48 protein-coding genes and 2 pseudogenes (1 of these 50 running past the window's edge) are annotated in these 52,383 nt (G+C 45.2%); 29 read left to right on the top strand and 21 right to left on the bottom strand.

Annotation, left to right across the window (positions count from 1 at the left end):
• Window positions 1-353 (top strand): DUF4143 domain-containing protein (locus tag D1151_RS08720; protein WP_161908627.1); only part of this gene is annotated, 353 nt, incomplete at its 5' end.
• 60 nt (window positions 354-413) lie between these two features.
• Here D1151_RS08720 and D1151_RS08715 read toward each other — a convergent pair.
• On the bottom strand, window positions 414-1,133 hold the full coding sequence (locus D1151_RS08715) for a hypothetical protein (protein ID WP_161908626.1): 720 nt from the start codon (window positions 1,131-1,133) through the stop codon (window positions 414-416).
• A 219-nt stretch (window positions 1,134-1,352) separates the two neighbouring features.
• Here D1151_RS08715 and nhaC point away from each other — a divergent pair, with 219 nt between their 5' ends.
• From nhaC to D1151_RS08685, 6 genes are all read left to right on the top strand, one after another.
• Window positions 1,353-2,795 carry a Na+/H+ antiporter NhaC gene (gene nhaC, locus D1151_RS08710; RefSeq protein WP_160201615.1) on the top strand — a complete coding sequence of 481 codons (1,443 nt, stop codon included), beginning with the start codon at window positions 1,353-1,355 and terminating at the stop codon, window positions 2,793-2,795.
• Between the two features lie 5 nt (window positions 2,796-2,800).
• Complete coding sequence (locus D1151_RS08705) at window positions 2,801-3,979, top strand: M20 family metallopeptidase (protein WP_160201616.1); 1,179 nt, start codon at window positions 2,801-2,803, stop codon at window positions 3,977-3,979.
• A gap of 20 nt (window positions 3,980-3,999) precedes the next feature.
• A complete protein-coding gene (locus tag D1151_RS08700) occupies window positions 4,000-5,637 on the top strand; it encodes an amidohydrolase (RefSeq protein WP_161908625.1) in 1,638 nt (545 codons plus the stop codon).
• Between the two features lie 28 nt (window positions 5,638-5,665).
• Window positions 5,666-7,201, top strand: coding sequence for an amidohydrolase (locus D1151_RS08695; protein WP_160201618.1), 1,536 nt, complete (start codon window positions 5,666-5,668; stop codon window positions 7,199-7,201).
• Window positions 7,202-7,244: 43 nt separating this feature from the next.
• Window positions 7,245-8,399: a BTAD domain-containing putative transcriptional regulator gene (locus D1151_RS08690; RefSeq protein WP_161908624.1), complete on the top strand. Its 1,155-nt coding sequence runs from the start codon at window positions 7,245-7,247 to the stop codon at window positions 8,397-8,399.
• A 159-nt stretch (window positions 8,400-8,558) separates the two neighbouring features.
• Window positions 8,559-9,854 (top strand): ATP-binding protein, encoded by a 1,296-nt coding sequence (locus tag D1151_RS08685; RefSeq protein WP_160201620.1) that lies wholly within the window; start codon window positions 8,559-8,561, stop codon window positions 9,852-9,854.
• A gap of 117 nt (window positions 9,855-9,971) precedes the next feature.
• Here the strand turns inward: D1151_RS08685 and ansA are convergent, their stop codons facing one another.
• Complete coding sequence (ansA, locus tag D1151_RS08680; protein ID WP_161908623.1) at window positions 9,972-10,985, bottom strand: asparaginase; 1,014 nt, start codon at window positions 10,983-10,985, stop codon at window positions 9,972-9,974.
• Window positions 10,986-11,242: 257 nt separating this feature from the next.
• Here ansA and deoD point away from each other — a divergent pair, with 257 nt between their 5' ends.
• From deoD to D1151_RS08650, 6 genes are all read left to right on the top strand, one after another.
• Window positions 11,243-11,956 carry a purine-nucleoside phosphorylase gene (gene deoD / locus D1151_RS08675; protein WP_160201622.1) on the top strand — a complete coding sequence of 238 codons (714 nt, stop codon included), beginning with the start codon at window positions 11,243-11,245 and terminating at the stop codon, window positions 11,954-11,956.
• 184 nt (window positions 11,957-12,140) lie between these two features.
• The gene (locus D1151_RS08670; protein WP_161908622.1) at window positions 12,141-13,268 is read left to right on the top strand and encodes a helix-turn-helix domain-containing protein; all 1,128 of its coding nucleotides are present in this window, start codon (window positions 12,141-12,143) and stop codon (window positions 13,266-13,268) included.
• The gene (locus D1151_RS08665) at window positions 13,265-13,465 is read left to right on the top strand and encodes a PLDc N-terminal domain-containing protein (RefSeq protein WP_160201624.1); all 201 of its coding nucleotides are present in this window, start codon (window positions 13,265-13,267) and stop codon (window positions 13,463-13,465) included. The genes D1151_RS08670 and D1151_RS08665 overlap by 4 nt, the downstream gene beginning before the upstream one ends.
• Window positions 13,465-14,367 (top strand): ABC transporter ATP-binding protein, encoded by a 903-nt coding sequence (locus D1151_RS08660; RefSeq protein ID WP_160201625.1) that lies wholly within the window; start codon window positions 13,465-13,467, stop codon window positions 14,365-14,367. Before D1151_RS08665 ends, D1151_RS08660 begins: the two co-directional genes overlap by 1 nt.
• Window positions 14,364-15,134, top strand: coding sequence for an ABC transporter permease (locus D1151_RS08655; protein WP_161908621.1), 771 nt, complete (start codon window positions 14,364-14,366; stop codon window positions 15,132-15,134). The genes D1151_RS08660 and D1151_RS08655 overlap by 4 nt, the downstream gene beginning before the upstream one ends.
• 142 nt (window positions 15,135-15,276) lie before the next feature.
• On the top strand, window positions 15,277-16,572 hold the full coding sequence (locus D1151_RS08650; protein ID WP_161908620.1) for an ATP-binding protein: 1,296 nt from the start codon (window positions 15,277-15,279) through the stop codon (window positions 16,570-16,572).
• Window positions 16,573-17,040: 468 nt separating this feature from the next.
• On the opposite strand, the gene D1151_RS08645 is transcribed toward D1151_RS08650, so the two are convergent.
• From D1151_RS08645 to D1151_RS17340, 9 genes and pseudogenes are all read right to left on the bottom strand, one after another.
• Window positions 17,041-17,457 (bottom strand): aspartate carbamoyltransferase regulatory subunit, encoded by a 417-nt coding sequence (locus D1151_RS08645; RefSeq protein ID WP_160201628.1) that lies wholly within the window; start codon window positions 17,455-17,457, stop codon window positions 17,041-17,043.
• Between the two features lie 31 nt (window positions 17,458-17,488).
• A complete protein-coding gene (pyrB, locus tag D1151_RS08640; RefSeq protein WP_160201629.1) occupies window positions 17,489-18,418 on the bottom strand; it encodes an aspartate carbamoyltransferase in 930 nt (309 codons plus the stop codon).
• Entirely contained in the window at window positions 18,419-19,057 is a 639-nt protein-coding gene (gene pyrE / locus D1151_RS08635) for an orotate phosphoribosyltransferase (RefSeq protein WP_160201630.1), read from the bottom strand.
• Window positions 19,058-19,091: 34 nt separating this feature from the next.
• Window positions 19,092-19,790: an orotidine-5'-phosphate decarboxylase gene (gene pyrF / locus D1151_RS08630; protein WP_160201631.1), complete on the bottom strand. Its 699-nt coding sequence runs from the start codon at window positions 19,788-19,790 to the stop codon at window positions 19,092-19,094.
• A 191-nt stretch (window positions 19,791-19,981) separates the two neighbouring features.
• A complete protein-coding gene (locus D1151_RS08625) occupies window positions 19,982-20,893 on the bottom strand; it encodes a dihydroorotate dehydrogenase (protein ID WP_161908619.1) in 912 nt (303 codons plus the stop codon).
• Window positions 20,887-21,615, bottom strand: a complete 729-nt coding sequence (locus tag D1151_RS08620) for a dihydroorotate dehydrogenase electron transfer subunit (RefSeq protein WP_160201633.1) — start codon at window positions 21,613-21,615, stop codon at window positions 20,887-20,889. The genes D1151_RS08625 and D1151_RS08620 overlap by 7 nt, the downstream gene beginning before the upstream one ends.
• Window positions 21,596-22,876 (bottom strand): dihydroorotase, encoded by a 1,281-nt coding sequence (locus D1151_RS08615; protein WP_161908618.1) that lies wholly within the window; start codon window positions 22,874-22,876, stop codon window positions 21,596-21,598. The genes D1151_RS08620 and D1151_RS08615 overlap by 20 nt, the downstream gene beginning before the upstream one ends.
• Before the next feature lie 85 nt (window positions 22,877-22,961).
• The gene (locus D1151_RS08610) at window positions 22,962-23,618 is read right to left on the bottom strand and encodes a CvpA family protein (protein ID WP_161908617.1); all 657 of its coding nucleotides are present in this window, start codon (window positions 23,616-23,618) and stop codon (window positions 22,962-22,964) included.
• 409 nt (window positions 23,619-24,027) lie between these two features.
• Window positions 24,028-24,201, bottom strand: a pseudogene (locus D1151_RS17340) (ArsR/SmtB family transcription factor); the annotation flags it as partial.
• Between the two features lie 170 nt (window positions 24,202-24,371).
• On the opposite strand from D1151_RS17340, the gene D1151_RS08600 reads away from it, so the two are divergent.
• From D1151_RS08600 to D1151_RS08565, 8 genes are all read left to right on the top strand, one after another.
• Complete coding sequence (locus D1151_RS08600; RefSeq protein ID WP_161908616.1) at window positions 24,372-25,214, top strand: hypothetical protein; 843 nt, start codon at window positions 24,372-24,374, stop codon at window positions 25,212-25,214.
• Window positions 25,215-25,352: 138 nt separating this feature from the next.
• A complete protein-coding gene (gene tadA, locus D1151_RS08595) occupies window positions 25,353-25,829 on the top strand; it encodes a tRNA adenosine(34) deaminase TadA (protein ID WP_201759546.1) in 477 nt (158 codons plus the stop codon).
• A complete protein-coding gene (locus D1151_RS08590; RefSeq protein ID WP_161908615.1) occupies window positions 25,826-26,704 on the top strand; it encodes an Ig-like domain-containing protein in 879 nt (292 codons plus the stop codon). Before tadA ends, D1151_RS08590 begins: the two co-directional genes overlap by 4 nt.
• Window positions 26,705-26,757: 53 nt before the next feature.
• Window positions 26,758-27,702 (top strand): 4-(cytidine 5'-diphospho)-2-C-methyl-D-erythritol kinase, encoded by a 945-nt coding sequence (gene ispE / locus D1151_RS08585; protein ID WP_161908614.1) that lies wholly within the window; start codon window positions 26,758-26,760, stop codon window positions 27,700-27,702.
• Window positions 27,703-27,716: 14 nt separating this feature from the next.
• On the top strand, window positions 27,717-28,385 hold the full coding sequence (locus D1151_RS08580) for a GntR family transcriptional regulator (protein WP_161908613.1): 669 nt from the start codon (window positions 27,717-27,719) through the stop codon (window positions 28,383-28,385).
• A gap of 153 nt (window positions 28,386-28,538) precedes the next feature.
• Window positions 28,539-30,167 (top strand): LysM peptidoglycan-binding domain-containing protein, encoded by a 1,629-nt coding sequence (locus D1151_RS08575; protein WP_161908612.1) that lies wholly within the window; start codon window positions 28,539-28,541, stop codon window positions 30,165-30,167.
• Between the two features lie 55 nt (window positions 30,168-30,222).
• A complete protein-coding gene (locus D1151_RS08570) occupies window positions 30,223-30,792 on the top strand; it encodes a stage II sporulation protein R (protein ID WP_160201641.1) in 570 nt (189 codons plus the stop codon).
• Window positions 30,793-30,896: 104 nt separating this feature from the next.
• Window positions 30,897-32,084, top strand: coding sequence for an amidohydrolase family protein (locus D1151_RS08565; RefSeq protein WP_160201642.1), 1,188 nt, complete (start codon window positions 30,897-30,899; stop codon window positions 32,082-32,084).
• A gap of 56 nt (window positions 32,085-32,140) precedes the next feature.
• Here D1151_RS08565 and proC read toward each other — a convergent pair whose 3' ends face one another.
• The 6 genes and pseudogenes from proC to vanR all read right to left on the bottom strand — a co-directional run bounded on the left by proC (window position 32,141) and on the right by vanR (window position 37,968).
• A complete protein-coding gene (gene proC, locus D1151_RS08560) occupies window positions 32,141-32,935 on the bottom strand; it encodes a pyrroline-5-carboxylate reductase (RefSeq protein ID WP_161908611.1) in 795 nt (264 codons plus the stop codon).
• A 494-nt stretch (window positions 32,936-33,429) separates the two neighbouring features.
• Complete coding sequence (locus tag D1151_RS08555) at window positions 33,430-34,155, bottom strand: M15 family metallopeptidase (protein WP_160201644.1); 726 nt, start codon at window positions 34,153-34,155, stop codon at window positions 33,430-33,432.
• Window positions 34,156-34,173: 18 nt separating this feature from the next.
• Window positions 34,174-35,223, bottom strand: coding sequence for a D-alanine--D-serine ligase VanG (vanG, locus tag D1151_RS08550; RefSeq protein ID WP_161908610.1), 1,050 nt, complete (start codon window positions 35,221-35,223; stop codon window positions 34,174-34,176).
• Window positions 35,224-35,226: 3 nt separating this feature from the next.
• Entirely contained in the window at window positions 35,227-36,048 is an 822-nt protein-coding gene (vanW, locus tag D1151_RS08545) for a glycopeptide resistance accessory protein VanW (RefSeq protein WP_161908609.1), read from the bottom strand.
• Between the two features lie 137 nt (window positions 36,049-36,185).
• Window positions 36,186-36,962 (bottom strand): annotated as a pseudogene (locus D1151_RS08540) (sensor histidine kinase); the annotation flags it as partial.
• A 307-nt stretch (window positions 36,963-37,269) separates the two neighbouring features.
• The gene (vanR, locus tag D1151_RS08535; RefSeq protein WP_161908608.1) at window positions 37,270-37,968 is read right to left on the bottom strand and encodes a VanR-ABDEGLN family response regulator transcription factor; all 699 of its coding nucleotides are present in this window, start codon (window positions 37,966-37,968) and stop codon (window positions 37,270-37,272) included.
• A gap of 567 nt (window positions 37,969-38,535) precedes the next feature.
• Here vanR and D1151_RS08530 point away from each other — a divergent pair.
• The 4 genes from D1151_RS08530 to hypB are packed head-to-tail and all read left to right on the top strand — an operon-like array spanning window position 38,536 to window position 43,416.
• Window positions 38,536-41,304 carry an FAD-dependent oxidoreductase gene (locus tag D1151_RS08530; RefSeq protein WP_161908607.1) on the top strand — a complete coding sequence of 923 codons (2,769 nt, stop codon included), beginning with the start codon at window positions 38,536-38,538 and terminating at the stop codon, window positions 41,302-41,304.
• Between the two features lies 1 nt (window position 41,305).
• Complete coding sequence (locus tag D1151_RS08525) at window positions 41,306-41,650, top strand: hydrogenase maturation nickel metallochaperone HypA (protein WP_160201649.1); 345 nt, start codon at window positions 41,306-41,308, stop codon at window positions 41,648-41,650.
• 36 nt (window positions 41,651-41,686) lie between these two features.
• Window positions 41,687-42,736 (top strand): DUF5692 family protein, encoded by a 1,050-nt coding sequence (locus D1151_RS08520; protein WP_160201650.1) that lies wholly within the window; start codon window positions 41,687-41,689, stop codon window positions 42,734-42,736.
• Window positions 42,737-42,744: 8 nt separating this feature from the next.
• Window positions 42,745-43,416 carry a hydrogenase nickel incorporation protein HypB gene (gene hypB / locus D1151_RS08515; protein ID WP_161908606.1) on the top strand — a complete coding sequence of 224 codons (672 nt, stop codon included), beginning with the start codon at window positions 42,745-42,747 and terminating at the stop codon, window positions 43,414-43,416.
• A gap of 581 nt (window positions 43,417-43,997) precedes the next feature.
• Here hypB and D1151_RS08510 read toward each other — a convergent pair.
• The 4 genes from D1151_RS08510 to D1151_RS08495 all read right to left on the bottom strand — a co-directional run bounded on the left by D1151_RS08510 (window position 43,998) and on the right by D1151_RS08495 (window position 48,601).
• Window positions 43,998-44,705 (bottom strand): FadR/GntR family transcriptional regulator, encoded by a 708-nt coding sequence (locus D1151_RS08510; protein WP_160201653.1) that lies wholly within the window; start codon window positions 44,703-44,705, stop codon window positions 43,998-44,000.
• 121 nt (window positions 44,706-44,826) lie between these two features.
• Window positions 44,827-46,077: an MFS transporter gene (locus D1151_RS08505; protein WP_161908605.1), complete on the bottom strand. Its 1,251-nt coding sequence runs from the start codon at window positions 46,075-46,077 to the stop codon at window positions 44,827-44,829.
• Between the two features lie 6 nt (window positions 46,078-46,083).
• Window positions 46,084-46,743 carry a TetR/AcrR family transcriptional regulator gene (locus tag D1151_RS08500; RefSeq protein ID WP_161908604.1) on the bottom strand — a complete coding sequence of 220 codons (660 nt, stop codon included), beginning with the start codon at window positions 46,741-46,743 and terminating at the stop codon, window positions 46,084-46,086.
• A gap of 550 nt (window positions 46,744-47,293) precedes the next feature.
• Window positions 47,294-48,601 carry a S1C family serine protease gene (locus D1151_RS08495; protein WP_161908603.1) on the bottom strand — a complete coding sequence of 436 codons (1,308 nt, stop codon included), beginning with the start codon at window positions 48,599-48,601 and terminating at the stop codon, window positions 47,294-47,296.
• A gap of 156 nt (window positions 48,602-48,757) precedes the next feature.
• Here D1151_RS08495 and hslO point away from each other — a divergent pair, with 156 nt between their 5' ends.
• The 4 genes from hslO to D1151_RS08475 all read left to right on the top strand — a co-directional run.
• Window positions 48,758-49,672: an Hsp33 family molecular chaperone HslO gene (hslO, locus tag D1151_RS08490; RefSeq protein ID WP_161908602.1), complete on the top strand. Its 915-nt coding sequence runs from the start codon at window positions 48,758-48,760 to the stop codon at window positions 49,670-49,672.
• A gap of 15 nt (window positions 49,673-49,687) precedes the next feature.
• Window positions 49,688-50,731, top strand: coding sequence for a D-alanine--D-alanine ligase family protein (locus D1151_RS08485; protein ID WP_202620404.1), 1,044 nt, complete (start codon window positions 49,688-49,690; stop codon window positions 50,729-50,731).
• Window positions 50,700-51,113: a DUF1934 domain-containing protein gene (locus D1151_RS08480; RefSeq protein ID WP_160201658.1), complete on the top strand. Its 414-nt coding sequence runs from the start codon at window positions 50,700-50,702 to the stop codon at window positions 51,111-51,113. Before D1151_RS08485 ends, D1151_RS08480 begins: the two co-directional genes overlap by 32 nt.
• Before the next feature lie 171 nt (window positions 51,114-51,284).
• Window positions 51,285-52,383, top strand: the 5' portion of a protein-coding gene (locus D1151_RS08475; protein WP_161908601.1) for a DUF1846 domain-containing protein. It continues 416 nt past the right edge of the window; the window shows 1,099 of its 1,515 coding nt (coding positions 1-1,099); the start codon lies at window positions 51,285-51,287; its stop codon lies off the right edge, out of view.

The following is a 52,383-nucleotide window of genomic DNA, read 5'->3' as shown; positions in this document are numbered from 1 at the left end:
ATAAATCGCTGATATTCGATAAACTGGGAATCAACCAGGGCATGATTATGGAAAACATGGCAGCGCAGATGCTGCGTGCAAGCGGCAATGCGCTGTATTTTCATGAGTTTAAGTATCAAGGGGCAGATGCAGCAAAAGAAAGTAAATATGAGATAGATTTCCTGACAGTGAGAAAGAGAAAAATCGTGCCTATAGAAGTTAAATCTTCAGGATATAAGCAGCACAAGTCCTTCGATTATTTGCTGAAAAAGTATGACTTAAAAGTAAAGGATAAATATATCCTGTACACAAAGGATTTGCTGTATGAGGACGGAATCACATATCTTCCGATTTATATGGCGGGATTAATCTGAGAACGACAAGAAGAAAGCTCCAATCAATGGTGAAAGTTGATTGGAGCTTTAAGAAAACATTTAATCTAATTCTGTGATAAAAATAGTAATTCCGTCTTTTGAAAGTGATACAGCAAGACCCATGCTGTCATAATTCCGAATATAAAGGTAGTCATATGAGTCAAATTCATAGCTATAGTCTTCATCTACAAGATCAAACCCATATAAATCAAGCCATATCGAATATAAGTCGGCAGCGTCAGTTAATGAAATGTCGTTAGCAAGTATATCTTCTAAATCGTACATATAATTGACTCCGAAATCGTTGCGATATATATCATATGGCTCGCAATAAAACCAATAACCGAAATCAGGAACACCAAAACAGTCGTCATAGGTCAGATCATCGCACTCTATAAGACCTGATTTTATGTTGCTAAACGAGCTCTTTTTTCCATTTTTTCCGATAGCACATACTTTATAGGAGTATTTTCTGTTGTATGACACCGATTTATCTGTAAAGGAGGTGCTGCTCGTTACTTTAATACGTCTATACTTTTTTCCTTTTTCGGCTCGATAAACCCAGTATTTTTGTGCACCTGAACATTTTTTCCAAGAAATTTTAATATCGGAATAATTGTTCACATATTTCAGCGAAATCTTTGGCTTTGAAATTTTAGTGGCAGCATATGCGGCAGAAGAAGACACATTGAAACCAGTGCCCAGTTCCACAAGAGGGGTTCCTGCTACGAATGTCAGTGCCAGTACGACACAGCAGATTATCTTTAAAAATTTCTTCATTATAGGTGTCCTTTCTATTTTGTTGCAGAGATTATAATGTGTTAAATTCATTATAATTAATTCCTTTCTAAAATTCAACCCACCAAAAATGTTTGTTTTCTCCGCCGATAAACATGGTATAAAACAAAATATAAAACACAAAGTAAAACTGAGCCCGTATATAATGCAAAAAAAGAAAGAAAGGAGAGCGGTTGTAAAGTATAACAACCCAAAAGGAAAATGAACGAAAAAACATTAAAAAAACCGTCGTTCGGTATTTCCGTCGTTATTATTGCATTTTTGTTTGTGGTGATTATTGCACAGCTGGTACTGGGATATTCTCCGGAGATTCATCTGACTCTGGTATTTTCCATTGCCTTTGCAGTAATCCTGTTGATGGCCACTGGCACAAAGTGGGCACAGATTGAGGAGGGTATTCTTCACGGCTGCAAAATCGCTACCGTACCGATGCTCATTCTGATGTTCATCGGTCTGTTGATTCCAATGCTGATTGCTTGTGGAACCATTCCGTCCCTCATTTATTATGGACTTAAAATTATCAGCCCGTCTGTTTTCCTGGTAACCGCTTGTGTGGTATGTTCCGTATCCGCAATCTGTATCGGTTCCAGCTGGACTACAGCGGCTACCTTTGGTGTTGCGTTCATGGGTATCAGCGTAGGTCTTGGTATTCCAGCTCCTATTACTGCCGGTGCAGTAATTTCCGGTGCAGTACTTGGTGACAAACTGTCTCCGATGTCCGACTCCACCAACCTGGCTGCAGGTGTTTGTGAAGCAAACCTGTTTGACCATGTTAGAGCAATGGTTTACACTACTGTTCCTGCATACGTAATCAGCTTAGTATTATATGCTATTATCGGAAGCAAATACTCTGCATCCAACATGGATATGGAGAGTGTAAATGAAATTTTAGGCGCAATTGAGGCAAACTTCGATATTGATGCACTGCATGTCATCATCAGTCTGCTGCCGCTGGTTCTGATCGTTGTACTTGCTGCTAAGCAGGTCAGTGCACTGGCAATTATGGTTGTAGGATCGCTGTTTGCAATGTTGATTGCAGTAATTACACAGGGTTATAACCTGTATGACTTGATGGTATACATGAATAATGGCTTCTCCATGGAAACTGGTTCTGATATCGTAGACTCTTTGGTAAACCGCGGTGGTATTCAGTCCATGATGTGGACGCTGTCCCTTGGTTACTTGGGTCTGTCCTATGGCGGTATCTTAGAAAAATGTCTGGTAATGGAAGCAATCCTGGACAAGATGGAAAGACTGACCCGTACACCGAGAGGTCTGGTTATCACTCACAATATTACTTCCGTTGTCGTTAACTTCTTATCCGGTTCTCAGTATGTAGCAATCATCATTCCAGGAAGAATGTACCTGCCTGCATACGACAAGCTGAACCTGCAGAGAAGACTGGCATCCAGAACTTGTGAAGACTCTGGTACAGTAACTTCTCAGTTAGTACCTTGGGGACTTTGCGGTGTATTTTACTTAGGCGCACTGGGCGTATCTGCATGGGATTATGCACCATACACATTCCTGTGCTACCTGACACCGATTATTGCAATCCTTTGCACCTGCTTCAAAATGTTCTTGTGGGAAAAGACACCTGAAGAAGCTGCAGCAGTTGCAAAAGAAAACGAGGCTAATGCGTAAGAAAAATGTGTAATGAAGTAATCAAGCTTCTGGAAAATCTGGTTGCAATTGACAGTCCTTACTTTGAAGAAGAGGATGTCATGGAATATGTCTGCCAGATATTCGAAGAACAAAATATACCTGTTAAGGTGCATGCTTATTACGAAGAAAAAATCACCGGATTTCATGGGAAGAATTTACTCATTGAAGCAAGCTGCGGAAAGGAAGGTCCGACCATTCATATCAATGGACATCTGGATACCGTTAAGCTCTGCGACGGATGGAGTAAAAACCCCTGCGGTGAGATGATTGAAGACCGCTTTTATGGCGTAGGCGCACTGGACATGAAGTCCGGATGCGCCGCCGCAATAGCGGCAGTGCAAAAATTTTTGAAAACCTATAAAGCATTTAAAGGAAGATTGCTGCTATCCTTAGTATCTGTGGAAGAAGGTCCTTATGGCATGGGGACAAATGCTATGATAGAAGACGGACTGCTTGCGGATATTGACTATTCCATTATTACAGAACCTAGTGCAGGATTTACAGGAAACGCTTTCCCAACCATGTGCCTGGGTGCGCGAGGCGGCTACGGTCTTACAGTCGAGTTTTACGGAAAGTCTGCCCATGCGGCAGATCCGCAGAAAGGAATTAGTGCGGCTTTAGATGCTTCAAAGTTTGTTGCAGAACTGGAAAACATTAACTATGTGGAAGATGATAAGCTTGGGAAAGGGGCAGCTTGTGTTGTTGCAATAGATTGCGACGGTGGTGCCTGCAGTGTGCCTGATAAAGCTGTAGTGAAACTGTTTTGGCATATTGTCAGAGGAGAATCTCCGCAAACCATCGAAGCAGAAATTAAGAAAGCCCTTGATAGAGCAGCGGTTAAGTGCAGATACGAAATTTGTTTTCGGGAAGCGCCATCAGAGGGCTCAAAAGGATTCATGCCATATGTGACAGAAGAAAATAACCTGTATACCCGTGATTTTGCACAGGCAGTACGCGATGTGACGGGAAAGGAGGCAAATATATCCTATTTTCAGAGCATTGGAGATTTTAACTATCTGGGAACCAGACTGGGCGCACCGGCGCTAATCTTTGGACCAGATGGAGAAAATTACCACAGCGCTGATGAATATGTACAGATGGATACTGTAGTGCAAACTGCAGAGATTTTATATCGTTTTCTTGAAAAAACTATGGTAAACTAAAGGGAGGAATCGCTTTGCGTATGGAAAACTTAGATACACTGTTATATAACGGCAGAATTTACACCATGGAGGCTGCCGGAGATACAGTAGAAGCAATTGGAATACAAGACGGCAAGATCGTATTTGCAGGAAGCAGCGAAGATGCAAAAGCATACGACAGCCGCATAAAATATGACCTGAAAGGTGCAACCGTGATTCCAGGACTATCTGATGCGCATATGCATATGTATGCTTATTGTCAGAATCAGACCTTTGTAAATCTGGAACATGCGAAAACCATGGATGAACTATGCAGCCTCATGAGAGAGAAAGCAGAAAAAACGCCGGAAGGAACCTGGATTAAGGGCGTAGCTTTTGACCAGAATAAGCTGGCAGAAAATAGAATGCCGACCAGAGAGGATCTCGATAAGATCAGCACCAAACATCCGATTTTAATCCGCAGGGTTTGTCTGCATGCTGCAGTTGTCAACAGCAAGGCGCTGGAACTTGCAGGGGTGGATGAGAACTATCCGCAGCCAACAGGCGGTATTGTGGAAAAGGATGGAAGCGGGATGCCAAATGGCGTTTTCCGTGAACAGGCTACAAAGATCTTTGACTTTATCATTCCAGATCCGCTGTCTGATAAAAGTGTAAAGGATGAGGTATATCAGACTGTACTGCAGGATATGCATGCAAAAGGAATTACCAATATACATACCTATGCTGCACAGATTTGGAACTATGCAGAGGACATAGACTACTACAAAGAATTAGCTGAAAAAGAAGGGCTTGGCGTCAGAATTACAGTTTATCTGGATGAGTTGTTTGACAAAGAGCCTGTGACTGAAGAAGAATACAACAATCCGTATCGTTTAGTTCAGCAGGGAGGATACAAGCTGTTTACCGATGGATCACTGGGTTCTCGCTCTGCAGCATTGAAAGAGCCTTATGCAGATGATCCGGGAAACAGCGGGTTTATGACCTGCAGTCAGGAAGACCTGAACGAAAAGATTTTTACAGCATATCACAAAGGTTTGCAGCCTGCCATTCACGCAATTGGTGATGTAGCGCTTGATGCAACTTTGACAGCAATAGAAACTGCCATGGCAAAGGAAAAGGAATGCGGTGCAACCGAAGAAGAACTGGCAAAACGTTTGCCTTTCAGAATTATTCATGTGCAGATAATCAACGAAGAACTTCTTACACGGATGAAGGCACTGCCAGTGGTGCTGGACATTCAGCCGATTTTCCTTGCTACTGACTGGAACTGGATTGAGGATAGATTGGGTCCTGACAGAATGGATGGCGCTTATGCATGGAATACACTACAGCAGGCAGGGCTGCGTCTGACAGGAAGTTCGGATTGCCCAGTAGAAAGCTACAGCCCGATGCCGGGTATTTATGCTGCGGTTTCACGCTGCGGACTGGACGGGGCGCCTAAGGGCGGATACCACCCAGAGCAGAAACTGAGCCGTTTTGATGCTGTAGCATTATATACAAGAAACCCGCATTATGCAACTGGACAGGAAGATGTTCTGGGACTTTTACAGGAAGGATATTTTGCTGACCTTGCGGTACTTGATAAAGATATTTTTGAAATCCCGGAAGAGGAAATTCTGACGACAAAGGTAACCCATACTTTTGTTGCAGGCAACCTCGTCTATGGGGATTTGAAATAAGAAAAATCAAATCAGCATGGAGGATATTATGCTAGCGGACGTTATCATTAAAAACGGAAAATGTGTGACTATGGAGGAGGCAGGTCAGTGCTTCGACTGGGTTGCTGTTAGGAATCAGCGTATTCTAGATTTAGGATATGGAGAAGATTTTGAAAGCTATTTGTCGGAAGATACTGTCATTGTAGACGCAGAAGGACACACCGTTTTGCCGGGCTTCATCGACAGTCATTTCCACGTCATTCAAACTGCCTTTAATGCAGTGAGTTTGAATTTGAGCGATGTGAAAAGTCTTGCAGAAATCAGTACCCGGATAAAAGAAGCAGCGATTGCCCATCCCGGCGAGATGATTCGAGGCTATGGATTGTCGCTTGATGGCCTTAGGGAAGATAAACAGCTGACTCGCAATATGCTGGATCAATGCTGTGATGACGTTCCTGTCTGGATTAATTCTAAAGAATACCAGGTAAGCATTTTAAACACCTATGCGCTTCTTTACTTTAAAATTCCATTTACAACTGTAGGCATTGAACTGGATGAAAGGTCAATGCCTACCGGTGTTTTTAGAAGAAATGCCAATTCGCTGCTTAGAACTAATATTTTGGACAGTTTTTCCGATGAATTTAGATTTGATACAGTCAATCAGCTGATGCCGACACTGCTGGAAAAAGGAATTACTACGATTAATGCCATGGAGGGCGGGACTTGTTACAGTGATAAGGATGCCGAGTTTATTTACCACCATGGGAAGGATTTTCCCATTGATATGGTGCTGTTTTATCAAACCATGGATATCGAGAAGGTAAAAAAGAAGGGGCTGAAGCGAATCGGCGGGAGCCTTTATATCGATGGAACCATTGAAAACAGAACGGCAGCACTTTCTTTTGAATATGAGGACTGCCCAGGTACTATGGGAACGCTGTGTCTAAGCCAGCAACAGCTCAACGATTTTGTGCTGGAATGCTACGAAAATGAAATTCAGCTGGCGCTTTATACCATCGGTGACAGAGCCATCGAAGCGGCGCTTACTGCGCATGTGCAGGCGATGTATCAGGTGGGGACAACTGCACTGCGTCATCGTCTTGAACATGTGGAACTGGCAACGGAGGAGCAGGTTGAGCGGGCGAAAAGGCTGAATCTCATCTTCTCCATGCAGCCGTCTTACGAGCTGGATTGCGGCGGAAAGGGCGGGATTTATGAGAGAAGACTGGGAAGCAGATACAGACTGACAAACGCATTTCGTGAAATCATGGAAAAAGGAGTCAGGATTTGCGGTGGTTCAGATAGTGACGTTACGGAAGCAAATCCTTTGCTGGGTATTAGCGCGGCTGTGAATCATCCGGTGGAAGAGCATCGTATTGACGTGTACGATGCCCTCAGAATGTTTACCTGCGAAGGAGCCTACGCTATTTTTGAGGAAGAGAATAAAGGAACATTGAAAAAAGGAAAACTGGCGGATATCATCGTGCTGGACTGCGATATCTTTGAGGTAGAAAAAGAGAGACTGAAAGATATCAAAGTGACGATGACGATGAAGTCGGGGGATATTATTTACGAACGTTTTTAACTGCGGCACATCGGGGAGTAAAGAAATGTTGGAATTGTTCTTTTTGGGAAATTTAAAAATTTTATATCGTGGAAAGGATATTACGACGCAGCTGGGAAGCAAGGCATGCGCACTAATTTTTCTGCTCATGGAAAGTAAGGGGAAAGGTCTTTCCCGGGAAAAAATCATCGCTTATTTGTGGCCGGACAGCAAGGAGGAGGCAGCCAGATATAATCTTCGCTATAACTTGTGGGAAATCAAGAAAATCATCAAAGAAGATGCAGATGGGAATTTGTTTTTGCTGTCGGATAACAATGCCTGCAAAATCAATGAGAACTATGCATATGGATGCGATTTTATAGAGGCGGCTTGCTTTGACCGGAAGAAAGAGTACACTATGGCAGAGCTTTTGCACTTTCGCAGTCTGTTTTCCGGGGAACTCTATGAGGGTGCTTTCTTCAAGGGGTGTGAGGAACTCAACAATCTGATTCTATATCGCAGAATTGAGTTTGAAAAGCTGAAAGTACAGGTCATGGAGTCGATGGCTGAACTGCTTGCGCAGGAAGAAAACTATGAGGGTGAGATTGAAGTGTTGCAGGAGATTCTCAAGATTGACCCTTATAATGAAGAAATTGCTGGTCTGGTGATGGACGCTTACTGTAAAATTGGAAAAAGAGCGGAAGCAGTCAATTTTTACAGAACCTTTAGTAATACGCTGGCATTCAGTATTAATATTGCACCCGGAGAAGTATTGACTGAGAAATACAGGCAGATACAGGATGGTGCTCAGTATGAGGCATTTGTTCGAAGAGAGCGGAAAGTAAAAGATTCTGCAGCGGTTTCTACAGAGGAGAGAGTTTGTATTACCTGCATGGAGGGTATTCCATACTTTTGGCTGTCTGCACTTTTGAAAGATCTTAAAGAACTGCACGGAGATTTGCTCTATAAAGCTTTGAACGAGCGTGATGTATTCTGCCTTGGCAGCATCCAGCAGGAGTTTTGGAAGAGTGAACTGGCTGGTCGTGACAGCAGCACACTGAAAGATGTAAATATTATGAATGCCTGTGTGAAAGCACTGAGTGCGGTAGCAAGCCACCGCAGTTTGATTATAGAAACCAGGCAGGGTGAATATATGGACCAAGTTTCCAGAGCTTTTGTGCGATATATGAAAGCAACCGCTGAAGAGCAGGGACTGAAAATTGTATTTTTTGAGAAATAATGACAGGAAATGATGGGCATAATAGAATAGAAAAGTGTTAAAGGTTGCAAAAATCTATTCTAAATGCGGTTAATATATTGATTTCCGTAGGTTTAATTGCTACAATAGAATAGAAAAGTGTTAAAAGTTGCAAAAATCTATTCCAAAGGAGGATTTGCTATGGAAATCCGAAGAGATTTTTATCTGGATAAATTGATAAAAAGAAAAAATAATGGACTGATTAAAGTCATCACAGGTATTCGCAGATGCGGAAAGTCTTATTTGCTGAATACTATCTTTTATCATCATCTTTTGGAGAGCGGTGTGGACAAGAGTCATATTATCCGTTTTGCCTTTGACTCTGCAGATGATTTGTTCCTGATTGGCGAAAGCCTAATTCAAATTGAAAAAGAAAAAAGAGGCGTGAATCCTGAAAAATTCATGGCATATATTAGAACGCAGATTGTAGACGATGAAATGTATTATCTGCTTCTGGATGAAGTGCAGCTGATGGATTGCTTTGAGGCTGTACTGAACAGCTATCTAAGAAAAGAAAATATAGATGTGTTTGTAACCGGAAGCAATGCAAAATTTCTCTCTAAAGATATTATCACTGAGTTTGCAGGCAGAGGTGATGAAATCCATATGTATCCTTTGAGCTTTGCGGAGTTTATGACTGTTTATCAGGGAGACAAGTATCAGGGACTGTCTGAATATATGCTTTATGGCGGTATTCCATTGGTGGTTCTTCGGGACGGAGCTGGAGATAAAGCGGCAGTCTTGCAGAATTTGTTTAACGAAATCTATATGCAGGATATTTATAAACGCAACCGTATTCGTAATCACGGGGAACTGGAGGATCTGCTGAATATTCTTTCCTCCGCTATCGGCTCTCTGACCAATCCGGAGAAGCTTAGGAATACTTTCAAAACTGTAAAAAAATCCCGAATCACTTCCGCGACGATTAAAAAATATCTTGCGTGTTTTGAGGATTCTTTTCTAATTGAATCCGCGCAGCGGTATGACATTAAAGGCAAATCATATATCGAAACGCCAAAGAAATACTATTTTTCAGATTTGGGACTGCGTAATGCGAGAATCAACTTCCGGCAGTTTGAACAAACGCATTCCATGGAAAATGTGATTTATAATGAACTTCGCATGCGAGGTTACAGCGTAGATGTGGGAGTGATTCCGATTGCAGAAAAGAACAAGGACGGAAAGGTAGTTCGAAAGCAGCTGGAGGTGGATTTTGTCTGCAATCTTGGCTCCGCTCGGTACTATATTCAGTCGGCATATTCTCTGCCTGATGAAGAAAAACGAAATCAAGAGATCAGACCATTCCGCAGGATTGATGATTCTTTCAAGAAAATTGTCATTACTGGGGACGTCGTACCTGCCCATTATGATGAATTCGGTATTCTGACTGTAAATATCTATGATTTTCTGATGGATCCTACTTGTATTGAAAAATAGACGAAAAAAGACGAAGTAAGTATACCTTTTCTTCGTCTTGCATCTATAGTTATTGTCTGCTGACAAGCAGGCTCCTGGGACCCACCCGAAGCTGTGCTTCGAGGAAGGGTGGGGTTGTTATTTCGTTAATTCCCCACGCAAATCTTCTTCCATCTTTGCCTTGATTTCTTCTTTTGGAAGATTGAGACTGAACAGGTAATATAGCTTGGCAACAGCAGCTTCTGTAGTCATGTTGTAGCCGCTGACGGCGCCGGCTCTTGTCAGTGCAGAACTGGTTTCATAGGCGCCCAGCTTGACGGTGCCCTGCTGGCACTGGGAGCAGACGGTGATGATGGTGCCGTGTTCAAAAGCTTTTTTGATAATCGGCAGCAGCGCATTATCGTAGCTTGGAATATTGCCTGCGCCGAAGGTTTCCAGCACGATGCCTTTCAGACTCTCCGTCATAATGGATTCAAAGAGACTGAACTGAATGCCTGGAAATACTTTTAATACACCGATGGAGGTCTGCGTAAACTCAGTGAGTGAAAAAGCAGCGTCTGGATTCGGTTCAAAGAGTTCCGCCGTATTGTATTTGATGTCGATTCCGGCTTCCGCCAGCGGGTGATAGTTGGGAGAATCGAAAGCGATGAGCCCGTCAGCGGAGGCTTTGGTTGAGCGATTTCCGCGCAGAAGTCTGCCGCCGAAATAAAGACTGACCTCACGTACGATACCTTGTCCGGCGATGAAAACGGAGGTAATCAGATTGTCTCTAGCGTCACTTCTGAGCTGACAGAGTGGAATCTGTGAGCCGGTGACAACTACAGGTTTGTTCAACCCTTCCAGCATAAAGGACAGGGCTGAAGCGGTGTATGCCATAGTGTCGGTGCCGTGAAGCACGACAAATCCATCATAGGCGTCGTAGTTGTCACGAATTGCCCTGCCAATCTGATTCCACTGCTCTACTGCGATATTAGAAGAGTCCAGCAGCGGTTCAAATTCGATCATGTCCCACTCCGGCATGCCCTCTCCTTTTAAATCGTCGATAGACGATATTGCATCGTGAAAATAACCCCTCTTTGGCGCATAGCCTTTGTCTGTGGGAACCATGCCGATGGTGCCGCCTGTATATAAAATGCAGATTTTTTTCTTCATATTAAAACCTCCGGTTATGTTGCTTACTCTATTTTAGCATAAAGGCAGATAAAATAAATAAAAAATTTCCGATGAGAAACTTTAGAAATGAAAGTCTGAAAAAAGTAAAAATCCAACTTGCCTTTTCCAAGCTTTTATTCATAATAAAAAGAGAATCGGATGAAGGGGGAAATTATTTTGCAAATTGCGCTGGTATAAGGGGGACTATATTGATATAATAAAATAAACGAAATAGAAATGAAAAGGAGATGATTGATATGTCTAATATACCTACCCCACATATTTCAGCGAAGCTGGGCGATTTTGCAGAAACCGTACTTATGCCGGGCGATCCGCTGCGCTCTAAGTTTATTGCGGAGAATTTTCTGGAAGGCGCTGAACTTGTCAACAATGTAAGAGGTGTACAAGGATACACTGGTACATATAAGGGCAGGAAAGTATCCGTCATGGCTTCCGGTATGGGAATGCCTGCTATCGGGATTTATTCTTATGAGCTGTTCAACTTTTATGATGTAAAGAATATCATCAGAGTCGGCACTGCCGGCGGACTTCGCGAGGAAGTTAAAGTCAAAGATATCATCATGGGTATGGCTTGCATGACCAACTCCAACTGGGCTGCTCAGTATGAAATCAATGCGGTGCTTCCTGCTGTGTGCTCCTATGATCTTTTGAAAAAGGCTGAGCAAGCGGCTGCTGATTTAGGCGTTAAACCGCATATTGGCACGATTTTTTCATCAGATGTATTCTATGACAGCACCAGAGATTACGACAAGTGGAGAAGCATGGGCGTGTTGGGCGTAGAGATGGAAGCGGCAGCGCTGTACATGCAGGCTGCAAAAGCCGGAAAAAATGCGCTGTGCATCTGCACCGTATCCGATCACATGGTTACAGGGGAATCCTGCAGCTCAGACGAAAGGCAGACCGCATTTACTACGATGATGGAAATTGCGCTGGAAACAGCAATTAGATAAGATCAAATTTAATAGAACAGAGAAAACAGGGTGAACCGATGATGGTCAGCCCTGTTTTTTGTCTGTTATGGTCTCTTTTCCAGAGAAAAAGTTTCCTGCCGGTTGATTTATCTTCGCGAAATATCGTGCATCTCTATTGAGCAGAGTGAGCGGGCTGGATATAATAACTGTAGGAGGTGTAAGGATGAATATTTTGAGTTTTTCAGAGAACATCACTTGTTTGCGCAGGGGACGGGGAATGACCCAGGAACAGCTGGCGGATTTTCTTGGCGTAACTAAGGCGTCTATATCTAAGTGGGAGACGAAACAGTCGCTGCCGGATATATTGATGCTGCCTAAACTTGCTGCTTTCTTTGATGTAACAATCGATCAACTGGTGGGATATGAGCCGCAGTTGAGTAAAGAACAGATACAGGGGATTTATGAGGAATTGTCGGAGGAATTTGCGATACGGGAACGGTTTGAACAGACCATGAGTCGGAGCAGGAAGCTAGTGAAGCAATACTACAGCTGTTATCGTTTTTTGTTCTATATAGGTTCGCTGTGGATCAATCATTTTATGCTGGCGGAGAGCAGGAAGCAGCAGGAAACGATTTTGGAAGATGCGATAGCCCTCTTTGATCATATCAGTTCTCAGAGTGGGGATGTAGGTCTTTGCGGTGATGCGCAGATGATGCGTGCTACAGCACTGTTACAGTTGGGAAAAGCTGCGGACGTTGTAGAGTGTTTGGAAGAAACATTGAGTCCATATCGTTTAGCGGTACAGAGCGACGGGCTTTTGATTCAGGCATATCAGATGCTAGGAGAAAATGAGCAGGCGGATAGCTTTGCGCAGGTAAGCATGTATATACATCTAATCATATTGATGTCTGATGCAGTTTGGCGCATGTCGTTAAGGAAGGATGACCGGAATTTTTGCATGGAAACCATCAGGCGCGTGGATAGCCTTTTGGAAGACTGGAATAAGGAGATGACGCATCCCAACGAGGCCATATATCATATGCAGGCAGCCGTTGTTTATATGTGTTATTCCATGCATGAAGAGGCTTTGAACCGTTTGGAACGCTACGTAAAATGTATCGGAAGCTGTGAAGAAAACGGATTTCGGCTTTGCGGCGACAGCTATTTTGATAAAATGGGGGATTGGTTTGAGACGCTGGTGCAGGGCGGAGGAGCGCCGCGCAGTAAGAAAGTGATTTTGGAAAGTGCTGCGCAGATTTTTCAGCATCCGGCGTTTGCGCCTATACAGAAAGAACCGCGTTTTTTAGCAATAAAGCGTTTATTAGAGACCATAGGAGGGCAGGAAAGATGAGTTTGCGAGAATTAATGCCGTTTCTCATTCCACTGGCAATTGCGGAGATTGCGCTGCTGGCGTTTACCATGTGGCATATATTGACCCATGACAGGTATAAAAGGGGAAACCGGACGATTTGGATCATTGTAGCCATTGCTGGTATGCAGTTTATTGGCCCGGTGCTATATTTTTTACTGGGGAAGGAGGATAACTGATGAATGTACTGGAGCTTCGCAATGTTTCAAAGCGCTTTGGCGCAAACAGTGTGTTGAATGATTTGAATTTTTCTGTTCCAGAGAATAGTATTTTCGGATTTATTGGAGAGAATGGTGCAGGGAAGACCACTACCATGAAGCTTATTTTAGGTCTGATGCAGCCTGATAGTGGGGAAATTCGTGTGCAGGGGGAAAAAGTCCTGTTTGGCAGCAGCCGGACCAATCGAAACATAGGGTATCTGCCTGATGTACCAGAGTTTTATGATTTTTTAACACCAATGGAATATCTGAACTTATGCGGAAAAATATCCAAAATACCGAAGGCGGAATGTGAACATAGAGTTAAAGACCTGCTGGTGATGGTAGGGCTGGCGGGAAAGAATAAACGTATTCATGGCTTTTCTAGGGGAATGAAACAACGACTTGGTATTGCACAGGCACTGCTTACACAGCCGAAGCTTTTGATTTGTGATGAGCCTACTTCAGCCCTTGATCCGGCGGGCAGACGTGAAATTCTGGACATTTTATCGGAGGTGAAATCTCAGACGACGGTTCTGTTCTCGACGCACATCCTGTCTGATGTAGAGCGAATCTGTGATGAATTTGCGTTTCTTCACGGTGGAAAGCTTGCTGCCTGGGGAACTATGGAGCAGATGAGAAAGCTGCGTGGCAGTAATGGGATAGAAGTCGAATTTGACACTGCGGCAGACGCTGCGTTATTTGCGGAGCGATATCCGCAGGTCAGAAGGACAGGAAGCTGCAGACTGCATTTTGATGATAAAGGAGTGGACGATATGCCCGCTATTTTAGAGGATTTATCGCACAGCGGTCTTGCAGTTCAGCGAGTAGAACAGAAGGAGCCAGCGCTGGAAGATTTATTTATGGAGGTGATGGGAAAATGATGGAACTGCGAGCATTTACATGGAAAGAATTTTTGTGGGCAGCGCGGACGGGAAAGCTGATGTTTTTGATGATTCTCTTTGTCCTCTTTGGCGTCATGAATCCTGCAATCGCTAAAATGACACCGTGGCTGATGGAGACATTAGCGGGAGATTTGGCAGACAGCGGTTTTCATATAGTGGCGACTACTGTTAATGGACTGACTTCGTGGAATCAGTTTTGCAAAAATATCCCTCTGGCTATGATTGTGTTTCTCTTACTTTTTTCTGGTATATTGACCAGCGAATACGAAAAGGGAACACTAACTATGATGCTGGCAAAAGGTTTGGCGCGCTGGAAAATCCTTGCGGCAAAGGGGCTGGTTACGGGAATCCTTTGGACCGCAGGCTATTGGATGAGTTTTGCCATTACATGGGGTTATAACCGCTTTTTCTGGAATGACGATAGTGCAGCGTACGTTTTTGCTGCTGGTGGGTGCTACTATTTGCTGGGATTATGGCTGATTACATTGGTTTTACTTATGTCGGCAATTTTCAAAACCGGCGGAGCCGCCCTTGCCGCTGTAGTTTGCAGTTTTGCTGCGGTATATTTGCTAGGATTTCTCCCCACAATTAAAGAATATCTGCCGGGCTTTTTGTTCAATGCCCAGACGTTACTTGCTTCCGCAGCAGAGCCGGCGGATTTTGTGCCTGTGATTTTGATAACCATTGCCATAAGTGTTGCAAGTTTGGTAAGTGCTTTTATCCTGTTTGCACGGCGGACGGTTTAGAAAATATGGAAGGTTCGTATCAAATTGAGTTGGGATCAATGAAATATTCGTGTAATTTAACGCGAATCATTCGATAAAAATTGTTGAAATGAACATGAATATCTGATATGCTATAGGTAACACTCTAAGGGAGGGTTATTCTATGGATAGAAAGATTACGAAATTTTTGGAGGAGTGGAAGGAAAGCCAACACCGCAAACCTCTTATTTTACAGGGGGCAAGGCAGGTTGGTAAGACCTATTCGATTTTAGAGTTTGGTCGTACTTACTATGAGAATGTGGTGTATTTTAACTTTGAAACGAATCCTGCGTTGAATAAGACTTTTGAAGAGAATATCAGTCCTGATTATCTTATACCGATATTATCTCATATTGCAGGTCAGACGATTATCAGAGAGAAAACGCTGATTGTTTTTGATGAGGTGCAGCTTTGCGAAAGGGCGTTGACTTCACTGAAGTACTTTTGCGAGGATGCACCAGATTATCATATCATTGTGGCAGGTAGTCTGCTGGGCGTAGCGGTCAATAGAGCCAGCTTTTCTTTTCCTGTTGGCAAGGTGGATATGAAAACCTTGTATCCGATGGATATGGAGGAATTTATGCTTGCTATGGGCGAGGATTCACTTGTAGAGCAAATTAAGAAGTCCTTTGCTTCTGATACGCCACTGCCGTCAGCATTTCATGATACGGCGATGAAACTCTATCGCCAGTATCTGGTTGTAGGTGGTATGCCAGAATGTGTGATGCAGTTTGCAAACACAAGGGACTATGTCCTTGTTCGTCATATACAGGATACAATTCTTGCAAGTTATCTGAATGACATGAGCAAATATAACAATCTAAATGAAATAAAAAAAACGAGGCTTGCCTATGACAATATTACTGTGCAGCTTTCAAAGAAAAATACTCGTTTTCAGTATAAGCTCGTAAAAAAAGGCGGGCGCGCTTCAGAGTTTGAAAATGCTATTGAGTGGCTTTGTCTGTCAGGTATCGTGTCACGGATTTACAAGGTAGAGCAGATTAAAAAGCCCCTTGAGAATTATCGCGACATTGACTCGTTCAAAATATATGTGTCGGACTTGGGACTGCTTTGTGCGAAAAAAGATTTAACCGCGGATGATATTCTCTACATGACATCAGAAATTAATGACTTTAAAGGCGGCATGACCGAAAATTATGTCAATGTACAGCTTGCAATAAATGGATATAATACGTATTATTGGATGTCCGAAAGAGGCGCAGAAATTGACTTTGTCATTCAGCGTGATGGCAAGCTGATTCCTGTTGAGGTCAAGTCTGCTGATAATACGAAAGCGAAAAGTTTAAAGGTCTACATGGAGACTTATAAGCCGGCTTATGCAATCAAGCTTTCTGCGAAGAATTTTGGCTTTGAGGATGGAAAAAAGACGGTGCCGCTTTATGCAGCATTTTGCATTTGATTTAAAATAGGATGTGCTAGGTGAAAAAACAGCAGCCAGGGAAATTCTTTTGGCTGCTGTTTTGGTTTGCGCGCCATGGGCGCGCTCTAACGGGTGAAAGACCCGAACACGCCTAGGCAACGAGGAAGTGTATAGCTGAACAGCAAGGGTGTCCATCGTGAGATGGAATCTGAAGGAAGCTGTAGGCAAACCCTTGGTCCGACGGACAAGAAAATATAAACCGCCGCCAGTCCGCAGGGTGGAGATACCAAAACCTGAGGGTGCCATAACAGCTAGATACAAAAGGCAATAAGCAACAAGAGATTAGCCGAATATGGGCTAATCTCTATGCTGGACTATTACACCGCAAGGTGTGTTACACGTTAAGTTGGTTGAACCGACGTGTACCGAATGGTACGCACGGTGGTGTGAAAGGCCGGAAATTTCTCAATTAGAGAAATTTTCTCCTACTCAATCTATAATTTTTGGTTATTTACTTTCTGCATCGCAGTATACGCATCTGTAAACCTGCTTTTCTTTGTCGACCAGTTTAAATTTATGTACGATTTCCTGCTCAATGGAAGTGATACATCTAGGGTTTTTACACTTGATTACATCGGTCAGAGTTTCCGGCAGTTCCAGATGTTTCTTCTCGAACAGTTTACCGTCTTTTACGATGTTGACGGTGATGTTGTCGTCAACATAACCCAGAACATCAAAATCCAGATCGATTAGCTGGTCGATTTTGATGATGTCCTTTTTGCCGTATTTGGAGCTGTCTGCATTCTGAATGATTGCAACACAGTTATTAATTTTGTCCAGTCTGAGCAGCTCGTAAATCTGCATGCTCTTTCCTGCTTTGATATGGTCCAGTACGATACCAGTGCTTACGCCATCTATATTCATAAGTAATTCCTCTCTTTCTTTATTGCTTTAATTATGCTTCTCTCTTAATTCCCAGTAAGTAAAGAATCAGAGCCATTCTAATGTGCTTGCCGCACAGTGCCTGGAAGAAGTAAGCGGCTCTCGGGTCGTCATCCACTTCTACAGAGATTTCATTGACCCTTGGCAGTGGGTGCATGATGGTCAAATCTTCTTTTGCAGCCTGCAGTTTTTCTAAATCCAGAATGTAGCTGTCCTTCAATCTGATATAGTCTTCTTCGTTGAAGAAACGTTCTCTCTGTACACGGGTCATGTACAGAATGTCTAGCTCTTCCATAGCGTCTTCCAGTCTTTCAACTTCTTTCCATTTTGCGCCGGCTTTGTCCATGGATTCCTTCACGTAGTCAGGTACCTGCAGTTCCTGCGGGGAGATGAGAACGAAGCTGACGTTTTCGTATCTCAGCATTGCTTCGATGAGGGAGTGTACGGTTCTTCCGAATTTTAAGTCGCCGCAAAGACCTACCGTCATGTTGCCCAGTCTGCCTTTTTTTCTCTTGATGGTCAAAAGGTCGGTCAGGGTCTGGGTCGGATGGAAGTGACCACCGTCGCCGCCGTTGATGATAGGTACGGTAGTTCTCTGTGCAGCTACAATCGGCGCACCTTCTTTTGGATGGCGCATTGCGATGATGTCTGCATAGCAGCCGACAGTTCTGATAGTGTCGCTTACGCTTTCGCCCTTTGCTGCGGAGCTGGAGCTTGCTTCAGAGAATCCTAGCACGCTGCCGCCCAGTTCAAGCATTGCAGCTTCAAAGCTGAGCCTGGTTCTGGTGCTCGGTTCAAAGAACAAGGTCGCCAGTTTCTTGTGTGCGCAGATGTCTTCGTATGCAGCATGGTTTTCCACAATGTCATCAGCCACACGAATTAGCTCATCGATTTCTTCGATGGTGAAGTCGGTAATGTTGATAAGATTTTTAATTTTGTTCATTTATTTGTCTCCCTTCATCCAACCTTCATCAGAAGGATTGTCTCTAAACTTTAAGATTCTCTCTTTATCAGAAGCCTTGATATAGCCTGTGTCAGCAGCGACTTCTACCAAAGCGTCAAGGTCACATAAGCTTACGTTTTTTACGTTGTGCTCCGCAAATCTGTCCAGACCCTTTTTCATGCCGTAGGTGAAAATGCTGGCAATACCCAGAACATCAGCGCCTGCAGCACGAAGGACTTCTACAGTATCTATTGCAGAGCCGCCTGTGGAGACCAGATCTTCCACGACAACAACTTTCTGACCCGGAAGGAGTTTTCCTTCAATCTGGTTGGTTCTTCCGTGGTCCTTGGCGGAACCTCTGACATAGCCCATAGGAATGTTCATCAGGTGACCGACGATTGCAGCGTGGGCAATGCCTGCGGTGCTGGTGCCCATGACAACTTCGCACTCGGAAAAGTGCTCTTTGATGGTGGCAACCAGTCCTTCTTCTACCTTAATTCTTACCTCTGGTGCGGTCAGGGTCAGTCTGTTGTCACAGTAAATCGGACTCTTAATGCCGCTTGCCCAGGTGAAAGGTTCTTCTGGTCTTAGGAAAACTGCCTCGATGGACAGAAGCCCTTTTGCGATATCTGTTTTCATAAAAAGTTCCTCCAATCTATATATAAAAAATGTATTAGCCTATAAATTCTCTGCATACGCGTTCGTAAGCCGCTACTGGATCATCTGCCTTGGTAATGGGTCTTCCTACGACGATATAGTCGCTTCCCAGTTCCTTTGCCTTTTCCGGTGTGGTGACTCTGACCTGATCGCCTTTGTCGCCGTCGGCAAAGCGCACGCCCGGGGTTACGGTGAGAAAAGATTCCCTGCAAGCCTGATGAATTTTGCCGGATTCCAAAGGGGAGCAGACAACGCCGTCAAGACCAGCTTCTTTTGCGTTTTGTGCATATTTGGTTACCACTTCGTCAAGGGGCGCATCGATGAGCAGCTCCTTTTGCATTCTTTCCTGACTGGTGGAAGTCAGCTGCGTCACTGCGATGAGCAGCGGGCGACTGCCGTCTTCTCTGGTTAAGCCACGGAGCGCAGCTTCCATCATGTCTTTGGTACCGGCAGCGTGCAGGTTACACATGTCTACATCCAGCTTGGATAAAGCTGCCATAGCTTTCTCCACAGTATTTGGAATGTCGTGCAGCTTCAGATCCAGAAAAATCTGATGCCCTCTATCCTTGATTTCCTTTACGATGGCAGGCCCTTCGCTGTAGAAAAGTTCCATGCCGATCTTTACATAAGGCTTTCTGCCTGTGAACTTGTCTAAAAATGACAGCGTATCTTCCTTTGACGGAAAATCGCAAGCGATGATTACATCTTTACCCATAATATTCCTCCTATCTTAACCGAAATCTGAAAAAAGTTGATTTTATGTATAAATTCTCGTCTGTTTTAGTCCCGTTTCAGCTGAATTTTATACATTTTTTTGAGAAAATCTTGATTTCGGTTAACTTTTCGCGTTTTTGTTATACTTAAATTCAAGTTATTTGCGATATAAGTTAAAATTCTATATTCGTCTTATTTGACACAGCCTATAATATCTGCCAGCTTTTCAATGCCCAGTTCTTCGCAGACAGAAGGCAGCTCTTCGATGATTTCTTTGCAGGCAAACGGATTGACAAGGTTTGCCGCGCCGACCTGAACTGCCGTCGCTCCAGCCATCATCATTTCGATGACATCACGGGCAGAGCTTACGCCGCCCATGCCGATGACCGGAATATTGACTGCATTTGCAACCTGATAGACCATGCGAACTGCAACCGGAAAGATTGCCGGACCGGAAAAACCGCCCATTTTGTTGGCGATAACAGGTTTTCTTCTATTGATATCGATACGCATGCCAAGCAGCGTGTTGATCAGGCTGATGCCGTCTGCTCCTGCGTCTTCGCACGCCTTTGCGATGGATACGATGTCGGTTACATTTGGACTCAATTTAATGTAGACCGGTTTGGTTGTGACAGCTTTCACGGCTCGGGTTACTTCCGCAGCGCTTTCAGGCAAAACTCCGTATGCCATGCCGCCGTTGTGGACATTAGGGCAGCTGACGTTGACTTCGATGATGCCAACCTGCGGCTGTTTGTCCATGGCTTTAGCACATGCTACATATTCGTCCAGAGAAAATCCGCTGATGTTGGCGATTAGGGGTTTGTGATAGAGTTTGGCAAGCTCCGGCAATTCCTTTTCGCACACCGCATCAAGTCCCGGATTTTGCAGACCAACTGAGTTGATCAGACCGGAAGGACACTCCGCAATGCGGGGCAGGGGATTGCCGAGGCGGGCGTCTTTGGTGGTGCCTTTAAAGGAAATAGAGCCAAGGATATCAAGGTCGTAAAGCTCCGCAAACTCCTTGCCGTAGCCGAAGGTACCGCTGGCAGGAATGACAGGATTATCAAGGGTGATACCGCTTAAGGTTACTTTTAAGTCTACCATTTGATTTCCTCCTTATATAAAATCGGTCCGTCTTTGCAAATGCGCTTGTAGCCGTACTTTGTTTCGCAGGTACAGCCCATGCAGGCACCGAATCCGCAAGCCATTCTCGCTTCAAAGCTGAATTGTCCGTCTGGCGCCTGGTCGTAAACCGCCTTTAACATCGGCTCAGGACCGCAGGTATATACATAATCAAACTCCAGATTTTTCATGGCATCTGTGACAAAGCCTTTGATGCCGAAAGAGCCGTCTGCTGTGGTGATGATAGGCTCGATTCCCAGTTTGCGGAACTCTTCTGTCAGGATGATATCGCTCTCTGTGTTGAAACCAATCACAACCTTTGGGGTAACACCTTGTTTTGCCAGGCTTGCGGCAAGTCCGTAAAGAGGCGGCACGCCGATACCACCGCCCACCAGAAGGGGTTGTTGTTTGCAGTAGGAAGTGTCAAATCCGTTGCCAAGAGGCAGCAGCACGTCAAATTCGTCACCTGCTGCAGACTGGGCCAAAGCTTTGGTTCCCTGACCGACCACCTTGAAAATGATGGTGACAGAAGTTTTATCCCAGCAGCAGATAGAAATTGGTCTCCGAAGATAAAAGCCGTCCAGCTTGATATTGAGAAATTGCCCCGGCATAGTGATTTTACTGCAGTCACCGGTTAAGGTCATAACATAAATGTCGTTTTGAATTTGGCTGATACTGCTTACTTTAAGCGTTTGTCTCATCATATACGATTTCTCCTTCCACCAGGGTCATCACTACTTTTCCATAGACCTTCCAGTCCGTAAACGGGGTTGCTTTGCCCATGCTGACGAAGTCGCTCGGATCGATGGAAAAGTGTCTGTTTAAATCTATTACGGTAAGGTCGGCAGGTGCGCCGTCTTCGATTACTCCGCCTTCAAAGCCGAAGCGTCTTCTTGGATTTATGCTCATCACCTCGATGAGTTTTTCCAGGGAAATGATGCCTTTCTTTACCAGATGTGTATATAAAATCGGAAAGCTGGTTTCAAGACCTACGATACCGAAGGCGCTGCCTGCCAGTCCCTTAGATTTTTCTTCTTCGCTGTGGGGTGCATGGTCGGTGGCAATCATGTCAATCGTACCGTCGCAAAGGCCTTCAATCAGAGCGTCCCGATCGGCCGCAGCGCGCAGAGGCGGATTCATCTTGAAGCGTCCATCCTCCTGTAAGTCTGCGTCACAAAGGACCAGATAGTGGGGACCTGTTTCACAGGTCACATCCACGCCGCGGGCCTTTGCCTGCCTGATGATGTCAACGGTTTCCTTTGTGGAAATATGGCAGACGTGATAAGATGCGCCGGTCTTTTCTGCCAGCTGCACGTCGCGTTTCACCTGACCCCATTCGCTTTCGGAGCAGATCCCCTTGTGATTGTGAGCCTTGGCATATTCGCCGTCGTGAATGTAGCCGCCGTGGAGCAGGCTTTCATCTTCGCAGTGGGCGACAATCAGCTTGCCCAGCTCTTTGGCTTTTTCCATGGCTTCTTCCATCAAATCACCGGTCTGCACGCCTTTGCCGTCATCGGAAAAAGCGCAGACATAAGGCGCCATGGCTTCCATATCAGAAAGAGCGCTGCGCCCGTCCTGATTCTGGGTAATGGTTCCGTAAGGAATGGTTTTCACTTTTGCGTCTTTTTCGATAATAGAAAGCTGCGTCTGCAGAGACTCCATATCAGAGGGAACCGGCTTTAGGTTCGGCATTGGGCAAACACAGGTATAGCCGCCTTTTGCAGCCGCCGCCGTACCGCTTGCAATCGTTTCCTTATAAAAAAATCCGGGTTCGCGTAAATGTACATGTACATCGGTGAAACCCGGAATGATAATACGGTCTGTGCAGTCAATGATACTACTTGCGTGGTCTGTATCGAAAGTATCTGTGGAGCTGACAAAAACTTTTCCATTGGAAACAAAAACGTCTTTTTTCTCAAACCCGAGGGGTGTCAAAACCATACCATTTTTTAACAAAGTCGTCATGTATTTGCTCCTTTTCTCAATATTAATCCTTATTTTTGCTCAAATCTTCAATATATTAGCATAGAATCAGAATACTGTCAATGGGCTAAGAGAAAAAATCTCGCACTAAAATCAGCAGCATATTATCGTCGTAGAGTATGCTCGCTGCATAGGAATTTTCCATGGCTTTTGTGATGGTCTCTGAAAGGTCGGGGACTATCAGACTCAGCACCGGCACTAGTACTGCAAAACCTAGAAGCAGCAGAATCAGTCCTCTTGCGATACCGAAGAGAAAGCCGAGAAATCCATCAAGAAATCCAGTGATTCCTTCGTTGTATCTGCGGGACAAAAGCCGTACCAGCCCAAAGCAGATTAGCTTGATGAGGAATACCACAGAGAGGAAGCCGATGACCGTCATCAGCGATGAAGTGATAGATGCGGCGGTATCCTCTGCAAGAGCCGCAGTACCGTCATCAATCCAGTCATGGAATAAATCCGGCAGCGCCAGGTAAGCGCTGCTTTCATTGACCGTAGTTTGGATATGGGAAAGAATACCGTTGTGAATGATATCATCCAGCTCTGTGTAATCCATGAGAAAGTTTTTTGCTGTGCCGCACAGAATAAATCCGAGAATCACGCATACAAACCACTGCATAAAGCTGACCACGGTCAGTGCAAAACCCTTGCGGGCGCCAAGCGCTGTTGAGAGTACGATAATTCCCAGTGCGATAATATCTATAATAAGTCCTGAACCTGTTGACATAATATCCTTTTCCCCGTGAAAGTTTTATCTTGTTTTTTGTGCTCACCGTGGGAGCGTAAATTTGCCTATTGCATAATCTCTTGTTTCGTGGTATATTGATGTCAAGAGGAAACCGTTGAAAACGGTTGACCGGGGTTAAAAGATAACCGCTTGAGTCTGCGAAACTATCGGCGGTTATTTTTTATTTCCTCGAATCATTTCTATCAATGTAATTACCATTAAGATGATTACTAGAATTTCATAGGATGAAATAGTATCACCTCCCATTTGTACAATTCGGATTTTTCACCGTATATGTAGTAGCAACGGAAGGTCAACCGCTTTCTTAGTTCGTCCTCTTGACTATTTGATTATACCATGCCTTGTCCCTACGGACAAGGTTCTTTGTTTTTTTGGTTACCGTGGAAACTCAGTAATTAAGATATCGTAAAAGCCGTTGCTCTATCCCATAGAATTTGTCTTTTCGCAGTTGGTAGTAAACGTATTTCCTAACCTTTTGTGTTGTGACAAAACCACCTTCTTTCAGCTGTTTCAGATGAAGTGAAACCGTAGTTGGAGACAGAGAAAGTATTTCTGCCAGTTCCTTGGTCGCTGCTTCTAATCAGTATTGGATATTTCATGTGGAATTTAAAGAAAATAGAAAACTTGGACTGGGCGTGCATATTTGTGCAGCCCTTTTCAAGTTTCATGCATTATGCGTTGATTATGCGCATATATTTAGTGGTAAGAAAGTCGAAGCATGGGAGTGATGTTATGTCGGATTATAGAAAATTCATCATAGAAGTGAAGCGGGTACATACAGGATATAGATTGTGGAAAAGAGGGATGGATGCTGCTAACTGCATCGTAGAAACTTACAAAAACAAGCGGTCTGTTTATTTTGCGGTTTCTAACCTGCTTCCGTCGGATGTGCTCATGCGAGAGTACAATAAGGAATATCATTTGCTTCTGATCGGTGTAGATGAGGGCGAGCTGATCCATAAAGACTTTGGGGTATTTCATGTAAATTCTGCGGGAGAGGGAAGCCTTTTTAAGAAGTTTACGGGACCCTCCATTGAGTGCTACACCCATTGCCTTCTTGTAACCCTATCTAAAGAGGACGGCTCCACAGAGACGATTTTCAGCGGAACTATGCCATTTTATCAGCCGGCAGCAGATGTGAGCACAGAAGCACCTATAGAGGATTGTGATGGGAGCGAACAAGGCTGGGAAAGTATTTTTTCTTGTTTTTGTGAAGAGGATGCTGTGGAAATCTTCGACAGACAGAGAGATGAAACAGGCGCAAGGTGGTGCAGAATCAGTAAAATTGACCAGCTGCCTCAGTCGCTTGCTGCCTGCAGCGACTGCATTGAGCGCTATGGACACTATACAATTGGAAAATATGAAGACCGCTGGTTTGTTGGCGTGCCGGGCAGATTCTTGCAAAAAGAGCAGCCTTGCAGAGAGCAGGGATGTTTTCTGTTGTGGCAGCCTATTCGCGGCGGCGAAAAGTACTTTAGCGACTTATCAGAACTGACAGGAAAGCTGCAGGAGGAAATCTTCGGATACTGGATTGGAGGTATTGATAAAGAGAGCGGCGAGGTTTTGCCGCTGTGATTTTGAAAAAGGAATGCGCTTTTTGCCGATATAACCTGTTTGGCAGAGGCGCTTTTTAATATACATTCATACATGCACGCAAATCAATACAAAAAACTGTTGAATACTGTATGGAATTGTGGTAACATTGAAAGGTATATGAATAAGTTTATGAGAGAGGCCCTAAAGGAGGCGCAGAAAGCCTTTGAGCTGGGGGAAGTGCCCATCGGGGCGGTCATTGTAAAAGATGAGCAGGTTATTGCAAGAGGTCACAATTTAACGGAAACCAGCAAGGATCCTACAGCCCATGCGGAGATGATTGCAATTCGCCGGGCGGCAGAGGCGCTGGGCGGCTGGAGGCTTCTTGGCTGCAGCCTTTACGTTACAGCTGAGCCTTGTACTATGTGTGCGGGCGCCATGATTTGGGCGCGTATAGAGAATCTGTACATCGGTACCATGGATCCAAAGGCGGGAGCTTGCGGTTCGGTTTTCAATGTACCGGCAGAAACGCGGCTGAATCACAGAATTCATGTAGAAACAGGCATTATGGAAGACCAGTGCGCACAGCTTTTGCGACAGTTTTTCAGCCAGCTTAGACATAGAAAGAAAAAGAACAAATCGGAGGAACAAACATGAAAAGAATAGGCGCAATTGTATGCCTTGCAGCATTGACGATAATGATGACTGCTTCCGTATGCTTCGGAGCACAGTCCCAGAAGCTGGAGATTGTGGACATGTATCCGGAAGACGGGCAGAAGAACACCAGTATTGAGAATATGAGTGTGAAGCTGCACTTTAATAACGAGATGGGTAATGAAGCCTCTGCAAAGGCTAACGCAAAAGCTTTCAGCATTACAGATGATGAGGGAAAACAGATTCCAATCAGAATCTTTTATAACCCAAAAGATTCCAAAGAAGTTATGGTATTGGCAGATACAGTAAAACTGAACGATAACGGACAGAGACTGAAGGACAATACCAAATACACTTTGCATATTTCAGGAGATGTAACAGATAACGATGGAAATGCGCTCGGAACAGATCAGACGGTGTCTTTCACCACACTGAATCAGGGTCAGAACACGAAAGTTTACATGATAATGATGGTTATCATGTTCGGGGGCATGTTCTTCTTTACGTCCAGACAGGCGAAGAGACAGATGGCAAAACAGGAAGAAGAGGTCGGAAGAGAAGAACCGTTTAACCCATACAAGGAAGCAAAGAAGACCGGTAAATCCGTACAGGAAGTTATCGCTGCTCACGAGAAAGAGGTAGCAAAGAGAGAAGCTAAGGCAGCAAAGAAAGCGAAGAGAGCCGCAAGTGACGAAGACGAAGATGACTACTACGAAGAAGAGAGCGGCAACTATAAGGTAAAAGGGCCTAGACCGATTTCCGCAGGCGGCAGTAGCTATGTTACCGGAAGGAAAGCTTTGGCAGAGGAAAGACTTGCAGAAGAAGAGAGACTTGCAAAGAGAAGAGCTGCCAACAGCAAAAAGAAGAAAAAGAAATAACTGCGAATACGAAATGAGCGGAATTCCGCTCATTTTGCGCATTGGAAATAGATATGAGAGAAATAAAGATACGTTCTTTTGCAAAAATCAATCTGTCCATTGATATTACTGGTGTTTTGGAAAGCGGTATGCATCAGGTGGACATGATTATGCACCAGCTTTCTTTTCACGACGATGTAGTAGTTAAGTATGCGCCGATGAAGAAAAAGCGGCGTGGAGAGTTTGACATTCGTGTTTCGACTAACCGCTACTATATCCCCACCGACGAAAGAAATCTGGCATATAAAGCGGTACAGGCGATGATGGAGGCCTATGGCAGGCGGGTGCCTGGCGGGAGAGTGGAAGTCCATATTTTTAAGCGAATTCCGGTAGCTGCAGGGCTTGCAGGAGGCAGCGGAAATGGAGCTGCTGTTTTACATGGTCTGAACCAGCTTTGGAAGCTGGGGCTTTCTCTGGAAAGGCTTTGTGAACTTGGAGCAACGCTGGGCTCGGATGTGCCATTTTGTGTCATGGGGCAGGCGGCAATGAACTTCGATATACCGAAGAAAGTTAGGAGAAGTCCTTTGGCGGCAACCTGCGGCAGGGCAACGGGAACCGGAACAGAGATTGTACCGCTGCCAGGAATTCGGAAAGCCCTGGTTATTGCAAAACCACCTATCGGTGTTTCAACAAAGGAAGTGTATGGCGGCATTGACGGCTGCAGGATTGAGAAAAGACCCGATAACGATGCACTGACGACAGCTCTTAAGCAGAAAGACTGCGGACAGATTTATGCCAACTGTATCAACGTTTTGGAAAACTACACACTGCGGGCTTATCCCAAGGTGCAGGAGTTAAAGGATATATTGCAGGCAGATTCCCGTGTTGAATTGGCGCTGATGAGCGGCAGCGGGCCGACCGTGTTTGCTATGTGCAGAACCATTGCGGATGCCAAGGTGGTGTGTGAGAATTTGCGGCAAGAGGGTTATGAGGCTTACTGGACAAAGACAATCAAGTGAAGTAGGAGAAAGATATGTTAAATTTTGATTTACAGAACCATAGACCATTAAGAGAAATCGTTTATGAGCAGCTGAAAATGCAGATTTTGCGCGGTAAAATTGTACCGGGAACCCGGATGATGGAGGTTGAGCTGGCTGACGAAATGGGTGTCAGCAGAACGCCGGTAAGAGAAGCTATCCGGAAACTGGAAAAGGAAGGGCTGGTAACGATTGAACCCAGAAAGGGTGCCTATGCCTCGGATATTTCCCTAAGAGATATGGTAGACACACTGGAAGTTCGTGAGGATTTGGAAGGATTAGCTGCGGCGCTGGCGGCAGAGCGGATGACTGACGAACAGATTCAGGAGCTGACAGAGATTTCTAAGAAATACAGAGAAGCGGTTAAGAACAGTGAAACCGAAAAGATGATTAGCTATGATGAACAGTTTCATAGATACATTGTAGCCTGCAGTGGAAACAAAACTCTGCTGCAGATAAGCGGAACGGTGCAGGAATTGGCGCTGCGTTTCAGATATCTTTACTATGATGATTTTTCCAGATATGAATTTATGCCGGTAGAACACCAGCGCATTATCGACGCAATTTCCAGCCATAATGTGGAAGACGCAAGAAGCATGGCTGATGTTCATGTAAAGAAATTGAAAGAATTCGTCATTCGCGAGGGCGAAGAGGAATTCAAATAATGACGGCTCTCAGAGCCTTTATACTTGAGAGACCAGAAGAGTCGGAGTAATCCGGCTCTTTTTCGCTGGAGTAATTCTTCTAATCGGGCAGTTCTTTTTTTCTTCCGGTCAGCATAGAGTTTTAGCAGGAATCATTTTGAAGGGAGAAGAACTATGACTTACGAAAAGGATATACCGGAATACGCCCTGCAGCCGGCAAAAGCGCCGAAAACCGTTCCGGCAGAAGCCATCTATCATACACAGAAAATTACCTATCCGGCGGAGGAGCAAACGGTTACTTATGAGTTTGAAGAGGACATTTTAGTGCCGGATACGAAACCGGATATGCGGGAAATACTTTTGATGGACGCAGGATGTGACATTATGCCTACTGAGAAAAAAGTATCTCCCAAGACCGATGACCTTCTGAATATTACAGGAACGCTTACAATTCAGACCATATATGCTGCAGAGTCAGAGGAAAAAGAACCCATTTCTATTACCTCAAAAGTACCGTACAAATACCAGTGGAGCCTGAACCCGATGGCGCAGGCAGAAGGTGTGTTTGGATGTCAGGTAAAAAATCTGGATTACATGATTGTCAACGAGAGAAAGTTTCGTGTAAAAATTACGCTGGAATTTACTGGGCAGCTGTTTTGTCAGAGAGAGTTTCAGTTTTTTGACGGACTGAAGGATGAATCGCTGGAAACAAAACGGACTCAGGTTTCCATGACCTGTCTGGAACTGACAAAGAAAGATGAAGTCACCATTGATGAAACCTTTAAGGGAAAAGACAGTTCACTGCGTCCGGAATATATCTTAAAGCAGGACTTTGCTATTACGGAAAACTACCGCCAGGTAACGACAGAGAAAGTTGTTATCAATGGATTTATTTTCTGCAGTCTGTTGTACTGCGCGCAAAGCGAAGAAGAGGGCAGCGGTTCTGTGATTTGTCAGCATAATCAGCGAATTGAATTCACACAGTTTGTGGCAATTGATAAAGAGCAAAGAGGAAAGAACTGGACTGCGGTAAAGACTTCTTTTTCAGGTAAGAACCTGACTGTTTCCATTGACCGTGGAGAAGAGGGAGAAGATGAGGCACAGTTTAGAATCAAGGGAGATGTACAGACACGAGTAGAACTTTATGAAATGCGGCAAAAGGATATCATTGTAGATGCCTATCATTTGGATAAAAATTTCCAGTTTCAAAAGGCTAAGGAGCAGGTGTCTAATCTTGCCGGAGAAGCGATGGCGGAAACAGAAGTCCGGGAGATTATCAGCCTGCCAGAAGGAATAAAAGCTGCGGAGACAGTATACTGCACCGGCACTGTGCAGGAGTGCAGCTGCAGTCTGGAACGGGGCAGAATTATAGCGACAGGAAGTATCGCCTGCTGTGCGCTATGGAAAGATCAGGACGGAGATTACCGCAGTACGAAAGTTATCGCAGACTTTCGCGGTACAATGGATATGGAAAAAGCGCAGGTTACGCAAAAAGCCAGCTGCAGACCGGTGGTAAAAAGCGCATGGGTGGAACTGATTAATGAAAAGCAGATTGAAATCAATTGTACTGTTTCTCTTTGCGCAGCCCTCTATGACGATGATGAAATGGCACTTCTCAATCAGCCATGTTTTATGGAGAAGTCAACAGAAAAGCAATATCCGATGGTCATTGTAACATTAAAAAAAGATGAAACTCTGTGGGATTTAGCAAAACGTTACAAAACTACGCAGGCTCATATCAGAGACGCAAATCAGCTGGAAGAAGAGCCGACAGAAGGAAAAAGGCTGTTAATTATCAAATAAATGTTTAGATTTCAGATTTCTGTCCATACTCGAAGATAGAACGGAGGTAAATAGGATGGAAAGAATGAAATCAATACTGAATTTAAGGTTGACACGACTGCAGCAGGAGATTTTGCTTTTGCTGGCGCTGCTTTTAATCTGTACTGGGGTGGGGATTTACTACATAAATCATACGCCCAATGAACACCCGGGGATGATTCGCCTTCACGTGGTAGCCAATAGCGATTCAAAAGCGGATCAGGCGCTGAAGCTAAAAGTAAGAAATGAAATCCTGAAATTTATGGACGGTCAGGAGACTCTTGATGACGCCAGAGCGTATCTGAATGCAAATCTGGATACCATTGAAGAGATTGCTGAGGAGGTTATTGCAGCAAATGGGTTTGATTACCCTGCACGCGCAAACTTAAAAGTAACTTTTATTCCAGAAAAAAGCTATGAGGATTTGACTTTGCCTGCAGGAAATTATGAAGCACTGAAGGTAACTCTTGGCAGAGGAGACGGTCAGAACTGGTGGTGTGTGATCTTTCCGCAGCTATGTCTGGTTGGTGAGGAAAATGGGACTGAAAAGCTAGTTCTGAAATCAAAAGTAAAAGAGATTATGAAAGCTACTGAAACCGAAAGGTGAGGTAGCTTTTGCTTTAACGGAGAAGAGGATAGAATGCTGATAGACTTGTTTCCGTTTTTGTGCTAAAATAAAATCAGTATAGGAGATATCGGAGGTACGAACTTATGTTAGTATTAAAAAATGCGCGTCTGATTCCTGAACTGACAGAGGGGTATGACGACAAATGTGCAGACGTTGTCATTGACGGCACTGAAATTTTAGACATCAAGCCGGCAGGCAGCGTCAGTGCAGCAGAGGACAAAGTCATTGACCTGAAAGGAAAGACTCTGATGCCTGGTCTCATTGAAGGACATCTGCACCTTGACCTTTGCGGGAAGAATACTTTTGAAGAAAACGTAGAACCGGATTCTTACCGCGTTATGCGCTGTTTGCAGCTGGCACAGGACAACTTAAGAAAAGGGTACACCACAGTGCGCGATGTAGGCGATAGAAATAATATTACAATCGGTCTTGCAAGAGCTGTAAACGAAGGCATGGTGGTAGGTCCGGATATTTTGACCAGCGGTGTGATAATTTCCCCAACAGAAAGAGGCAATGAATTTTTCGGCACCATGTATGCCGAATGTGATTCTCCTGCGGAATTTACAAAGGCAGTTCGCCGCCAGTATCAGCTTGGCGCTGACTGGATTAAGATTATGGGTACCGGGGCAGTAATGAATCCGGGAGGGGAACCTGGCATGCCGATTATTTACGAGGAAGAACTTGCAGCAGCCTGCAGAGCAGCTGACTATGTGGGTCTTCCTGTTGCAGTACACTGTCACGGAACTGAAGCCATCAAGATGTGCATTCGCTGTGGCGTAAGAACTGTAGAACATTCCTCTATCATGGACGATGAATGTATCGAAATGTACACGAAGACTAATCGCTCTTTCCCGATGCCGACCTTGTCACCGATGGTAAACTTCCTGGAGTTTCCGGAAGGAAAGCCAAAGCACTACGTCGAGAAAGCTGAAAGATTGCTCGAAACCCTGCTGCATGGTGCCAACGCATATAAGAAGAATAACATTAAGATCGGCTGGGCGACTGATGCAGGTGTTTATACAGGCAGCCACGGCAATGGTCTTTATGAGTTCCGCGTCAGAGTCAATATGGCAGGTTTTACACCGCTTGAGACCTTGATTCAGGCGACTAAGAATAACGCTGAGATTTTGATGATTGACGATAAAGTCGGCACAATTAAGTGCGGAAAGCGTGCAAATCTGGTTGTCTTCGATGGAAATCCTGATGAGGATATCGAAGTCCTCGATAAAGTGTCAATGGTAATCAAGGCAGGAGAAATTGTAAATTTATAAAGCAAAGAAAAAGGCGGTTTCAAAGTAAAACGAAACCGCCTGCTTTTTTTGAAGTGTTATAAAGTTTCGATTGCGTCTACCGCGTCAATAACTGCGCTGCGAAGTCCCCTGCGCTCCAAAGCAGTAACGCCGACGATGGTGGTGCCACCCGGAGAGCAAACGCCGTCTTTCAGTACGCCAGGGTGCATGCTGGAGGAAACCAGCATTTTTCCGGTTCCGACAATCATCTGACTTGCCAGCTGATAAGCAAGATCGCGGGACAGTCCATGAAGCACACCTGCGTCCCCAAGAGCCTCAACAAACAAGGCGGTTAGCGCAGGGCCACAGCCCGCAATGGTACCTGCAATACTGAACTGAGATGGCGCAACGGATTTTACCAGACTGATGGTTTCTAAAAGTGTCTTGACAAAAGCAAATTCATCTTCGGTTAAAGTGTGGGCATTTTCTGCGATAAAAATGCCTTCGCCGGTGGAAACCGGTGTATTTGGAATGGTACTCAGATGATGAGTACCCGGCAGAAATTTTTCATAATCTTCACTGAGCATACCTGCGGCAACTGAAATCAGAATTTTGCCCTGCAGCTTTTTGCAAATGGGAGCAGTGACTGGTTCAACCATATTTGGCTTTACTGCAATAAAAATGATATCACTTTTTTCAGCTACTTCCTCTGCACTGTGGCAAGGGGAAATGCCTCTTTTTCTAGCGTTGCAGCACAGCTTTTCGTAGCTGCCGCCGCAGGCACAAATCTGGTCTGGCCGCAGCGCTCCTTTATATAAAAATCCGTCGGTGATGGCTTGCGCCATATTCCCAAAACCGATAAAACCTAAGTTGATTTTGTTCTGTGTTAGCATACTCTATTGTCTCCTTTGTCAAATCAAGCCATGATGGGAAACATCTGCAGTGTTGAGCCAGTCAATCAGGGTTTGCTTATTTGTATTGTCGATTATTTTCAGGTCATTATCTTTCATAAAGTCTACCATCTTTGGATAACGGGCTACAGAATCATTATACTTCCCTTGTGTTAGATAATACTTTATCATAGAACCAGAGAAAAAACAAGCTTTGCGGCAGAATGGAAGCTCATGTGTGTAGTGCATAAATTTAGAAAAAACCCTGAAAATATGCACAGCATCTTGAAAAAATGTGCATATTTTTAGAGCTTTTTCGCAAAATATGTAGATTTAGTCTGAAAAAGGCAGTTAAATCGAAGAGAAAAGTCGATTATAACTGCCTTTTCTGCATATAATTAGAGATTTCCTGGAAAATATGCACGACATTGTGCATATTTGTGGCATTCTCATGAAAAATATGCACATCGCACCGAAGCCGCCAATCGAAAGGGCGCCTACTCCCATACAGTCATGATACAACCATCCACATTGTTTCCAGAAATTTCGGTAATGATGCCGGCGGTCTCATGGCTAGCCTCGTTTGTCTCACTAAAGAAAACTGATATTTCTTTGTCTCCGCGTCGCAGAAGCATAGGATGACAATAAGTGAATCGGTGCAGATAATCGATATATTCTTCCAGACAGAAATTCATTTCCTCCATGATTTCTGAGTGAGGATATCCCACGTAGCGGAAATGCCAAGGCTCGCAGGCAATACCGGTGATATGCTCTTTTTCGGCGGTGTACCGCTGGATAAAGCCGTATCGGCTGGCAGCCTTGCGGAATTCAGCGCAGATTCCGATGTCAGGAAAATCCGGACAAATAAAATCAATTTTCGGCGCTTTTTTTGCGAGGTCGATGGCAAGACCGCTCTGGTGCTCACTGCAGCCCGGCTTTGCTACGTACTTTGCGGTGAAGGCAGCGCCGTTTTCTGCAAGGGAATCTTGGTAAATCTGCATTTGCTCAGAATAGGGTCTGTAGCCGCTGACCGGGACGATTTCATCACCTGCGCCGATTGCCCGAAGCAGCTGTAAAAGGCAGGCAGCAGCGCGGCGCTCCATGGTAACGGCAGGATAATTTTCCAGAATTGGAACGCAGCAGGGCTGCGCGCTTTGCTGCAGCGGGTGGTCGTGATTGACTAAAATCAGGTTGCCGCCAAAGGCTTGCATTCTTTCTGTCATAATAAACACCTCCTGCTTTTACACCTGCAGCGCCAGTGAAATCAGCTGCTGCACGATATCGGTATAGGAAAGCCCCACGCCTTTTAGCATATTTGGATAGCGACTCATTGCGGTGAAGCCGGGAATGGTGTTAACTTCATTGAATACAATTTCACCCTCCGGTGTGAGGAACATATCCACTCTGGCAAAGCCGCTGCAGCCTAAAGCTCTGTAGACGGCAGCGGCAGCCTCCTGAATTCGCAGTTCTGTAGCAGAATCAATGCGAGCAGGCATATAGATAGTGGAAGTTTGCTGGGTGTATTTTTCGGTGTAATCAAAGAATCCGCCGGAAAGTTCAATTTCATCGACCCGCCCTAAGGTCAGGTGGGAATCGCCCAGCACCGCGCAGCCTACTTCAAAACCATCGATATTTTCTTCGATGATGATTTCACTGTCATAGGAAAATGCCAGTTCCGCAGCGTCAGCCAGAGCGGACGGCGATTCGACCTTGGTGATACCGAAGGAAGAACCGGCACGCAGCGGTTTTACGAAGAGGGGATAGGTTAGAGTCGAAACGGCTGCGGCAAGTTCTGCTGTAGATGGTTTTTCGTAGAAATAGGCGGCCTTTGGAACTTTTACGCCGGCAGCCTCAGCAAGCAGATGGGCACGGTGTTTATCCATGCAGAGCGCAGAGGACATGATATCGCAGCCAACTACAGGAATCCCGGCGAGCTGCGCTAGACCCTGCACGCTGCCGTCTTCTCCGTTACGACCATGAAGTACAGGAAACACTGCGTCAAGATAAATCGTAGAAATGCCATCTTTGTCCACTTCGCAAAGACCGTGGACTTTCCGGTCCGGTGAAATAAAAGCGCTTCGGCACTGGCTTTCGTGTTCATACCAGGTATCGTTCAAAATGGCTTCGTATTCCCCAAGATAGCGAAGCCATTTGCCGTCCTTTGTGATTCCCACGGCGATGACCTGATACTGATTGATATTGATGTGATTCAAAACAGCATAAGCGGATTTCAGCGATACTGGATACTCCGGAGAACAGCCTCCGAATAAAACTGCAATATTCTTTTTCATATATTAAACCCCTTCCTTGATTTCGATGTGCTGCGGCAGCGGATAGCCGATGACGCAGTGATTATGGTAAAGAATTTCCTCTGACTCGCACCCCGTAAAGCAGCTGCGTTTTTTTCTCGCTACATCCGCTTCCTGATAGAGAACACCGCCTTTTCGGATATAGTCGCAGGAAGTGTTGTAGACCTTGTAGTCGTAGCACTTTTCACTTTCGCTTCGCACTGCGCCTATGATGTCGTCACCTTCAAAGGTAACGGAGATTTGAAAAGCATGGCAGGTATCATTTTTTACCTTTAAGTCCAGCCAGCCTTCGGCGATGGTAGCGTCGATTCCGGCAAGTTCATTTGGATCAGCCGGTGGAATGGACTCGGTGCCGTGGCCGTGCCGCTCCGTTACGGTCAGAGGCGTGTGAAGAAAGACCCAATAGAGCAGGTTGCTCAGCTGACAAAGACCGCCGCCGTACTCACCGGTGGTTTTTCCGTTGGACAGGCTGAGACCCTCCAGATAAGGCTCGTCTTTGTCGGCATCTTTGATAGCGTAGCAGAGGGAAAAGCATTCTCCTGGCTTAATGACAATACCGTCTACCTTGGCTGCAGCTAACTTCAGGTTGTGCACCTTATTGTATTGGTACTGAATGTCGTAGCCGCTGTGCGTGTTGATCATCATTGCACGGCTTTTAAAAATTTCATAGGGCAGCTGCTTTTTCTGCTGCGTTCTTGTATAGATATTTCTTGATAGACGCATTCCCGTGTAAAAAAACAGCTTTCGCTGATACTGACGCAAGGGCAGCAGCCACGGAAAAGCTTCTGTCAGTCGTTTTCTTGCCATGGTAACCTCCTCATAAAAACTCATGAAAAAACCACAATCCTTTGTTACGATTCAATCATAACAGGATTGTGGTTTTGAATCTTATAGACCTTCTGATGAGTGACTAACCATTTTTAAACGATTTTCTTACAAATTTCTCACAGGGGTAGGGCTACCTCAAAGCGAATGATATCGTTTTCGCTGAACGCGGTGATGGTGCCGCCGTGAAGCTCTACGATTTCTTTTGCGATAGCAAGACCCAGACCGGCGCCGCCGCTTCTTGTTGAACGAGAGGTATCCAGCCGGTAGAACTGCTCGAAAAGTCGCGTCAGCTTTTCTTCGGAAATCGTGTCGCCATAATTCTCAAAGGTGAGAAGCACATGGGGAGCCGGTAGTTTTTCTACCTTTGCAGTAATGCGGATTGGGCTGTTCTCAAAGCTGTAGTTGACTGCGTTTCTTAGCAGATTATCGAAAACCCGCTGCAGCTTGTCAGGGTCGCAGCGAAGCATGATACTGTCTTCTGACTGCAGCTGCGTTGTCAGATGTTTGGCATCCAGCATAGGCTGAAACTCATAAATCAACTGATTCAGCATGAGGGACAGGTTAATCTGTCTTTTTTCTAAAGAGATATGAGACAGATTAAATCTGGTAATATCAAAAAATTCGTTAATTAAGTCGTCCAGTCGTTCCGCTTTATTCAGTGCGATATCCATGTAGCGCTCTCTCATTTCCTCGGAAATCTGCGGCTCATCTCGAAGCAGGGTTAGGTAGCCGATGACAGATGTAATGGGTGTCTTCAAATCGTGAGCCAGATAGGTGACCAGATCGTTCTTTCTCTGCTCGGCCTCTCTGGCGGCTCGCTGATTGTTCATGGAAGAGAGTTTCAGTTGGTTCAGCTGACCTTCAAGTTCGGAAAGCTGGGGTGAAAGCTCCACCAGACTATCGTCCTGCCGGTTGACCGTCTCAGCTGCATCGACCAGTTCCTGAAAAAATCGGAAAGGCTTAAACCAGTAGTGGAAGAATATCACGACAAGCCCAATGCCATAGTAGGCAAACGCAACGAGAAGCAGATGCTGCTGCAGGTTCATAGCCAGTCTGTAAAGAGGCTCATCTCCCTGCCATGTAAACATAGCAAAGGCAAAGGTGGACAGAATGTAAATGCCGATTCCGCTGAAAAGCAGAAGGATTGCGGCAGCAATCATTTTTGCAAACAAGGTCCATGCCAGTTTGCGGCTCAGTGAATTAGTTTTCAATTTTGTACCCCACTCCCCACACTGTCTTGATGAATTTCGGATGCTTTGCAGGTTCCTTTAGTTTTTCCCGCAGGCGTCCGATGTGTGCCATCACAGTGTTATTGCTGTTGTCCAGATATTTTTCTCCCCAGACCTTTTCAAAAAGCTCCTCGGAGGAGACCACTTTGCCCTTTTGCTCGCAGAGATACCATAAAATGGAGAACTCCAGCGGCGTCAGACTGACCTCCTTGCCGTAAAGGGTACAGGTGTGAGTATCTTTGCTGATGACAAGCCCTCTAATGTCGTGCATGTTGGCAGCAGGTTGGCTGACAGCCTGATTATAGCTTGTGTATCTGCGCAGCTGCGTCTTAACACGCGCTGCCACCTCCAGCGGATTAAAAGGTTTGGTAATGTAATCGTCAGCGCCTAGAGTTAGTCCCATGATTTTGTCCATATCCTCTACCTTTGCAGTCAGCATGATAACTGGAAAAAAGTGGTTTTCACGAATTGTCTGCAGGATTTTAAAGCCGTCAATATCCGGCAGCATAACGTCCAGAACAGCCATATCAAGGGGCTGTGAGGCGATACAGGAAAGAGCGTCCTGTCCATTGTAAAATTTATGTACATTGTAGCCGTCGCTTTTCAGATAGAGTTCGATTAAGTCGGCAATCTCCTTTTCGTCGTCTACAACGAGAATGTGTTCGTTCATAGCAATCTCTCCTTTTCCCATTTTGTAAGTCTTGTTTTCACTTTACCATATTGGGGGAAAATTGGCAAGACACAGACTGCTTGCAGGCACGGCAAACCCATGAAACACATCATTAGTACTTTTAAGAGTATTTGGCAAAAAAGGTACTAAAATATCCAAAACGTTTTATCCATTATATGGAAAACAAGGAATAAACTTTTGTATAATGGAAGACTTGTATGAAAATAGACCCTTAGAAAACAAAAAAGAACGAAGAATTTCATTTCTATTTCGTAAAACCTTTTAGTTAGTATAAAGTAACTCCTAATTTTTGATACCTTTTTTGTAAAAATACGGATTAGGTACTAAACTTTAATGTTCGCAACTTTTCATGGGTTTGTCGTGTGCTCGCAGGTAGTGGTTCGACCAGATGCCAATCTGAAAAAATCGACTAGAATAGCGTAATTTCTTGACAAATTCGACATATAAATTTATAATGTTAAACAAATAACGAAATCTGGTATGACCAGATGAGGTTGAACGAAAAACAAGTTTGCGCAGGGAGAAAGAACAGAAAGGAGATTTCCTATGGCAGATCATTTGGCGGGATATGTACCGGAGTACATAGAGAACGAAGTTGAGCGGGAGCCAATTGTTAAGCTGGCGAAAATGATTACAGATCGTGTTCCTCAGAAATTGGGCATCAAGAAGATTACAAAATACGACCCGGAATATTGGGGACTGGCGGCGATGTGCACCGACGAAATGGCAGAGGTAGCGCTGAAAATGGGCGTGCGAAAGCCGAAAACGCTGGATCAGATGGTGGAACTTACCAAAATGGATAGAGACCATTTGGAAGAATTGCTGGAGCAGATGGCTGTAAACGGAGTGCTGGAATATAACTGGGAAAATCCGGAGCATGTGAAGCAGTATGTGCTGCCGATGTTCGTGCCGGGCAATGCAGAGTTCAGCAATATGAACCTTCAGATGCTGCAGGCACATCCAGAGGTCGGAAGATTTTTTGAGAGAATGAGCAGGCTGCCTTTGGAGAAGATTACACCTATGGTGCCGCCGGGAGGAGCAGGCATCGGCATGCATGTCATTCCTGTAGAAAAAGCCATCGAGATGGAGAATGAATCTATATCTTTAGAGCATATTTCCTATTGGCTGGATAAGTATGAAGGTAAATATGCGGCAAGCCCTTGTTCCTGCAGATATTCCAGACAGACCTATGACGAAGGCTGTGCTGATGATCCGGAAGGTTGGTGCGTGGCCATGGGAGATATGGCTGATTATGTAGTAGAAACCAACAAAGGCGGCAGATATGTAACCAAAGAAGAGGCGCTGGATATCTTCAGACAGGCTGAAGAAAACGGCTTTGTCCATCAGATTACTAATATTGATGGTGAAGACAAAATTTTTGCAATCTGTAACTGCAATGTTAACGTTTGCTATGCCCTTAGGACGTCGCAGCTGTTCAATACACCGAATATGTCGGCTTCTGCATACCGCGCTCGTGTCAAAACAGACAACTGCGTGGCCTGTGGCAGATGTGTGGAGTATTGCCCGGCGGGTGCTGTAAAGCTGGGGCAGAAGCTTTGTCAGAAAGACGGAAGCAAAGTGGAATATCCAAAGATTCCGCTTCCAAGCCAGCAGCCTTGGGGACCGCACATGTGGGACGAAGATTACAGGGACAACAACAGAATCAACTGCTACGATACGGGAACAGCACCTTGCAAGACGGCTTGTCCTGCACATATCGCAGTGCAGGGATATTTGAAAATGGCGGCGCAGGGCAGATACACCGAAGCATTAGCGCTGATTAAGAAAGAAAATCCTCTTCCAGCTATTTGCGGTCGTATTTGCAACAGGCGGTGTGAAGATGCCTGTACCAGAGGCAGCATTGATGAGGCGATTGCTATCGATGAAGTAAAGAGATTCATTGCAGAGCAAGACCTGAGAGCAGAGACCAGGTTTATTCCGAAGAAAGTAGTGCCTGCCCTGAAAGGCTTTTTCCCGGAAAAAATCGCCATCATCGGCGGAGGTCCGGCAGGTCTTTCCTGTGCGTTTTATCTGGCAGAAAAAGGTTATGCACCGACCATCTTTGAAAAGAATCCAAAGACCGGCGGCATGCTGGTATACGGAATTCCTTCGTTTAAGCTGGAGAAAGACGTGGTTCAGGCGGAAATTGATATTATCGAGGCTATGGGCGTTGAAATTCGTACCGGTGTGGAGGTAGGAAGAGATATCACCATAGAAGATTTGAGAAAAGAAGGCTATAAGGCATTCTATATTGCAATAGGCTGTCAGGGCGGCAGGCTGGCAGGTGTGCCCGGAGAGGATGCAGAGGGCGTTATGACTGCGGTAGATTTGCTGCGAATCGTCAGTGAGGATTCGTCCTATAACGTTGACGGCAAAGCGGTAGTCATCGGCGGCGGCAATGTTGCCATCGACGCAGCAAGAACCGCCGGCAGATGCGGCGCATCAGAAGTTTCCATGTACTGTCTGGAAAGTCGGGATATCATGCCGGCGTCAGAAGAGGAAATCGCAGAAGCAGAGGAAGAAGATGTAACGATTAGCTGCGGATGGGGTCCGAAGGAGATTCTCACAGAAAATGGAAAGGTCACCGGCATTGTCCTGAAAAAGTGCCTGTCTGTCTTTGATGAGGAAAAACGTTTTGCGCCGGTTTACGATGAAAATGAAACCATCACAGTGCCGTGCAGCCGGATTTTCATGAGTATCGGTCAGAGTATTCAGTGGGGCGACCTGCTGAAAGACAGCAAAGTGGAACTGGGAAGAGGGCAGGCGGCTGTGGCAGACAGCCTGACCTATCAGACTGCAGAGCCGGATATCTTTGTAGGAGGAGACGTTTATACCGGACCGAAATTTGCCATTGACGCTATCGCAGCCGGAAAGGAAGGCGCTATCTCTATTCATCGTTTCGTACAGCCTCATTCCAGCATGACCATTGGCAGAAATCGCCGCCAGTTCATAGAGCTGGATAAGGAAAATATTTACATAGAAAGCTACGACAATTCCAGTCGTCAGGTTCCCGGCAGAGATTCTGTAGTGAATCACAAGAGGTCTTTCCGCGACCCTTCTCTGCCGCTGACAGAAGAACAGGTGAAAGTCGAGACGGCGAGATGTTTAGGCTGTGGCGCATCTGTCGTGGATGAGAATAAGTGTATTGGCTGCGGCGTTTGTACAACCAAATGCGAATTTGATGCAATCCATCTGTACCGTGACTTCCCAGAGGCCAGCAAAATGGTGCCAAGCGAAGACAAGTTGAAATACATTTTGCCATATGGTGCAAAGCAGGCGATTAAAGTGAAGTTCTCAAAAAAGGGGAAGAAGTAAAATGCACGAGCTTGGGATTGTATTTCACATCATCAAAGGCGTGGAGAAAACAGCAGAAGAAAACGGACTGACGAAGGTTGCTTCTGTTACGGTGGAGCTGGGGGAGGTATCTTCGGTGATACCTCACTATCTGACCGACTGCTGGAGATGGGCGGCAGACAAAAATGACCTGACTCGGGAAGCGGAGCTTTTGATTGAGGAGATTCCTGCGGTGACCTACTGCGAAAACTGTGAGAAAACCTATGGCACAGTGGAGTACGGGAAAATTTGTCCCCATTGCGGCAGCGAGAAAACCTGGCTGCTGCAGGGAAATCAAGTCATGATTAAAGAGATAGAAGGCTGTTAGGCTAATTTAAGAAAGAAGAAAAGGAGTTGATTGTTTATGTTATTTCATGTTTATGGAGCAGGCGCGGCAGCGAAATGGATTGCAATGCTTGCGGTTCTTGTTGGACTGATTTTGCTCAATGAATTTGCCAGAAGAACCAAGACTGGAGGTCTTCTGATGTTCGGCGTATTACCAGCAGCGCTGACGGTATACTTTGTAGTTATCGCTGTAGCAGCGGGTTCAGGTGCTGAGTGGGCGCTGAATAACCAGACTTATCTGTATATGAACGGCTGGTTCCACTACGCGAAGTTATACGCATCTTTGGCAGGCTGTATCGGATTTATGATGATTAAATATGAATGGGGAATTGGTAAAAAGCACTGGTTCAAGGCTTTTCCATTTGCCATCGTAGCCATCAATATTCTGATCGCCGTGGCCAGCGATTTTGAGTCCGCTATCAACGGATGGGGCTCCTGGTGGTTGTCTTCTGAGGGCGTATGGCTTTATGGAGGCTGGCACAATGTGATGAACGGTATTGCAGGTATTCTGAACATCTTCTGTATGACCGGCTGGTGGGCAGTTTATTCTTCCAAAGATGGAAAGGATATGATTTGGCCTGATATGATTTGGGTGTATATCATCGTGTACGATATCTGGAATTTTGCTTATACCTACAACTGTTTGCCGACCCATTCCTGGTTCTGCGGCGTGGCACTGCTGCTGGCACCGACCATCGCAGCGCTTCTGTGGAACAAAGGCGGCTGGATTATGAACCGTGCAAATACTCTCTGTATTTGGTGCATGTTTGCACAGGTATTCCCATTGTTCCAGGAGACTTTTGCAGACGGAAGCAGCAGATTTGCGTGGGCGACCATCTCAACCCAGTATGCTGACGGAACGATGAACGGTATCATGGCAGGAAATGCAGTCAATGCAGACCCGACAGCAATGACCGTTGTCAGTGCGCTGGCATTGATTACCAATATTATTGCACTGCTTTACATCGTGAGAAAATCCATGAGGACAAAGACCAATCCGTATAAGGGCGAAGTCTTCACTGACTTTAAATATTACAAGGATGCGGCTGCAAGAGCTGTGATCAAATAGGTGAAAATATGGATAAGTATAAGGTGATAGAAGTAAAGGAAAGTGTTTTTGCCAGTAATGATGCTGATGCTAAGACGCTGCGAGAGGAACTGAAGGCGCAGGGGACTTTTCTGCTGAACCTGATGTCTTCGCCGGGAGCAGGAAAGACTACCCTGCTGAAGCAGACTGTCAAAGCACTGCAAAGTGGGATGGCGATAGGCGTCATGGAAGCCGACATTGATTCTGATGTGGATGCTGCTGCCATTGCAGAGACCGGTGTAAAGTCTATTCAGCTGCACACAGGAGGCATGTGCCATTTGGACGCAGATATGACTCGGCAGGGACTGCGTGAGCTGGAAACGGGCGAACTTGATCTGGTGATTCTGGAAAATGTAGGAAATCTGGTATGCCCTGCAGAATTTGACACCGGAGCGGTAAAGAACGCTATGATTCTCTCTGTTCCTGAGGGTCACGATAAGCCGCTGAAGTATCCGCTGATTTTTCGGGTCTGTGACGTGCTCATCATCAATAAAACAGATGTGCTGCCGTACTTTGACTTCGACATGGAGAAGGTGGAGGAGTATGCGCACATGAGAAACCCTGATTTGAAAATCTTCCCGGTTTCTGCAAAGACAGGGGAAGGCGTGGAAACATGGTGTCAGTGGCTGCGAGATGAAGTAGCGACGTGGAAACAGGCGTAAGCTCATAAGGAAAACTGCTATGCAAAAAGTTCATCTGATTGCATAGCAGTTTTTTTGACATTCTATTTGATTTTATGATAGGTATGCGGCAGCTTATGCTGCTGAGAAAACGGCGCGCCATAATCTCAAGATTTTTTTGGATATCTGGCGCTCACCTCCTGGAAAACGCCATATTCAAAGCGTTTTTTTGTATACATGGCGCCAGCCATCTGCCAAACGCCATATTTGGATTCATTTTCTAAAAAGCTGGCGCGCGCCTGCTGCCTGATACCCACTTTTTTGATATTTTACTGTAGGATGCTAAAGTTTCTCCGACTTTCTGTCGGTATTTCTTTCTGCAGCCGCCATTTTTTCTTAAAACACTTTTATATGTGGCGCTTTTTCACAGGTCTCCGCCATGTATACAGAAATCAATCCCAAACGTGGCACGGGGCAAATCACAGGTACGGCATGTCTTCATTCTCTTGCTGTTAATCTTACTCCCGTACACGAACCTGCCAGACTAACTGTTTCAAGCGGGCGCGTTGGTCGAAAGTCGAAAAAAAGCTGTCTCATTTCATTTTGAGACAGCTCTATTGCAGTTATTCAAAGTAAATTTCTCTACTTCCGTGGATGCTTTCGCCGATGGAAGTATTAATCCAGGCGACAGCGCCTTCTTTGTCGCGATTCTTGATGTGTTCCCAAAGACCGAAGTTGTTTTCATAAAGGGCATGGATACCGTAGAGCATGCAAAAACGCTCCCACATGGTGGAAACCGGTGCCCGAAAGGAATGAAATATCAACGGAATCAAGGTGTTCCCTGAGAAAAACGCAAGGGCATTCTGAAAGGCATAAGCGCCATTCACTGCTTCTTCTATGGAGGAGGCGGTACGAATTTTTTCTACGTGATTGTGAAGCTGCAGAATTTCTTCCTCGGTGATTCGGTCGATGCACAGGTTAACAGCCAACGTATCCAGCGCGATGCGGACTTCCAGAATAGAGCGGACTTCATCACGACGCAGTTTTCCGCCGTTATAGTTCATGATGGAGATTAGAGTTTCCAGCGTACCTTTGTTGCGATAGTCAGAGACATAAGTGCCGCTTCGAGGGTGAACTTCCAGAAAACCCTTCTTTTCCAGTTCGGCAAGACCGCTGTTGACTACGCCGCGGCTCACCTGCATGGTTTCTGCAAGCTGACGCTCGGAAGGAAGTTTCTCTCCAATGGAAAGACTACCGGAAAGAATCATGTGCTCCAGCTGTTCTATGAAAAGTTCCTTTAACGAAGGTGATGCGATTTTTTTAAATTCCATAAAGGTCTCCTGATTGGAAATTGCGTGTGTCATTTCAATTTGATTTGGTATTGGTATAACCAAAGTAATTATAACACGCCTTTGCCGGTAAGTAAATCAAAACTGGCTTACAGGCAACAGTTCAGGCGTCTTTGCTGAGCCCTTTGAAGATTTTTCTTGTAGAAATTGCAATCAGCAGAGACACCGTGGCGGCAAAGAATATGACAATGTACTCCCGACCGCTGCAGAAGTCAAAGAACAGTCCATAAAGGGAAGTGCCCAAAGGCTGTGCGCAGGTGCAGAGGGTCATAATGACAGAAAGCACTTTGCCGATTAAATGTTGTGGAGTTTCCTCTTGCACAAAGGCGAGCATCTGCACGGAAAACAGGGTCGAAAAAATCATGAGGCAGAAGAAGCAGCCAGTGATGATGAAGTAATTAATCCATGGTGAGGAGATTAGCATAAGTCCAAATGCCATAGGATAAATCATAAGGGAAGAAGCAATCAGGAAATTGCCTGCTTTGGACAGTGTAAGCTTTTTGGCAAAAAGTCCTGCGCTGATACCTCCTGCAAGTCCGCCCAGCGCAAAAGCGCCTTCTGAAAAACCGAAGAGTCTGTTGCCCAGCGCCGGTTCAAAGTCCAGCACCTCCGTAATCAGATATGGCGTGGCAACTACAATCATAGCGGACAAAAATAGGTTGATTCCGCAGATTACCAACAGAACTTTTATAATAATCGGCTTATCCCTGCGAATGAAGTGAAAGCTTTCACCAAAGTCACATTTTACGATATGCCATATGCTGCCGCCAGCAGACTGTTTGGCATGAGGTATGTGAATAAAGATTTCCATTACTGCTGACAGGAAGAAACACGCAGTGGAAATCCAAAGCAGCGGCATTAGTCCGTAAAAGCTGTAGAGAATGCCGCCAAGTATCGGTCCGATTAGGGAAGAAAAGGAATTGATCGTGTTGATGACAGAGTTAGCCTGCACATAGTAATCCGGCTTTACCAGCGCAGGAATGCTTGCGGATACCGATGGCTGATATGCACTGGCAATGCCGTACAGCAGCATTAAAGTGACTGTAATCAGTGTGACAAAATCCACAGAACTAAGAAGCAGCGCAAATGCTGCGATAATCAATGCCGTGAAAAAGTCCAGCACTACCATAATGGTACGCTTATTGATTCTGTCAGCAATGATACCTCCAACAGGAGAAAGCAGAATGGACGGAATAAAAGCAAGAGCTGTTACTGTTCCAAACAGCGCAGAAGATCCGGTCTGATTCAGAAGGTATAAAGGCAGCGCAAATCTAATAATAGCGTTACCGAATAGTGAAATAATCTGTCCAGTTACAACCAGCGTAAAATCCCTGGTAAATAGTGTATTGCTCATGTGAATTTATCCTTTCTTGCTGTCGTTATAAATTGTAGCTAGTTCATGGAGCCGCTGCAGCATGTCGTCGTCCAGAATATCCAGTCCGAAGCCCTGCAGCATTTGATTGAGAATCATAAATTTGCTGCATGTTTCCTCTGGAGTGTTGTTAAATATCATTGGATTCGTCCAAACGTTGGCAGCAAGAATGATCAGCTCAGCAAGCTGGGCAGGGTGGCTCGTCTTGATGGTGCCGTCAGAAATCCCCTGCTGGATAATGGGCAGAATGTAATCGGGTGCAACCGTGTTAATTGTATCATCGATTAGCAGAAACAGGAGTTTATGATTTTTCTTAAAATCCGGCGCGATTCTAAAAATATCGCTTTGTACCGGACGGCAGATGGACGATTTAAAAATAGTTTTCAGTTTATCTTTGCCGCTGAGATCTGTGCGGTCACGGATTTCATCCAGCATTTTGTTGGAGTCATATGTTAGGCGGTCAATCGCTGCAACCAGAATATCCTCCTTTGATGCAAAGTGGTGATAGATAGCGCCCTTGCTGAGCCCTTTCAGTTCATTGATGATATCCTGAATCGAGGTGTTTTCGTATCCTCTTTCCATAAATAGCCGAGTGGATGCGTCCAGGATTTTTTGAACTGTTTCCTCAGGGTGTTTATTTCTGCTCATGATAGCAGCCTCCTTTTTGTATGGTGTACGTGTATGAAAATGAAACATACCGTTGGTATGTATATAAAGATAACATACCAACGGTATGTTTGTCAAGGGCATACAGCGAGCGTATATGCGGCGAAAAAGGAATGTTGAAAACGGAGTGGAACTTAACCTAAATGGGGATTTTTTCAAAAAAATGTATAACCTATTTGGTCTAGGTCTGCCTAAGGTCTGGTCAGCAATCTGTTTTGGCTTGCATATTGTGCAAGATGTCAGCAAAAACTCTAAAAAAATACGTAAAATGCAAGTTTTATACTTAAATTGGTCTGCCAGTCGGCTGCAGATGGGTAGAGTGGATTAATTGGGAAGGCTGCAGCCCGATCTCAGTTCGATGTTCTTATACATTTTTTGTCGATTTGTTGATTTTCGGTTAAGATTTAGAGAGTTGCTTATACATTTTTTTGAAAAAAACCTTATTTGGGTTAAGCTGCAGCCGCAACCATGACTGCAACAAAAAAGCACCGCTGACAATTTTGACAGCGGTGCATCAATATAGATGAAACGTTTATTCGGTTGCTTCTATCAGGGTAGTAGTGATTTCAACGGTCTGGTTGTCACGAATGACGGTGACCTTGATTTTATCGCCAGGCTTGTGTTTGTTCAGTGCGCTGACCAAACTTGCCTGATTTTCAATCTTGGTGTCCTCTACGTAGTAAATCATGTCGCCTGCTTTAAATCCGGCCTTCTGTGCTTCGCTGCCGGTGACTTCCTGAATGTAAACACCTGTCATGCGCAGACCATACTGCATTGCAACTTCTGCACTGGAAGCATCCAGAACGGAGATGCCGATTGCTGCACGATTGGTAACGTGACCGTTTTCGATGAGGTCTTTGGCGATTTCAGCAGCTTTTGCGATTGGGATGGCAAAGCCCAGACCTTCTACATCGGAGCCGGAAGATTTAGCTACGACAATACCGATTAAGTTGCCATACTGGTCGAAGAGTCCGCCGCCGGAGTTGCCCGGATTGATGGAAGTATCGGTCTGCAGCAGGGTCATTTCTCTGCCCTCTACGGTGATCGTTCTGTCCAGTGCACTGATGATACCGCTGGAAGCGCTTCCTCCCAGCTGACCCAGAGGATTTCCGATAGCCACAACCATATCACCTACCGACAGCTGGGAACTGTCTCCGTAAGAAGCAGCGGTCAGATTCTTTGCATTGACTTTCAACACTGCGATATCGTTCTGTGCATCGCTACCGACTACTTTTGCATCCAGTTCTGTACCGTCTTTCAATGTGACCGTAATTTTGGAAGCGCCGTCGATAACGTGGTTGCAGGTTAGGATGTAGCCTTTGGTATCTACGATGACGCCACTGCCTGCACCTTGGGTTACGTAGTTTTGCAGCCAGTTATCCATAGCGACGGATTCTGTTCTGATTTCAACTACTGCGTTTTCGTTCTGGGCAATGATTTCCTGTACGGACTTCTCACTTCCAGTAGCTTTTGCCAGAGTGTAGTTGGTTGCAGAAACGGTTTTTCCGCCGCCGCTTACCAGTCCGGAGTCAGCCAGCAGTGTATAGCCGCCAATGGTCAGCCCTGAGGTTGCCAGCATACAGCAGATTAGCGTGATGACAAAAGCCCTGCGGGTAATGTATTTTGGATCCTTTTTTTTCTTTTTCGGAGGGGCAGGCGGTGTTTGCTGATAGTAAGTATAACCCGTCTGTCCCGCATACTCGCTCTGCGGCTGATCGTACAGGGGCTTCTGTACAGGTTCTGGATCAGGCGAATATTCAGTTTCAGTCTTAGGTGAACAGTCGCCTACCATGACGAAATTTGGTTCTCTATGTTCATTATTGTTATCCCAGTTATCCATTTGAATTCCTGCCTTTCTGATGTAAAAAATCTTTTTCTCTTAATATACCCAAATTATAGCTGAAAAATGTGGTTTTTTTGTGTTAAAATTGTCAAGAGTATGATAAAATATATGATTGAATGTGTGAATTAATAAACGAGAGGTTAAACATAGAATATGAGCAAAGTAATTACAGCAATCGACAAAAGCGGCTCTTACAGTGTCAGCCTGACTATCACCACCGACATGGTAGAAGAAGCCCGAAAAATCCATAATACCACGCCCCTTGCTACAGCGGCGCTGGGTAGAGTTCTTACCGGTGCGGGACTGATGAGCCTGGATCTTAAGAGCGAAGAAAATAAGCTGACTGTACAGTTTAAAGGAGACGGACCTGCCAGACAGATTTTGGCAACTGCCTATGGAGACGGCAGAGTTAAGGGGTATATCTCTAATCCCGATGTAGAGCTGCCTCTTCGCGCAGACGGACATCTGGATGTAGGCGCAAGCCTTGGTGTTGGAGATCTGACAGTGATTAAAGACTTGGGCATGAAGGAGCCATATGTAGGAACGATCGCTTTGGTTTCCGGTGAAATCGCAGATGACCTGACTGCCTACCACTATATTTCCGAACAGCAGAACGCTTCCGTAGCGCTGGGGGTTAAAATTTCCAGAGAGCGAAAGGTGCTCTGCGCTGGCGGTATGATTATCAAGATGCTGCCGGGTGCTTTGGAGGAATCGGTGACAGCGCTGGAAGACATGATTGGTAAAATGCCGCCGATGACAACCAGCATTGAGAAAGTCATGGTTCGCTCCGCCGGAAAAACCGAAGAAGGTATTGTACTTGACTTGCTGGAGGAGATTTTTAAAGATATGCCGGAAGAATTTATGCCGGACAAGACAGAAACCAGAGAAATCAGGTGGGAGTGTGACTGCAGTGAAGAAAGGCTGGAACAGATCCTTATGACCATCGGCAGAAAGGATTTGCGTGAGATTATCGATGAAGACGGGCAGGCTGAGCTTGTGTGCCAGTTCTGCGAGAAGAAATATTTCTTTGACAAAGCGCATCTTGAGCGTATTTATGAGCAAATGTAAGGTAGGGGGATTATTATGAAAAGAATAGGAGTAATCTTTGGCGGCCGTTCAGGCGAGCACGAGGTATCACTGCTGTCCGCAGCTTCAGTCATCGAAGCCATCGACAGAAATAAGTATCAGGTGGTCATGATTGGAATTACGAGAGAAGGTCAGTGGAAGCTGTACCTGGGCGAGCTTTCGGAGATTCCTTCCGGAGCATGGGAGGAAACAGCTGAGGACATTACAGTATCTCAGCTAAAGGACCTTGCAGATTTTATCTTTCCGGTGCTTCACGGACCTTATGGCGAGGACGGCACGATTCAGGGACTTTTTGAAATGCTGGATATGCCTTATGCCGGCTGCGGGGTGCTGGCATCGGCGCTGTGTATGGATAAAGTTTCCGCAAAGAAAATCTTTGAAGAGGCGGGGCTTCCGACCAGCAGATACAAGCTGGTGTACAGCGAAGACCTTGCAGAACACATGGAGGAAATCATAGCGGACATTGAAGCAGAATTGCCGTATGTCATGTTTGTCAAGCCTTCCAATATGGGTTCCAGCGTGGGCATTTCCAAGGTAAGAAATGCAGATGAGCTGAGGCAGGCGCTTCTCCTTGCTGCAAAATATGACAGGCGTATTATTATTGAAGAGGGGATCGACTGCAGAGAGGTAGAAACCGGTGTTATCGGAAATCACAAGCCGCAGGTTGCCGCAGTGGGAGAAATCGTTGCAAAGCTTGATTTCTACGATTATGCCGCCAAGTACACCGACGATTCGGGTACGGAGATTTCCATTCCGGCGCAGCTTCCTAAACTGACCTATGAAAGAATTCGCACTCTGGCGAAAGAAGCTTATAGGGCTTGTGACTGCAGCGGATTTTCCAGAATTGATTTCTTTGTAGATAAAAAAACTGGAGAAGTTTACATAAACGAGATTAACACGATACCCGGCTTTACCAAATACAGCATGTTTCCGAAGATGTGGGAAGAAATGGGCGTCGGATTTACAGAATTGATTGAAAGGATTGTGGAGTTTGGTTATGAGAGATATTATGCTAAAAATAACAGGCAGACAGTTCTCTGAGAATGACGAAGACCGCATGGAGTTCATTACTGAGGGGAAACTGTACGAGCGCGACGGCGCAAGATATTTGATGTATGACGAGAGCGAATTTTCCGGCTTTCCGGGCTGCAAGACGACCCTGAAGCTGACCGATGACTGCATTCGTATGCGCAGAATTGGCAGCGGCGCAGGGGCTGGCACGGAACTGGTATTTGAAAAAGGAAAGCGTTTTAGCAGCAGCTATCACACGCCCTATGGAAATTTGGAGATGGAGCTTTTGACCAATGAGGTTGAAAATAACCTGTCGGAAGACGGATTCGGAGATATCTGCATTGACTATCAGGTGAATCTTGGAGGTATTGCGGAAGGGCGCAACAAACTGAAAATCGAAGTAACTCAGTGAAACAGCAGGAAAGGGGATTTACAAGATGGATAAGAAAAGAAGACGAATCGCACAGGTGCTGGTGGTGCTCATCATCGCTGCGATGATAGTTACAACCGTGCTTTGGGCAGTGCAGTTGTCAATATAAAATTTTCATAAAGTAACACAAATAGATAAAGAACGGAGGAATTCATGTTAAAAAAAGGTTTTGATCCAGAAAAGTACATTGAAGAGCAGTCGAAGTATATTTTAGAGCGAATTAATCACGGTAATGCAGAAAGGCTTTATTTGGAGTTCGGCGGCAAGCTGGTTCACGATAAGCATGCGATGCGCGTGCTGCCGGGATTTGATGAAAATGCGAAGATTAAGCTTCTGCAGCATATGAAAGATCAGGCGGAGATTATTATCTGCATTTATGCAGGCGATATTATGACCAGCAAGACTCGTCAGGATTTCGGTATTACATATGACCTGGAGGTTCTGCGTCTCATCGACACCTTCAGAAAGTACGATCTTGCCATCAACAGCGTCGTTGTAACCAGATACGAGGATGCGCCGGCTGTCAATACGTTCATTAACAAACTGGAACGCCGCAATATCAAAACCTACAAACACAGATTCACAAAAGGATATCCGACCGATGTGGACACCATCGTAAGCCCGGAGGGCTACGGTGCAAATCCATATATTGAGGTTTCTAAACCGCTGGTTGTGATTACAGGACCTGGAGGCGGCAGCGGTAAGCTGGCGACCAGTCTTTCCCAGCTTTATCATGATTTTATCAGAGGAACTAAGGCGAGATATGCTAAGTTTGAAACCTTTCCGATTTGGAATCTGCCGCTGAAGCATCCTCTAAATATTGCTTACGAGGCAGCAACAGTGGATTTAAAGGACGTTAACATGATCGACTCTTTCCATTTGGAAGCCTATGGGGAAACGGCAGTCAACTATAACCGCGATCTAGAGGTCTTTCCGGTTGTAAAGCGAATCATCGAAAAGATTACAGGCGAGGAAGCCGAGTATAAATCTCCGACCGATATGGGTGTAAATAGAATCGGTTTTGTCATCAATGATGATGAAGTCTGTCGTGAAGCCGCTTGTCAGGAGATCATCAGAAGATATCTTTTGGCAGAGGTTGATTACAAGAAAGGGATTATTTCTGAGGGCTGTCTGGAACGGGCGAAGCTTTTGATGAAAGAAGTGGGCAAAGATGTGTCCGACCGTAAGGTGGTGCAGCCTGCCAGAGATTACGCTGAGAAAAAGAGAAACTGCGACAAGCGCTACGAAAATG

It is taken from the genome of Emergencia sp. 1XD21-10, assembly GCF_009936045.1.
Classification (GTDB): Bacteria; Bacillota; Clostridia; order Peptostreptococcales; family Anaerovoracaceae; genus Senimuribacter; species Senimuribacter intestinalis.
This window is presented reverse-complemented; position numbering and strand designations above follow the sequence as displayed.

Bases quoted from the DNA above. Each gene is read 5' to 3' on its own strand.
- D1151_RS08715 (WP_161908626.1), bottom strand. From the start codon at position 1,133: ATGAAGAAATTTTTAAAGATAATCTGCTGTGTCGTACTGGCACTGACA.
- nhaC (WP_160201615.1), top strand. From the start codon at position 1,353: ATGAACGAAAAAACATTAAAAAAACCGTCGTTCGGTATTTCCGTCGTT.
- D1151_RS08705 (WP_160201616.1), top strand. From the start codon at position 2,801: ATGTGTAATGAAGTAATCAAGCTTCTGGAAAATCTGGTTGCAATTGAC.
- D1151_RS08700 (WP_161908625.1), top strand. From the start codon at position 4,000: ATGGAAAACTTAGATACACTGTTATATAACGGCAGAATTTACACCATG.
- D1151_RS08695 (WP_160201618.1), top strand. From the start codon at position 5,666: ATGCTAGCGGACGTTATCATTAAAAACGGAAAATGTGTGACTATGGAG.
- D1151_RS08685 (WP_160201620.1), top strand. From the start codon at position 8,559: ATGGAAATCCGAAGAGATTTTTATCTGGATAAATTGATAAAAAGAAAA.
- ansA (WP_161908623.1), bottom strand. From the start codon at position 10,985: ATGAAGAAAAAAATCTGCATTTTATATACAGGCGGCACCATCGGCATG.
- deoD (WP_160201622.1), top strand. From the start codon at position 11,243: ATGTCTAATATACCTACCCCACATATTTCAGCGAAGCTGGGCGATTTT.
- D1151_RS08670 (WP_161908622.1), top strand. From the start codon at position 12,141: ATGAATATTTTGAGTTTTTCAGAGAACATCACTTGTTTGCGCAGGGGA.
- D1151_RS08665 (WP_160201624.1), top strand. From the start codon at position 13,265: ATGAGTTTGCGAGAATTAATGCCGTTTCTCATTCCACTGGCAATTGCG.
- D1151_RS08660 (WP_160201625.1), top strand. From the start codon at position 13,465: ATGAATGTACTGGAGCTTCGCAATGTTTCAAAGCGCTTTGGCGCAAAC.
- D1151_RS08655 (WP_161908621.1), top strand. From the start codon at position 14,364: ATGATGGAACTGCGAGCATTTACATGGAAAGAATTTTTGTGGGCAGCG.
- D1151_RS08650 (WP_161908620.1), top strand. From the start codon at position 15,277: ATGGATAGAAAGATTACGAAATTTTTGGAGGAGTGGAAGGAAAGCCAA.
- D1151_RS08645 (WP_160201628.1), bottom strand. From the start codon at position 17,457: ATGAATATAGATGGCGTAAGCACTGGTATCGTACTGGACCATATCAAA.
- pyrB (WP_160201629.1), bottom strand. From the start codon at position 18,418: ATGAACAAAATTAAAAATCTTATCAACATTACCGACTTCACCATCGAA.
- pyrE (WP_160201630.1), bottom strand. From the start codon at position 19,057: ATGAAAACAGATATCGCAAAAGGGCTTCTGTCCATCGAGGCAGTTTTC.
- pyrF (WP_160201631.1), bottom strand. From the start codon at position 19,790: ATGGGTAAAGATGTAATCATCGCTTGCGATTTTCCGTCAAAGGAAGAT.
- D1151_RS08625 (WP_161908619.1), bottom strand. From the start codon at position 20,893: ATGGTAGACTTAAAAGTAACCTTAAGCGGTATCACCCTTGATAATCCT.
- D1151_RS08620 (WP_160201633.1), bottom strand. From the start codon at position 21,615: ATGATGAGACAAACGCTTAAAGTAAGCAGTATCAGCCAAATTCAAAAC.
- D1151_RS08615 (WP_161908618.1), bottom strand. From the start codon at position 22,876: ATGACGACTTTGTTAAAAAATGGTATGGTTTTGACACCCCTCGGGTTT.
- D1151_RS08610 (WP_161908617.1), bottom strand. From the start codon at position 23,618: ATGTCAACAGGTTCAGGACTTATTATAGATATTATCGCACTGGGAATT.
- D1151_RS08600 (WP_161908616.1), top strand. From the start codon at position 24,372: ATGTCGGATTATAGAAAATTCATCATAGAAGTGAAGCGGGTACATACA.
- tadA (WP_201759546.1), top strand. From the start codon at position 25,353: ATGAATAAGTTTATGAGAGAGGCCCTAAAGGAGGCGCAGAAAGCCTTT.
- D1151_RS08590 (WP_161908615.1), top strand. From the start codon at position 25,826: ATGAAAAGAATAGGCGCAATTGTATGCCTTGCAGCATTGACGATAATG.
- ispE (WP_161908614.1), top strand. From the start codon at position 26,758: ATGAGAGAAATAAAGATACGTTCTTTTGCAAAAATCAATCTGTCCATT.
- D1151_RS08580 (WP_161908613.1), top strand. From the start codon at position 27,717: ATGTTAAATTTTGATTTACAGAACCATAGACCATTAAGAGAAATCGTT.
- D1151_RS08575 (WP_161908612.1), top strand. From the start codon at position 28,539: ATGACTTACGAAAAGGATATACCGGAATACGCCCTGCAGCCGGCAAAA.
- D1151_RS08570 (WP_160201641.1), top strand. From the start codon at position 30,223: ATGGAAAGAATGAAATCAATACTGAATTTAAGGTTGACACGACTGCAG.
- D1151_RS08565 (WP_160201642.1), top strand. From the start codon at position 30,897: ATGTTAGTATTAAAAAATGCGCGTCTGATTCCTGAACTGACAGAGGGG.
- proC (WP_161908611.1), bottom strand. From the start codon at position 32,935: ATGCTAACACAGAACAAAATCAACTTAGGTTTTATCGGTTTTGGGAAT.
- D1151_RS08555 (WP_160201644.1), bottom strand. From the start codon at position 34,155: ATGACAGAAAGAATGCAAGCCTTTGGCGGCAACCTGATTTTAGTCAAT.
- vanG (WP_161908610.1), bottom strand. From the start codon at position 35,223: ATGAAAAAGAATATTGCAGTTTTATTCGGAGGCTGTTCTCCGGAGTAT.
- vanW (WP_161908609.1), bottom strand. From the start codon at position 36,048: ATGGCAAGAAAACGACTGACAGAAGCTTTTCCGTGGCTGCTGCCCTTG.
- vanR (WP_161908608.1), bottom strand. From the start codon at position 37,968: ATGAACGAACACATTCTCGTTGTAGACGACGAAAAGGAGATTGCCGAC.
- D1151_RS08530 (WP_161908607.1), top strand. From the start codon at position 38,536: ATGGCAGATCATTTGGCGGGATATGTACCGGAGTACATAGAGAACGAA.
- D1151_RS08525 (WP_160201649.1), top strand. From the start codon at position 41,306: ATGCACGAGCTTGGGATTGTATTTCACATCATCAAAGGCGTGGAGAAA.
- D1151_RS08520 (WP_160201650.1), top strand. From the start codon at position 41,687: ATGTTATTTCATGTTTATGGAGCAGGCGCGGCAGCGAAATGGATTGCA.
- hypB (WP_161908606.1), top strand. From the start codon at position 42,745: ATGGATAAGTATAAGGTGATAGAAGTAAAGGAAAGTGTTTTTGCCAGT.
- D1151_RS08510 (WP_160201653.1), bottom strand. From the start codon at position 44,705: ATGGAATTTAAAAAAATCGCATCACCTTCGTTAAAGGAACTTTTCATA.
- D1151_RS08505 (WP_161908605.1), bottom strand. From the start codon at position 46,077: ATGAGCAATACACTATTTACCAGGGATTTTACGCTGGTTGTAACTGGA.
- D1151_RS08500 (WP_161908604.1), bottom strand. From the start codon at position 46,743: ATGAGCAGAAATAAACACCCTGAGGAAACAGTTCAAAAAATCCTGGAC.
- D1151_RS08495 (WP_161908603.1), bottom strand. From the start codon at position 48,601: ATGGATAACTGGGATAACAATAATGAACATAGAGAACCAAATTTCGTC.
- hslO (WP_161908602.1), top strand. From the start codon at position 48,758: ATGAGCAAAGTAATTACAGCAATCGACAAAAGCGGCTCTTACAGTGTC.
- D1151_RS08485 (WP_202620404.1), top strand. From the start codon at position 49,688: ATGAAAAGAATAGGAGTAATCTTTGGCGGCCGTTCAGGCGAGCACGAG.
- D1151_RS08480 (WP_160201658.1), top strand. From the start codon at position 50,700: ATGCTAAAAATAACAGGCAGACAGTTCTCTGAGAATGACGAAGACCGC.